The organism is Alistipes sp. AM16-43, from assembly GCF_003435745.1.
GTDB lineage: Bacteria > Bacteroidota > Bacteroidia > Bacteroidales > Rikenellaceae > Alistipes > Alistipes onderdonkii.
The window spans coordinates 224,603-282,273 of sequence record NZ_QTUQ01000003.1; the positions used below are offsets into that span (position 1 = coordinate 224,603).

Here is a 57,671-nt window from a genome sequence, read left to right on the forward strand (position 1 = left end):
GCAACGAATTGATCGAACAGGCGCAGGACGCCTTCAGTGAAAGCCGCAATATGCGTCTGGCGGCTTTGTTCATGGCGCAGGCAGCGGTCTACTTTTATCACACTCTCTATTATGTTTATCACGGGCTGGAGTTCGATATTCACGATCCGGTCGTGATGCACGAACGGATGCGGACGCTCTCGACGCAGCTGATGCTGGTTTTAGACGATAACCATATCGAAAATATCTTCACGCTGCCGCGCCTGAAGAGTTTTCTGGTAAAGGCACGCTACGACATTGGTTTCGATGTTGCGCCGCAGGAATTGGAAATGCACCTGCAACGCGTCGAAAAAATGGGGCATATCATCGAAAACTACTGCGGCTTGCGGCTGGAGCTTTATAAAGAGTTGAGCGAACGGCAATAAGCGGCCAATCATCCGAACGAACGGGGGTTTGCGGGATCACTGACAATCCCGCAAGCCCCTGTTTCGTTTACGAAAACACAACCTTGCCGATAGGCACACGGCAATTCCTGCGTTCTGCTATCGGGCACATGCAGCTACCGTTTGGAAAGTTTGATTGGAACAGTTCGTGCGGCGGATTTCCTTCGGCTATTAGACATCCGTAAAGAGGTTGAGCTGGTGGAGCATCGTGAAGGCGAAGGAGGCGCCGATGATGATGCACAACACTACCAACAGCGCGTTCAGTACCCGGGGCGAAGGCTTTGTCGGCCGGCCCTCGTTACTGCGGATATATTCGCGGAAGAAGATGTAGAGTGCCGGCACGATGCTGCATGCCAGGAGGTAGTCCTCGGGGATGCCGAAGAAGTAGACCTTCGAGAGCCCGATCAACGCCCAGTGGCAGAGGAACATAGCCAGCACGATGTTGACCCGCTCCGAGAAGGCCAGCATCAGCCCGATGGTGAACACGGCGACCGAACACGGCATCACGGGCGTGGTGACCATCGGGAACGTACGCCCCAGCGCGAGCGAAAAGAGCGGGTAGACGAGCGGCATGGCGAACAGCAGCAGCGCGAAGCCTGTATGGTTGTGCGTGCGTTGGAGCGAAGCGTGTTTCACGACCAGGTCGTATACCCAGATACATCCCATGATCGCCCAGAAGAGCGCCAGCATGTCGTTGTGCTCGCGTTGTTCGCCGTATAAGAGGTAATAGACACCAGCGATCCAGAAATTGAGCAGCGCCATAAAGGTCTTCATGGCGATGCGTACCCCGGGCGTCGGACGCAGGTAGAGCAGCAGCGTCAGCGTGGCCGCAACCAGCGTCAGTAGGATCTGTACGGGCCATGTCGCGGCGTTATAGGAGGCGATGGTGTTCCAGAAGATTTCCATGGATCGTTATTTGTCGGTATGCTTGCGGCGCCGCGTGAGCGAGAATGCCTGGTGGTTGAATACGAAGATGGGCAGCGTAGCCCCCGCTGCCAGCAGCGCGATCACGCTCAGCGATACGGTCGCGTTGAGGAAGAACTGCTGCATGTATTGCAATCCCTCCCCCGGGTCGTTGAGCGATTGCAGGAACATGATGAGCGAAAAGACGGTCTTGTAGGCATAGATGCCGGGAACCATCGGCAGCAGGGCGGGGATGTAGAGGGCCGTCATCGGGCAGCGGATGCCGCGCCCCAGCCACAGGCTGCCGAACCCGATGCTGATCGAGGCGAACAGCGAGGCTGTGGCGATGTCGGCCGAAAAGTAGTGCATCAGGCAGAACCGCAGGGCGTGCCCCATGGCCGCCAGCAGGGCGATACGGGGGAAAGCCCGCATCGGCGGGTCGGAAACGGCGCCGAAACCGATGGCCGCGATGGCCGCAAAGAGCCCGTCGAGAAGGATGTCCGCAGTGATCATAGCAAACCGTCCTTAACCATTAACAATGTCGCCGACAGGCCGATGGCGATGCAGATGATAAGCAGCAGGGCGTTGATCAGGCGGCTGCACCCGATCAGAATGTGCCCCTCGACGATGTCGATCACGCCATTGATGAGCGGTACCCCCGGTACGAGGAACAGGACGCTCGTCGCGAGCGCCGTTTCCGCCGAACAGTCGAACCTCAGGGCTGCCGAGGCGCACAGCGACGCCATGAACGCCGAGATGATGAAGATCAGGAAGTGGTTCACGCCGTGTGCCTGCATACGCTGTTTGGCGGCGAAACCCACGAGCGTGGAGGTGAAGACGATGCTCATGGCGATCCAGTCGCCCCCGAACAGCCGGCAGAACGAGGCGTTGGCCAGCCCCACGGTCAGCAGGACGAAGATTGGGTCTATGCGCGGTTTTGCAGTCAGCTCGTCGTAGCGACGCCGGATTTCGGAGAGTGGAAGCCTTTCGTCCAGCGCATCCCAGCTCAGGGCGCTCAGGTCGGAGTTGCGCTCGAAGCTGATCGGCAGCGCCGGGATCTTCACTACGCGGGTGATGGCCTCGCCGCTCTCTTCGTCGTGGGCGGTGATGATCGTGCTTTTCTGGAAACTCGACAACTGGAGGTCGACCCCCTGCGAGGCTCCGATACGCTGCGAGTTGCGGATCACGCGCGAGGTGTGCACGCCCGATCCGAGCAGGTAAGTCGCATATTCCGCAATGAAGTCGAGGATTTCCGTCAGCTCTTGTCTGGTCTTCATAACGAGGGCAAAAATAGTCCATTTCGGGCAAACCGCCATTGTTGGGGCCGAAAAAATTACACCGTGATGCCCGTACGGTCGCCGTGCCGGGTTTCCCGGGTGTCGGGCAGCCTGCCCGGAGCGCCCTTGAAATACCTACGGCCTGCGCCGGAACAGCTCCGTGATGTCTTGCATGGCGCCGTCCGCTCCGACCCTGTAAAGGCGCTGGTTGGTCGTCGGCGACGTCAGCGGCCCCAGCTCCTCGACCCAGCCTCCCAGCTTGATGTAGTCGAACGACTGCGGCCGCACTCCCTCCGGCAGCCGGGCGCGTCCCGAATACCAGCCTGTGTGCAGCATCGGGAATTTCCGCCGCACGACGTCGGCCAGCGCGGCGATCTCGTGCGGTGCGGCGTCCCCGCCCATGAAACAGACGCAGGTCACCGAGCGCCCGTAGCGGGCGAGTATCCCGCACAGCTCCGCCTCGTCGAGCACCCGCCCCATGTCGGCCTGCAAGTGCGGGCTGTGGCACCCGCGGCAGCGGTTGGGGCAGTTGGTGATGTTGATCGCCAGCGTCGTTTCGCAGGGTATTTCCGCGAATACGATGTCGAAATTATGGTATCTGACCATCGTCCGTTTACTCCGCTTTGGCGTAATAGCGGTGTGCGGCCTCCTTCTGGCGCGCGGCCGAGAAGTTCGACACCCGTTTCATGTAGCCGATCACGCGGGTCAGGTAGTCCAGGTTGTCGCCGTGGCACTCGGGGCACTCCTTCAGGTAGCGCTTGTCGATGTGCCCGCACTCGTTGCATACCGTGTTGGGAATGTTGAACGTGAAATAGTTGCATCCCTCGGCAGCCGCTACGCGCAGCAGGTGGCGGTACTGCTCCTTCGAAAGGTGATCTTCGAGGTTCATGTGTAGTGCCGAACCGCCCGTGAGGTGGGCGATGTAACGGCGGCCGTGGAGTCGGAACTTGTCGATCACGTTCAGCGATTCGTCCTCGACGACATAGAAATAGGAGTTGTAACAGTCGCGCGGTACGACGTAGCCGTCCTCGCGATCCCATTTGGCGTGTTTCACGCCCACGTTCTCGGCCGGGATCATCTCGCAGTTGAACATGAGCTCCTTCGAACGGTACTTCTTGTTGTAGCGCTCGATCAGCCCCAGTACACCCTGTACGAAATCGACGTAGTCGTCGTTGTCGTTGATCGGGATGCCCAGGAACTCGGCCGCCTCGACCAGCCCGTTGACACCGATCGTGAGGTACTGGCGCGCGAGGTTGATATAGCCTGCGTCGAACAGGGGCAGCATCCCCTTGGCCTGCAAATCCTTGAGGTTCTCGTTGTAGGCCGTCTGCACTTTGTGCACCAGGTCGACGATCTCTTCGAGGTAGGTCAGGTAGTGCATGCCGTTCTTCACGGCATACTGGATGCAGCGGTTGAGATTGATCGTCAGCACGCTCTTCGAACCGGTCGATACGCCGCCGGCGCCGAGCGTGTAACTGAACCCGTTGTCCTGTATCTCGTTGCGCAGGCGGCAGCACGACGACAGCGAGTCGGCGTTGTCGCTGATATAGGTGAAGAACGAGTGCCCCTCGGAGTACATCTGCGCCGTGATGTCGCCCCATTCCTTGTCCATCACGTCGCCGTCCCTGGTCAGCAGGGCCATCGTCTCGACCGGGAAGGTCAGCACGGTCTTCGTGCGCTCGCGGTTGAACCACGTCATGAAACGCTTTTGCAGCCACGACAGCGATTCCCAGTGCGGCTTCGTCCCGTCGGGGAATACGAATTCGCCGAACAAGCTTTCGAAATAGTAGCGGTCGTAATAGGCCACGTTCCAGAACACGGCCTGGAAGTTACGCGCCCCCGTGGGCTGGTTGATCGAGTAGACGATCTGTTCGAAACAGTCCGTAATCATCTTGTCGATCGTCCTGTGCTTTTTCGAGAGGTCGACCACCTCGTCCGCCCGCTTGTAGTAATCTTCTCCGTACTCCTGTTCGATGAAATAGTTCATATACATCAGGAATTCCGGCGTGGCGCAGGCGCCCGAGAGCATCGACGACACGATGAAGACCATGTTGACGAAGCCGCCGCAGAACGACTTGAGATTGGTCGGGCGTGTCGAGTTGCCGCCCACCGAGAGCGTGCCGTTCAGCAGCCACGGGTACATCGTGATCGAAGCGCAGTAGTTGGCCATCGACGTTTCGTCGTTCTTGTAGATGAAGTGGTCTTTCAGCAGGCGGAGGTATTTGTCCGAGAGTTCCTTGCCGTACATCTCCTTGATGCGGTCGGTCAGCAGCCGGCGGTTGAGCCGGATGAAGTTCTGTTTGGGCAGTTCGCCGATCAGCGTGGCGATGTTCTTGTTCTCGACGTTGGCGTTGGCATCGTATTTCGAACCCGTCGCGGGGTTCGAGGCGTCGCAGTAGTTGATCAGGAATTCGAGTTTTTCGCGGTCTTCGCGATCCTCTGTGTGCTTCTGGCGGTAGAGCATGTAGCTCTTGGCCACAGCGAAATAGCGTTCGGCCATGAGCGCCACCTCGACCTGGTTCTGTATCTCCTCGACATTCATGCCGTCGGAGATATGTACGCGACTGAGTACCGACGTGAGGTCGTCGTCGGTGGCGTATCCGCCTACCGAAAGGAATGCCTTGCTGATCGCGCGTTTGATCTTCTCGAGCGAAAAGGGGGCGCGCTTGCCGTCGCGCTTGACGATGTAAATTTCCGAAATGCCCATAATGTATCTGTATTTGTTTGTAAGTCTTGCCGTACGGAGGCGGCATCTCCGCCTGCGCAGTACGCAGGACAGCCATGTCCTTACCCCTGAATTGTCCGGTGTAAATATCTGTTCCGGGCACCGCCCTAAATCCCGAAGGCGGATGTCGCAGCTCGCAAGGCAGGTCTTCTGGCTCGCCCCATCCGCACGCCTTCCCGTCCCGGGGGACAGTGGCTCAAGAGAGTGCGGAACGCAATCGAGGCTTACAGCTACGGGAATAGCCCCTGATTCTCACAGGAGTTCCCTTTTGATCCCGTGCCGGCAGCCGCCGGCGGGGAACCTTGCTCCGGAACAAATGTAGACATACTTTCCCGGATCGCAAATATGCGTGCGGGCAATTAATGAACAAATTGTAAACAAAAAATGCAGGGACATTCCGGCCCTGCATTTCCTTTTCCGGGACGCCCGTCCGCAACCCGGTGAGCATCAAACCTCCTGCTTGTCCGCGCCCGTTCGCTACCCGCTTTATTTGCGCATCGAGAGCGAAATCCGCCCGCGGACGGTGTCGATCCCGGTGACCCGCACCTCGACCTGCTGTCCCAGGTGTACGACTTCCGCCGGCGAGGCGACATAGCGGTCGGCCATCTGCGAAATATGCACCAGCCCGTCCTGCTTGATCCCGATGTCGACGAAAGCCCCGAAGGCCGTGATGTTGGTGACGATGCCCGGCAGCGTCATTCCTTCGTGCAGGTCACCGATCGTACGCACGTTCGGGTCGAACGAGAAGGCCTGCAACTGTTCGCGCGGGTCGAGGCCGCGCTTGTCCAGCGCTTCGACGATGTCCGTCACGGTCGGAAGCCCCACCTGTCCGTCCACGTATCTTTCGGGTTTTATCGCCTTGCGCAGCTCCTTGTCGGCGAGCAGCCTGTCGACCGTCGTGCCCGCGTCGGCGGCCATCCGCTCGACGACATGGTACGATTCGGGGTGCACGGCGCTGTTGTCCAGTGGGTTATTCCCGCCTACTACCCGCAGGAATCCCGCGGCCTGTTCGTAGGCCTTGGCGCCCAGCCTCGGCACCCTGAGCAATTCTTTACGGCTCTTGAAATCGCCGTTCGCGGCGCGGTACGCCACGATGTTCTCCGCCAGCGCCGGCCCCAGCCCGGAAATATAGGTGAGGATGTGCTTCGAGGCGGTGTTGATGTTCACCCCGACCCTGTTCACGCAGCTTTCGACCACCGTATTGAGTTTCGATTTCAACTTGCCTTGGTCGACGCTGTGCTGGTATTGCCCGACGCCGATCGACTTGGGGTCGATCTTCACCAGCTCCGAGAGCGGGTCGATCAGCCTGCGGCCAATGCTCACCGAGCCGCGCACCGTCACGTCGTAATCGGGGAATTCCTCGCGCGCCGCGGCCGACGCCGAGTAGACCGATGCGCCGTCTTCGCTGACCATGAATATCTCCACGCCTGCGTCCAGTCCCAGTCCGCGCACCAGCTGCTCGGTTTCGCGCCCCGCCGTACCGTCGCCGATTGCGAAGGCCTCGGCCTTGTATTTCCCCGCCAGCGTCCGCAGCGTTTCCGCCGCTTCGGCATAGCGGCCCTGCGGCGGGTGCGGGTAGATGGTCGTATTGTGCACGAGGTTGCCCTGTGAGTCCAGGACGACGACTTTGCAGCCCGTGCGGAATCCGGGGTCGATGGCAATCACGCGCTTCTGCCCCAACGGCGCCGAAAGGAGCAGCTGCCGCAGGTTTTCGGCGAATACCCCGATCGCCTCGTCGTCGGCCTTCTCCTTGGCGGCCGCGAGCAGCTCGGTCTCTATCGACGGTCGGATGAGCCGCTTGAGCGAGTCGGCCACGGCGGCCTCCATATATGTGCGCGTAGCCGATCCGGGACGTATGAACCGGCGGCAGAGCGCTTCGGTGATGCGCTCCGTGTCGGCGTCGACCGAGATGCGCAGGATCCCCTCGTCTTCGCCGCGACGCATGGCCAGGAACCGGTGCGACGAGATGCTGCGCAGCGGCGACGCGGCGTCGAAGTAGTCCGAATACTTCGCCCCCTCCGCCTCCTTGCCCTTCACGAGCTTCGAGTGCACCGCCCCTTCGCGTCCCATCGTGCGCCGCACGGTGTTGCGGGCCTGTTCGTCCTCGGATATCCTCTCGGCGACGATGTCGCAGGCTCCTGCAATGGCCTCTTCGGGGGTCGCTACCTCGGCCGTGACGAAGCGTTGCGCCTGACGCAGAAGGTCGTGTGCCCGTTGTGCCATGACGATGTCGGCCAGCGGTTCCAGCCCCCGTTCGCGGGCCGCCGTGGCGCGTGTGCGGCGCTTGGGTTTGTAGGGCAGGTAGATGTCCTCCAGCTCCACTGCGTCCCAGCACTCTTCGATCCGTTTGCGGAGCTCCCCGGTCAGTTTGCCCTGCCCCTCGATGGTTGCCAGGACGGTCTGCCTGCGGGCTTCCAGCTCGGTGAGCCTGTCCAGTTGTTCCTTGATCGCCCCGACCTGCAATTCGTCGAGCGAGCCGGTCGCTTCCTTGCGGTAGCGGCTGATGAAGGGGATCGTGGCGCCTTCGCGCAGCAGGCGTACCGTGCCTTGCACCTGCGGGAGGCTGATCCCGAGTCTTTGTGCTATGATTCGTTCCGTCATTCTAATATCCGAATTTCGCCGCCGCCAGCCGCATGTGGCCGATGATGTCGACGCCGAACGGGCAGTTCCGTTCGCAGCGGCCGCAGGCGATGCACTCCGAGGCGTGGTGCGGCAGGAGCCTGTAATGTTCGCGTACCGTCTCCGGTATCTCGTGCTGTGCCAGGGTCAGGTTGTAGTATTTGTTCACACCGGCGATGTCGATCCCCACCGAACACGGGGCGCAGTGCCCGCAGTACATGCAGTGCCCTTCCCACGAGAATTTGTCCAGCCCGGCCAGCGCCCCCGTGTAGTCGCGTTCCGCGGCCGTGGCCGAACACCAGGCCAGTGCCGCTTCGATCTCGGCGCGGTTGCGGCAGCCGGCCATTACGGCCGCTACGCCGGGGCGCGTCAGGGCGTATTCGAGGCATTGTACCGGGGTCATCGGGCGTCCGAAGGGCGAGTTGGCGTCGCTCAGCAGGTCGCCTCCGCCGTAGGCCTTCATCACGTCGATGGCGATCCCTTCGCGTTCGCAGAATTCGTAGAGCCGTTGCCGTTCGGGGTCGATGTTGTGCAGCTCCCGCGCGTAACTCTCGTCCGCCCAGAGCGTATCCACGTCGTCGCTCGGCGGCAGCAGGTCGTAGCAGGGGTTCACCGAGAACATCAGCACGTCGATGAGCCCCGTCCGGGCCGCCATGTGCGCGACCACGGGGTTGTGGCTGCTCAGGCCGATGTGGCGGATGCGCCCTTCCGACCTGAGCCGTTGCGCCAGGCGCATGATCGGGCCGTCGAGCACCTCGCGCAGGTCGGCCTCGGCGTCCACGTAGTGGATCATCCCGATCTCCACATAGTCCGTTCCCAGCCGTGCGAGCATGTCTTCGAACGCCGCCAGCGATTTCTCCGGATCGCGCGTGCGCAGGTACTGCCCCTCTTCCCATACCGAGCAGAGGTGCCCCTGTATGACGAACTTCTCGCGCCTGCCCGCCAGCGCTGCGCCGATGTTGCTGCGCAGCGTGGGATTCGAGGCGTAAAGGTCGAGGAAGTTGATGCCGTTGCGGATGGCGAAATCGAAATCGGCGCGCACCTCTTCGGCCGTCTTGTCCGCGAACCCCTCGCAACCCAGTGCGATGGCGCCGACTTTCAGTCCGGTGCGCCCCAGTATGCGGTACTCCATCCTATTCCAGTTCCACGAGTTCGTATTGCTGCGAGCCCAGCCCGATCGCTTCGCCGTGTTCCAGCGTGTGGATGCCGTGGCGCGACTCCATGCGTTCGATCAGGTGCACCTTGCCCGGGTCTGTCGATGCGTAAACCAGGTCGACGCATGCCTTGTCCAGCGCCACCGGGTCGGTCGAGGCCAAGATGCCGATGTCGCCCATCTTCGGGTCTTCGGGATGCGCGTCGCAGTCGCAGTCCACCGACAGGTTGTTCATCACGTTGATGTAGAGTATCTTTTCCCCGCAATGTTCGGCCACCGACTTGGCCGCCTCGGCCATCGACTCCAGAAAATCGTCCTGCGCGGGCAGGTTGCCCCACATCTGGGCGGCATTCTTGGTCTTCCCGGCCGAATGTATCCACGCCTTGCCCGCCGACGAAGCGATGCCGATCGAGATGTTCTTCACCGCACCGCCGAAGCCGCCCATGGCGTGCCCCTTGAAGTGCGAGAGCACCACCGTGAAATCATAGGCGGGGTAGTGCGACCCCACGAAGTTCTCCCTGAGGTGCCTGCCGCCCTTCACGGGCAAGCTTACCTCGCCTTCGGCATCCATGATGTCCACCGGGGCGATGGCCGTGAAGCCGTGGTCGGCGGCGGCCTTCAGGTGGTTTTCCGTGCTGGCGCGTCCGCCGCCGTAGGCGGTATTGCATTCGACGATCGTGCCGCCCACCTTCTGCACCAGATCCTTGATAAGCTCCGGCTTGAGAAAGTTGTGCCCGCCGGGTTCCCCCGTCGAGAGTTTCACTGCCACCTTGCCCGTCGCCGGACGCTCCAGCGCCTCGTACAGGCGCACCATATTCTCCGGCGTGATGTCCCGCACGAAATAGACCCTGGGTGCCTCGGGCGCTTCTCCGCCGCCCTGTGCCGATCCGCAGGCCGGGGCCGTGAAAGGCAGGATCGACAATAACGAAACCATATACATTTTTGTCATGTCTTGGGATTGTTAATTACGTAATAGGTACCGGAGCACTGCGTATCCTGCAAATACCTGCGCCAGCATACCGGGGAGCCCGATGCGGATGTCCTGCAGGGCGGCGGCCGCCGAGCCCGTCCAGGCCCATTCGCCCAGCGAGCCGAACAGCTGGTAAAAGAGGACGACGCCCGCCAGCAGGGGCAGCGTTACGCGCCCCGCCCGCCGTGCTGCGAGGCTTGCGGCGACGGCCAGCAGCACCGATTTGAGCAGGATCACGGGCAGCATCGCCGCTGCGGGCATGCCGAACAGCGCCGAGTTCACCACCGGCGAGAGCAGGGCGGTCAGCAGGCCAACCCGCCAGCCGTATTTGTAGGCGCCGACCAGCGTGAAGAAATAGATCGGCAGCCACCGCAGGCCGCCCTGCGGCACGAGGTGGCAGATTTGGGGCAGGACGATGTTGCCTGCCACGAAGAGTGCCGCCGCGAGGTAGGTCTTCGCTTCGCGGTAGCCCGTCGAATAGAGTTTTACAGCCGTTGTTTCCATATTGTCGTTATTGATTGTGTCAAAAATAGTGTTTTCCGCCCGTATTTAAAAATCCAGGCGTATGCCGCCGATGAAGGTCGCCCGCGGCATGGGGTATCCGGCGTTTATCTCGTAGCGCTGCGCCAGCAGGTTTTCGCCCCGGGCGAACAGCGTGAGGCAGCGGCTCACGCGCAGCGACGCCCGCAGGTTCCACAGCACGAAATCCTCGGTGTTCTCCGTGCCCCGGCCGTTGGCCTTTACCGAAGTGTAGAGCCCCGCGACGTACTGTACGCCCGTAGTCACCGACCAGCGGCCCCGGGCAAACCCGGCCTCGGTGTAGAGCTTGTGCTCCGGTGCGGCGATCACGGGGTTCTCCATGTGCAGGTAACTGTAATTGGCGGCGACCGACCAGGCCTCCGAAATGCGGTAGGCGGCCTGTGCCTCGACGCCGGCGTTGTCGATCTTCCCGGTGTTCATGTTTAGCGGCGTCGTCCCCTCGCGCGGCACGGCGACGATCAGGTTTTCGCCGTCTATGTAGAAGAGGTTGATGCCGTAGGTGAGCCGCCCGCCGAGCAGCCGCTGCGAATAGGCCACCTCGTAGTTCCACATCCGCTCGGGTTTCAGGTCGGGGTTCTGCGGCGGGAACATATACATCTCGCGGATGGTGGGGTAGCGGAAACCCTTCGAGGCCGAAGCCTTCAGTTCGATGGTGTGCGGCAGGTGGAACGAAAGCCCCGCCTGCGGGATCCACTCCGTCCCGATGTGCGAATGGTGGTCGACGCGCAGCCCGGCGTCGAAGGTCAGCCAGCCCCCGATGTCCTGCCGGAAATCGACGTAGCCGGCCACCTCGTCCTGCGACTTATCGGCGATGTCGGAGCGCTCGCCCTTGCGGTCGCCCTCGACGTATCTGTTCCACGCCTCGCCTCCGAAGCGGTAGTAGTCCGCGCCGACGGTCAGCCGGTTGCCCCTGAAAAGCCGGGCGCTCTGGTACCACGATACGCCCATCATGTCGTCCCGTGAGTTGAAACGGTAATCTTTCGGATTGTTCGTGTCGTTGGGATCGACCGTGTAGCCGTCGTTGATCCGGTGGCGGCCCCAGTTGTAGAAGAGGCTCAGGGCCCCGGAAGTCCGGCCGTAGTTGTTCTCCACGGAGAGCGAAGTCATGCCGCGTGTGATGCGTTGGTCGGCATCGGCCATCGGGTTGGTCACCGTCCCGGGCTGCGAGGCGTTGAAGTGCGTCACATTGACGTCGGCCCGCACGTTCCACGCCTGCGAAATCTCATAGCCCAGCTTGGCATAACCGCCGTACTGCTCGAATCCCATGTCGGCGCGGTGTCCGTCGGTGCGGTTGTACGAGCCGCTGACCACCGACGTGAAACGTCCCTTGCGGATGCGGTTCGTCGCCTCCGTCTGCAACGTGTTATAGGAGCCGTAGCCGATGTCGGCATAAGTCTTCACGCCCTGCTCGCGCATCCCGCGGGTGACGATGTTCACCACGCCGCCCATCGCATTCGAACCGTAGAGCACCGATGCCGGGCCGCGCAGCACTTCGACCCGTTCGGCCATCAGCGACTGGTAGGCATCGGCGATCGGGTGCCCCATCAGCCCCATGTACTGCGGGTGCCCGTCGATGAGCACCATCAGCCGCCCCGAGCCTCCGCTCAGCCCGCGCAGGGAGATGCCTCCCGCGGCGCCGTCCGACACGCCGTAGCCCATGATCCCGCGTGCGGTGGTGAACAGCCCCGGAACCTGCTCGGTCAGGGTCGGCAGCAGCGAAGGCTGCAAGCTTTGTTCGATCTTCTCCCGGCCGACCACCGACACGGTCATCGGCAGGTGGCGGATGTCCGACGCATAGCGCGCCCCCGTCACGACGACCGAGTCGATCTTCACGTTTTGCTCCGCCGGGGCTTCCGCCTGCGGCGCCACGGCGTGTACCGCGAATGACAGCCCCGTGCAGAGCGCCAGCAAACCCAATTTTTTCATTAGCCTATCCATGTCGTTCCTTCATTTTCTGCATGAACCCTTCGATCAGCGGCAGGCACTCGGCGGCCGACGCCGCCCCGGCGCAAAGCTGTTCCACGGGGCAGGTGCCCGTCCCGGCGCGGTTCACGATGTTGGGCACTACGACCGTGTATTCCACCGCGATGCCGGCTCCGGCGAGCAGCTCCAATGCCGGGCGGCTCACCACGTCGGCGAAAAGCCCCTCCACGCCGCCCAGCACCATCAGCGCCGCGGCGCCTTTGCCGACGACCTTGTCTGCGATGAAAGCGCCCCGCAGCAGTTGCGGCTCTTCGCGCAGCAGCCGGAAGAGGTCGGCCACGCCCCGTTCGCGGAATATCCGCATCGAATCCCCGTTGCGGATTACGCACGAGCATTTTTCTGCGAATAACAATTCGATAGCCTGTGTCTTTTGTTCTTTTGTCATGTTCGTTCGTGTCGCAAGTCCCTCCGCTCCCCGCCTTTCGGGGAAACGGCCGTTTCCACGATGCAAAGATAATATGTCCTGACCTACTATCTGTTACCCCGATTACGGTTCATGCTACCATTTTTACCGTGCGCCCGCCGCGTCCGGTTCCGGCCTGCTCTTGTGTCCCGGTTATCCCCGCTTCCTTGTTTTATTCTCCTCTTGTCCGGTGGCCGTCGCCGGATTCCCGGCTGCCGGATCGGCGGATGTATCGTTTTGTTTCGATTTATTTCGATGCGAAATCCGAAAAAAAGACGGAAACTGCGGAATCCGTGCTTCGATCCGGCCTGAAACCGGTGCTGAATCGCCTCGTTTATGCCGGTTTCGGCCTTCCCGAATCTATATAACATTCTGTATGGTGTATTTATAAAATAATTATTATCAATAAGATAAGAAATTTTAATTTCTATATTATCGGTCGTTGCTCTTTACCTGCCCCTTTAAAATGGATACTTTTGTTGCTGCGCAGTGTTCCCGACTTGCGATTTGTAATTTTTTTTAAAAATCCTAATCCATAATATCACAAACTAAACCTGCTAATCTATGAAGAAAACATTTTTACACTTGTTGCTTCTGATGGGTTGTGCCTGTTGTTTTCCGTCCTGTGTCGAAGACAAAGCGGAAGATGCGGCAGCCAGACTCACCGTGAGTAAAGTCAGCGTGGAGGTTATCCGAACCGGTACGCTGAGTACGGGGTCGAAAGCGACGCTGGATGTGCTGGCCAACCGGGGGTATGCCATTACCTCCGATGCGGATTGGCTTTCGGTCGACAAACCTACCGGGAAAGGCCGTGTGTCGGTCGTCCTTGATGTCAAGCCCAACGAGACGGAAGCTATCCGTGTGGGGCACCTCGCCGTCGTGAGCGGCGGGCTTTCCGAAACCGTAACCGTGACCCAGACGCTTGCCCCCGATACCGACGACGGGCTGGAAATCGACCATGTTTATCTCGACGACGACCTTTCGTGGTGCGAGCAGTTCGGGGGCCAGGATCAGGTGCAGTTCCCCGACCAGGGCTCCACGCAGGCCGTGCGCAACCATGCTGCGGCCAAGCTCAAATTTACGCAGATGGGGTACAGCGAGTACAATTACGGCGGCAATGCCTTCTACATGGCCAAGCACTACTTCAAGATGGGTAAGAACAACCAGCAGAACGGCCTTGCCATCGACATGGGCAAATATATCCAGAAAGGCAAGTCGTCCACGATTACCCTGACGTTCGACGCGGCTCCGGTCGTTTCGATTGACGGTACGGGCAGCGGCATAACGCTGCGCGGTATCGACGACACGGCGGTGACCGTCGAGGTTTACGAAGGCCCCGGAACGGTCGACAGCCCCTCTGTGAAACAGAGCGCGTCGCTTTCCATGTCGAGCGTTAGCTCGTGGAACCAGTGGGTGAGCATGAAAGTCACGCTCTACGGCGTTACTGACCGCTCGCGGATCGTTATCCGCTCCACCCAGTTCGGTGTGTCGGGCTATCACCGCTGGTACCTCGACAACATTAAGATGGTCAAGGCTCCCCGCGACTAACAGGTGTCCATAATCATAAACAGAACCAACATGAATTTCAAGCATATGTTATTCAGGGCCGGATCCGCCCTGCTGCTCGTCTCGGGCCTCGGTTTTGCGGGGTGCGACGACGCTGATCCCGACGCGTTCCTCTCGGTTACCCGCCAGGAGATCGAAGTCGAATACACGGGCCTCACCACCGAAGGGGAAATGGTCAATTTCGACCTGGGTACGAACCGCTCGTGGCGGGCTACCTATGTCGAGGAGTGGATCCACCTCACCCATACCGAAGGCGACCGCGGCCGCGTGCGTATTTTCCTCTCCATCGACGAGAACAATACGGGCGAGGATCGCACCGGTTTCATCATCTTCGAAGGCGACGGCGGCACGCGCCGTACGATAGCCGTGACGCAGAAACTCAAGGTCGATGCACTTTCCGTTACGCCGGCGAAGATCACCGTCGTGAAATCGGGTCTGCTCGAAACCGGCGAGAAGGCTGCGATCTTCATCTCCACCAACTGCGACTGGGAAATATCCGTCGCCGACGACAGCAAGTGGATCTCCCCTGTCAAGACTTCGGGTGCTCCCGGAGACGAGAGCATCGGCCTGGATATCGCCCAGAATACGACCGATGGAGTACGTACGGGTACGTTCACCGTTACGGCCGATTCGAAAACGGCGACCGTCACCGTCACCCAGAATCTCGAAGGACTGAAGGTTTCCGTCAACAGCTTTTCCGTCAATAAGTTCGGATTTGCCGACGAGGATCGCACGCCGCTTACCTTCACCGTCACGGCGGCCGAGGCATGGACGGCGGAGTCCGACGGCTGGCTTACGCCCAGCCCGGCTTCGGGCGATGCGGGCCAGACCGAGGTGACGCTCACCGTGGGCGAGAACACCACGGGTGCGCCCCGCAACGGAGAGGTGAAGATACTGACCTCGCTCAGCGGCCTGGAGACCGTTGTCCGGGTCGCCCAGAATGCGAAGAACTCGCTCTTCGACGACGACGGCAAGGAGGTCGGCTATGTTTATTATTACGAGCCGTTCGACTGGACTTCGAAGTTCAACGGTACCGACTGCGTGGGCGAACATACGCAGAATGGAGCGGTCAATATCTACTCGAAGGTGAACGGTCAATACGTAGTAGACAAAGCGTTTTCCGATGCCGGGCTGACCGATTTCAATCCCGGTGTACGGACGATTTACGCCTGCTCGGATTATCTCAAAATGGGTGCAGGCGACAAGCAGACCGGAATCATCCTGCCGGCTCTTGCGATTCCCGAGGGGCAGGCCACTGATATTGAACTGACGTTCGTGGCCGCATCGAATATCGGCGGCGACGGTACGGGCAAGCCCGACGCGGTAACCGTCACAGTCGCCATTCTCGAGGGCCCCGGCAGCATAAACGGCGATCAGGGAAAAGAGAGCGAGCCGATGACACCCGGAGAGCATTGGGAATGGATACCTATGAGCGTGAAGCTTTACGGGATTACGGGTGAAACCCGGGTCGTCATCCGCTCCACCCAGCAGGGATTATCGGGTTATTACCGCTGGTACCTCGACAATGTCAAGATGACGAAAATCGCAGCCGAATAGTCCTGCGGTGACAAATCAATGAAAAACAAGAGAGAAAAAGATATGAAAAACAGATTTGCAGATACGGGGAAATCCTATGCAGGGTATTTTCTGCGTTTCGTGTTCTGCCTGGTGCTGACGGCGTCTGCGTTGTCCTCACAGGCGCAAAGCCGCAATCAGGTGAGCGGCAAGGTGACCGACACGGCCGGCGAGCCGCTGATCGGTGCCACCGTGGTGGTGGTCGGCACGACGACGGGTACGACCACGGGCATCGACGGAAGTTACACGATCAATGCCGCGGCAGACAGCCAGCTGAAATTCTCGTTCATCGGCTATGCCGAGCAGACCGTGAATGTCGGGGCGCGTTCGGTCATCGACATTGTCATGGAAGACGACAGCCAGGTACTCAAGGACGTCGTGGTGATCGGTTACGGTACGATGGAAAAGAAGTCGGTGACTTCGTCCATCACCTCGATCAAGGGCGATGACCTGACGGCCGGCATGGGAGGTTCGACCATCGCCACGGCGCTCCAGGGCAAGGTTCCGGGACTTACCATCTCGGGCAGCGCCAGCCCCAACAGCAGCAATGATTTCCAGCTGCGCGGCATCGCGTCGGTCAATGCCAGCCAGAGCCCGCTCGTGGTTATCGACGGCATCCCGGGCGGTGACATGCGGGCGATCAACCAGGAGGACATCGAGTCGATCGACGTGCTGAAGGATGCTTCGGCGGGTGCGATCTACGGTACGCGTGCCGCCGGCGGTGTGATCCTCATTACGACCAAACGCGCCAAGCAGGGCAGCGTGACGGCCAACTATACGGGCGAGTTCTCGTTCGAGACCGTCCGCAAGTACCCCGAGCTGCTCTCGTCGAGCGAGTATATCGAGTACGGCCTGGGCGAGGACTACGGCGCCGATACCGACTGGTATAAGGAACTGACCAACGATGCGCCCTTTTCGCAGCGCCATACGGTGAGCATTGCCGGCGGTACGGAGGTGGCTCAGGTCTATACTTCGTTCATGGCCCAGAACCAGAAGGGTATCGTCATCGGCGATAACCGCAAGGACTATTCGGGGCGTATCAACGCCCGGTTCAACCTCTTCGACGGCGTGGTCGAGGTGCGCGCCAACGCCCAGTTCCGCGAGGCCGAGCGCGACAACCGCAACTCGTCGGGCATCTTCAAGATGGCCTTCGGCCTCAATCCCACCATTCCGCTCTACGACCCGGCCAACCCCTCCAAGTACAATGTGGTCGGCAACGGCATCTCCGGCACGAGCTTCAACCCCGTGGCCGACATCATGCTGCGCACGAAAAACGGCAAAGACCAGTGGCTGCTGGCCGACGCCACCGTGAAGATCAACCTGATGAAGGGCCTCTCGCTGCAGGGAACCGTGGGTATCGACAAACGCCAGTACCAGGAATATACCTACGTTTCGCATGACCACAAGGAGTCGATCGACAACAGCCGCCGCGGCGGTGCGTCGCACAAGTTCAGCAAGGACAACCGCGTTTCGGTCGAGGCCTATGCCAACTACCACCGCGTATTCCGCGAAGACCATACGCTCGACGTCGTGGCCGGTTACAGCTTCTGGCAGGCCGGCGGCGAGGATTTCAGCATGTCGAACTACGATTTCCCGGTCGACGGCGTCGGCCCGTGGGACATGGGCGTGGGTTCGTACCTCACGGACGGCCGTGCCTCGATGGATTCGAACAAGGATCCCCGCGAGCGCCTGCTCTCGATGTTCGGGCGTGCCAACTATTCGTATAAAGACCGTTACATGGCTACGGTGAGCTTCCGCCGCGAGGGTTCCTCGAAGTTCGGCGTGAACAACCGCTGGGGTAATTTCTGGGCCGTTTCGGGCGGCTGGCGTCTCTCGAACGAAGCGTTCATGCGCGACGTCGGCTGGATCAGCGACCTCAAGGTGCGCCTGGGTTACGGCGTCACGGGTAACAACGGCTTCGGGAACGGCTACACGACCCGCATGTACAAAGCCAACGACATGTGGCCCACCAACGGGGTCTGGCAGCCCGGTTACGGTTCGATCCGCAATATCAACCCCGACCTGAAGTGGGAGGAGAAATCCGAGCTCAACTTCGGTCTCGACTTCTCGCTTTTCAACGACCGCCTCTGGGGTAAGTTCGACCTCTACTTCCGCCAGGTCGACGACATGCTCTATTCGGTCAATGCCCCGATGCCCCCGATGGTACACGATACGGTCATGAAGAACATCGGCAGCCTCGAGAACAAGGGTTGGGAGTTCGAACTGGGCGGGGACATCGTCCGCAGCAAGAATTTCCGCTATACGTCGACCCTGCGCCTGTCGCATAACAAGACCAAGATCAAGAGCATGGGTGACGACGGGTTCTTCCTCGACGAAGTGACCTTCCCCTCGCCGGGCAACCCGGGTACGGCCGTCCGCCTGCAGAACGGCCTCGAGCTGGGGCAGTACTTCATCTACAAGTACGCCGGGCTCGACGAGAACGGCAAGTGGATGATCTACGACAAGAACAACGAGATCGTGCCGGCCACCGACGGCAGCACGTCGAACCTCGTGGCCGAGAACAAACATTTCGTGGGCAATGCGATCCCCAAGGTCATCCTCTCGTGGGATCACACGTTCAAATACAAGAACTGGGATCTGTCGATCTTCCTGCGCAGCTGGCTCGGGTACGATGTCTTCAGCCAGGTGAACATGTACTACGGCCTGGCCAACGATTCGCAGCTCAACGTCCTCAAGTCGGCCTACACGCGCAACCGTAACATCAAGGACGAGAAGATCCTCTGCGACTACTGGCTCGACGACGGCTCGTTCCTCAAGATCGACGCCATCAACCTCGGGTATACGTTCAACCTGCGGAAGTGGACGCGTTATATCCAGTCTGCGAAACTTTACCTGACCATCCGCGACGTGGCCGTATTCACCGACTACAACGGCCTCAATCCCGAGGTCAACATCAACGGCCTGTACCCCGGTTTCGAGTATGTCAACAACACCTCGACGATGTACCCGCAGACGACCCGTTTTACGCTGGGCGTGCAGTTAAACTTCTAATTCCAAACCGAGAACCATTATGAAACTGAAACATATAATTGCCGTGACGGTCGGGGCTGCCGCCCTCTGCGCGCCTTCCTGCGACCTCGACGAGAAGTTCTACTCGGAAGTCACACCCGATACGTTCTTCACCTCGCCCGAAAGCACCTATGCCGTGCTTTGCCGTCCTTTCACCCACTGGAAATGGTACATCGGTGCCGACCGGTGGTACCTCCAGGAGCTGACCACCGACGAGATGGTGTGCCCCAAGCGCGGCAGCGACTGGTATAACAGCGGCGAGTACTACCGCCTGCATTACCACACCTGGTCGCCCGACGACCGCTTCGTCGTCAATACCTACGACGGTACGACCGGGGGTATTTCGCGTGCCCTGGAAGCCAAGTCCGACCTCCAGGGGGTCGATTACAACGCCATCGGGCTCAACGACGCCGTCAAGGCCGACCACATCAACCAGCTGAATGCCATCACGGCCTACTTCTACATGCGCGGCCTCGACTATTTCGGCGGCATGCCCATTTACTACTCGGTGGACGACGACCTGTGCGCCCGCAGCACGGCGCGCGAGACCTACGCCCATATCGAAACCCTGCTCAAGGACGCCATCCCCGCCCTGTCGAAGAAAACGACGCTCGGCGCTTCCGAAGACGGTTACATCAAGCAGGCTGCCGCCGCGGCGCTGCTGGCCCAGCTCTATTTCAATGCGGTGGCCTACATCGGCGAGGAGCATTTCGACGAGTGCGCAGAGATTTGCCGCGACATCATCGGCGGTGTCTACGGCACCTACGAGCTGGACAAGACCTGGTACGGCCCCCACTGTTTCGACAACAACACCTCGCCCGAGGTGATCTGGACGGTGCCTTCGGAGAACTCCAAAGTCGAGTGGAACTGGTATTTCAAATATTTCTACCATTATTCATCCTACGAATATTTCGGTATCGAGACCGCAGGCTACAACGGTTTCATGCTCACGCCGTCGCTCGATCCCCAGGGACGCTACTACACGCAGTGGAAACTGGGCAATCCCTACCAGAAATTCAACGACAAGGACTTGCGTAAAAAGCCCTACCGTTACCTGGGTAGCCGCAAATACGAAGGCATGTTCCTCGTCGGCGACCAGACCAACCCCAACAACCCTTCCCAGCAGTGCCTGGGGCAGAAGGAGTATAGCGGCAAGGTGATCAACTTGGTCGACCAGGTCGCCCGTTTCTCGGAAGTGGGCACCAAATACAATTCTGTCGCCGAGCTTACCTCGACGATGGCCGACGGCGAGGAGAATTCGGGCGTACGCCTGGTGAAGGCGCCGCAGCCCAACCTCGACGACAAGCTGCTGCGCTGGAATCCCGATTGCCCGGTCATCCGCCTCTCGGAGATCTACTACATGCTTGCCGAGTGCGAGCTGCGTGCCGGTGACAAGAAGACGGCTGCCGGCCTGATCAACCAGGTTCGCGGGCGCAACTTCGAGGGCGGCGCGGATCCCAACCCCGTGACGGCCGACAACCTCGACGAATACCGTATGCTCGACGAATGGATGATCGAATTCCTGGGCGAAGGACGCCGCCGTACGGATCTGATCCGCTGGGACAAGTTCGTGACGGAATCCTGGTGGGATCATACGCCGCTCAACGACAAGAACAAAAACCTGTTCCCGATCCCCAACTCGGCGATCTCGGCCAACAACCTGATCGAGCAGAACCCCGGTTACTGATCCCCGGCGATCCCGGGGGATCCCGCCTGTCTGGGGCCCCGGGGCAAGATATGAATTTTAAAAAACCGAAAAAATGATAAAATACATCAAATATCTGTTGGTCTTCCTGCTGGCCACCGGCTTCGTGGCTTGCAGCGAGGACGAAGGCGCCCAGATTCTCGGCGGCCTCTACGAAAAGGTGGACATCACCCCCGAGCCCGGCATGAACCTCGTGGGCCGTGTCACCGACGGTGCCGGCCCGATCGAGGGCGTGGTCGTGAGCGACGGCGTCACGGTGACGACCACCGACGCCCAGGGCATCTACCAGATGCGTGTGAAGCGGAACGCCCCGTTCGTATTCGTCTCCGTCCCCGCCGAATACGAAATTCCGGTGGAGAACGGCATGCCGAAGATCTATAAGAAGATCGCCATGGGCGACAACGACGTCGTGCAGCGCAGCTTCAAGCTCGAACGCACGGGCAAAAAAGAGCGTTTCACCCTGCTGGCGCTGGCCGACGTGCAGATCGGCCGCGACGACGAGGTGACGATGCTCGACGAGGAGGTGTTGCCCCTGCTGATCCCTTACGTGCAGCAGGAACTGGAGGCTCCCGTTTACGGCATTTCGCTGGGCGACCTGGTCTGGGACAACATGCCCTTCCACGAGGTTTACAAGCAGCGTATCCGAAAGATCGGCGTGCCCGTTTTCCAGGTCATCGGCAACCACGATCACAATAAAGCCATAACCGTCGATGCCGATGCCGATGCCAGCTTCGAGGCGGCGTTCGGCCCCACGTACTACTCCTACAACATCGGCGACTGTCATTTCATCGTGCTCGACGACGTGCTCTACACCGGCTCGTCCTCTTATACCGCCGACATCACGGACGAACAGATGGCATGGCTGGAGCAGGATCTGAAATATGTCCCCAAGGACAAGCTCATCATCATCGGCCTGCATATCGCCACTTCGCGCCGCAACCGTCCCACGAGCCATGTCGCCGATTACAAGGAGCTTTACGCCCTGCTCGACGGCTATAATGTCCGGATACTTTCGGGACACTCGCACAACAACTATACGACCACGATTTCCGAAACCATCGAGGAGAATACGCTCGGAGCGGTGATGGGTGCCTACTGGAACGGCGAGGAGCTGTGCAACGACGGCAGCCCCCGCGGTTACGCCGTCTATGAGATCGAGGGCAACCGGATCAGGAACTGGTACTATAAGGGCACTGCTTTCCCGCGCGAATACCAGATGTACCTCTATGGCCCCGGCGAGGCGGTTTCCGAAAAATACCGCGACGGCCTCATCCTGAACATCTTCAACTGGCATACCACCTGGACGGTCGAGGTGCAGGAGGATAATGCCGGCTGGGTAACGCTTCCGTCCGATTCGAACCTCAGGTACGAAATGGATCGCCGCGCTTACGACTTCATGTTCGGCGACACCAAACCCGAGCATCGCCCGACGGCCGAACCCGAATCCAACAACGACCACATGTTCTACTACAAACCCGCGTCGGAGTCTTGGGGAACGGTCACGGTGAGGGCTTCCGACCCCTACGGGAACGTATATACCGAGAGCATCCGCAACGAATAGGCCATATATGAAAACACGTTTCTCCGCACTGCCCGTTCCGACGGTGCGGAGAATTTTTCAACCATATCCCGATCATGAAACATCCTTTTCTGATTTTTCTGCTCTTCCTGTGCGGCGGGTTTTCCGCCGTCGCACAGCCTTCGGGCAACCCGCTCGTTTTCGGCGAGAACCGCCTGACGCTCATTACCCCGACGCTGTTCCGACTCGAATTCGCACACGACGGCAAATTCATCGACGACCCTACCTATTTCGCTTACGACCGGGGCAGCCTGCTCCCCGCGTCGGAGTTCAGGGTGCGGGAGCTGGGCGGGAACCGCTACGAGATCTCCACCTCGGCCCTGCGCATCGTCTACGAACACGACGGATTCCCGTTCGGGCTGCATAACTTTGCGGCCTACTACAAGCTCAACGGCAAGGAGAAGAAGTTCACCAACCGCTGTATTTTCCGCAACAACCTTGGCGGCCCGGTCGAGACGCTCGACCGCGTTACCGGGGAGATCCCCATGCAGGACGGCCTGCTGAGCCGCGACGGCTGGTACGTGATCGACGACGAACGCTCCGACCTGCTGGTCGACGGCTGGCTTTGCCCGCGCGATACGAAAAGCCATGTGCAGGATCAGTACTGTTTCGTCTACGGCAACGACTACAAGGCCGCCCTTGCCGACCTGGGCGCCATCAGCGGCCGCGTTCCCATGACCCGCAAATACATCCACGGCGTCTGGTACTGCCGTTACTGGGACTATACGTCGGAGGAGTTCCTTTCGATCATCGACGGCTACGAGGAGAACGATTTCCCGCTCGACAACCTCGTCTTCGACATGGGTTGGCATACCTACGATGCCAAGATCGGTACCGGGCATGCCGGCAGCCGCAGCTGGACGGGCTATACGTGGGAGCGCAAACGCATTCCCGATCCCGGGGCGCTGATCGCCGAGGTGCACCGCCGCGGCGTCACCGTGTCGCTCAACGACCATCCCCACGACGGCATACGTCCCCACGAGGAGATGTACGCCGCCTTTATGGCGGACATGGGGGCCGACCCCGCCCACCCGCTGCTTTTCGACCTCGGCGACCGGAAATACATGGAGACGTTTTTCAAACATGCGCACCATGCCACCGAGGATATGGGCGCCGATTTCTGGTGGCTCGACTGGCAGCAGAACTACCTCTATCCCGAGGTGCGCGGCTACCGCTCCACGTCGTTGCAGTGGATCAACGAGCTCTACTACCGTCAGACCGAGCGCAAAGGGCTGCGCGGCGCCGGTTACAGCCGTTGGGCGGGTTGGGGTGACCATCGCCATCCGATCCAGTTCTCGGGCGACGCCCAGGCCAACTGGGCGCTGCTCGCATTCGAGGTCAAACTCACCTCGGCCAGCGGCAACGCGGGCTGTTACTACTGGGCGCATGACATCGGCGGGTTCCGCGGCGATCCGAACCCCGAGCTGACGGTACGCTGGACGCAGTTCGGCGCCCTTTCGGCCGCCCTGCGCGTACATTCGACCAAGGACGCGCGGCTCGACCGCCGTCCGTGGATCAGCGGCGAGCGCGAAACGGCCGCCATGCGCCGCATGTACCACATGCGCTCGGAGCTGATGCCCTATATTTACAGCAGCGTATGGCAGACCCACTCGACGATGGTGCCGCTCAACCGGCCGATGTATATCGACTACGGCAGCGACGAACGCGCGTATGAAAACGAACAGGAGTTCCTTTTCGGGGATATCCTGCTCGCCGCCCCGATCGCTTCGCCGGGCGAAGGCGCGGACAAGACAGCCTCGCAGAAGGTCTGGTTCCCGGCGGGCGACGTGTGGTACGACTATTTCACCCACGAACGGTTCGACGGCGGGCAGGAATGCCGCATCGCCAAGCCGCTCGAAGAGTTCCCGCTCTACGTCCGGGGCGGTTGGGTGCTGCCGATGCAGCCTTATACGCCGCGCCCCGCTTCGACGCCGCTCACGACGCTCGTCCTGCGCGTTTACCCCTCGGCGGGCGATGCCGACAATACCTATACGCTCTACGAGGACGACGGGCTTAGCCGCGATTACGAACGCGGCATCCATGCCACCACAGAGCTCAACTACCGCCGTGCGGGCGATGTGACGACCGTCACCGTCCGTCCCGCCGCCGGCAGCTACCGGGGGCAGGAGCCGCGCCGCGCCTACCGGCTCCAGCTGCCCGCCGCCGGGGAGTTCCGCCGGGTGAAGGTCAACGGCCGCACGGTGAAGCCCGTGTTCGACGGGCAACTGGGGTGCCCGGTGGTAGAGGTGCCGTCGACGGACATCCGCAAGGAGGTGAAGATCGAAATTTTCGGATAATCCGCCCGGAGCCGGTGCCCGGGAGGCGGTTCGCGTGTCCACCACGGACGCGGGAACCGTTTTTTTTGTAAATTTGTATCCAAACCGTCGAGCCGATGAGAAAGCTGAACATTTCCCCCCCCCGCCTTGTTTTTATGGCCGGTGTAGCCCTGCTCTGTGCGTGCCATAAGAGCGAAAACGAGCAGATATTCGATAAACTGGATCGGGTTATTGCGAAAAAGTATCTCTATGAGGAGCGTTTCGTCCGCCATGCCGATTCGTTGCGCCGGGAGCTCCGCGCTGCGGGCGACGACACGCTGCGGTGGCAGACGGCCAACCGCCTGTTCGATTCCTATATCACCTACAATATCGACACGGCCGCCCGTTACGCGGGGCTGATGCACAATTACGCCGACGCGACCGGCAGCCGGGAGATGAAATTCCTTTCGACGACATGCGATGTTTCGGTGCTGATCGCCCGCAACAACATCGAAGAGGCCTACGAACGGATCCTTTCCCTCGATACGGTCGGCATCACCCGGCGGATGCGGGCCAGCTATTATACCCAACAGATGGTGGTGTTCGGGCGGCTCGCTTCGGGCGACGGGTCGGAGGCGCGGCGGAAGGTCTATGCCGATTCGCTTTTCAGGCTCCGCCACACCCGGATCGGTTTCGACGGTCACTCCCGTGTCACGCGACAGCGGATGTATGCCCTCGAACTGATGGATCTGAACCGTTATGACGAAGCCCTGGAGGTTTTGCTGCCGCTTTACGACCCCGCGAAATACAACAGCCGCACGCTGGCCCGCATCGCCTACAATATTGCCAACGCCTATTATCTGCTCGGCGACGTCGAACAACACAAATACTGGCTCGCCACGGCGGCGATCTGCGACCTGCAAACCCCCGTCAGGGAGTACCTTTCCCTCTATAACCTGGCTCTGCTGATGTTCGAGCAGCAGGATATGGAGCGTGCGGCGCGCTATATCCAGTGTACGATGGCCGACATGCTTGCCTGCAATTACAACACCCGTATCCTCCACTCCAGCCAGGCCGAGATGATCATCAACCAGGCCGTCGTTTACAGCATCAATTCGCGCAGCCGTATCCTGACCGTCATGATCAACATTTTCATGGGGCTGTTCGTCATCATCGTGCTGCTGCTCATCCATACCCTGCGGCAATATGCCAGGCAGCGGCGCACCAACGCCCAGCTTTCCGCGGTCAATGCCCAGCTCAGCGAACGCAACGAACAGTTCCGGCAACTGAACGACTGCCTGCGCGACGCCAACAAGATCAAGGACAACTATGTGTTCCGCTACATGCTCCTGGCCACGCAGTACCTCGGTCGTGTCGGCGAATACCGGGGCGAGCTGCTCAAAACCGCGAAGTCCGAAGGCTCCGAGGCGCTGATGCGCAAGCTGCGCTCGCCGTCGGACGTCGACCGCGACTACCGCGATTTCTACCGGATCTTCGATGAGACCTTCCTGGGTATCTTTCCCGATTTCGTCGAACAGGTCAATGCGCTGCTCGAGGAGCCGGCGCGGTTCCCCGTGCGGGCCGACCGGACGCTCCCTACCGAGCTGCGTATCCTGGCCGTCATGCGCCTCGGCATTACCGACAGCGGCCGCATCGCCGGTTTCCTCAACTGCGCTTCGGCGACGGTCTATACCTACCGCACCAAGCTGCGCAATTCGGCCCTCGGTTCACGCAGCGATTTCGAGACCCGGATCAAGCTTATCGGCCTCTGACGGGTCGGTGGCGGGTTCCCGAAGGGCTTCTGAGGGCTTTTTCCCCGGCCTTTACCGAGCCTTTACCGAGCTTCTGACGGCCTTTTGCCGAGCCTCAGCCGGAATTCCGCCGGGTCTTTGCCGGGCTCCCGACGAAGTGTGCCGCAAGGTGGTGGCACACTCCTGCCGCAAGCCCGGCACAATCCCGGCGTTTACTCTTCCCCGCGCACGATCACATAGTCGCCGGGCGTGAGCGACATCCCGCCGAGCCCGTCGAGGACGCCTGCCTTCTGCCGCCTGCCGTCTGAGATGCGGTAGAGCGTATATTTACCCTCTTTCCACGCCTTGAGCCCGATGCTCATCGTGTTCGGCGTGTCGTAGTCAAGCGCGCTGACCTTCGTCTGCAGTCGGCTGTCCCACGGCTCCCGGAGCCATCGGTGGTTGGGTTCCAGCGTGACGAACAGTTCGCCGTCCCGCTCGTCGATGAAGTAGATGCCCGTCCCGGTGTAGGTCACCAGCGGCGAACTGCCTACGCCGACGATGCTCCTGACCCCGTCGCTGACATTGAGCGGGCACCATTGCGTCACGTCGCCTGAGTGGTAGAATTTTTCCGGCGAGGAGAAGATGCTCACGTCGCGGCTTTTCGAGATGGCGAAGTTGCTACCCAGTTGTTCGTTGACCAAACGGTCATACATTTGTCCCAGCGGGGTGGATTTGTAGATTTCGCCCGCCACGATGAAGCTGGCGGCTTTTTTCGGCGTGCACGTGAGGCTCAGGAAATGCGAACCGCAGTGGTAGGGGGCGTATTCCTGCATGGTATACGTCCACATTGAGGCGCACTGCACGCCCAGCGCCCGGAAATACTGCGCCTGTATGGGGTAGAGATAGGCGCTTTGGTTGAAGAAGGTCTCGAACTCGTAGACGGTCTTCGCCTTGCCGGCGTATTCGGGGAGCGTCATCCACCCGTAGCCATTCACGTCGTCGAAATACTGGTTGAACCAGCCCGAATAATCCTGCGACGTGAGGTCTTTGGGATTGCTCCAGTAGTCCTGCGGCACGAGATCCTGCCCCGGATAGTTGCAGCAGGCCACGGCTTCGGCCTTCGAGGCGAGGGCGCCTTTGAAAATATCCGGGTTGCCGTTGCGGTAACGGTGCCAGTTGTGGCTCCAGACGACGGGCTGCTGCGCCCCGGCCTCCCGGATGACGTCGTACATGCCGTCGATATAATCCCGGATAAGTTCCTGCCGGAAGAGCGCATACGAAGCGTCGTTGTCCTGCTGCCCGTTGCCGGCCGCCCAGGACTGGAAATCGGCGTAGGCGGCGGGGTTGGACTGTATGTCCGTATAGCTGAAGGATTCGGGTTCGTTGATCAGCTCCCACAGGGCGATGTGTTTCTCAGCCGCATAGGTCGTCCCCGAATAGTTGTTTTTGCGCGTGAGCAGCTGGCGGACGTAGTTTTTCGATTTCCGGACGACCTCCTTGTCGTGTACCCACTCCTGGCGGGCGGCGGTCATGAATACCGAATTGGGCACGTAGCCGCTGCCCATGTGGTTGATAAGGGCCAGCGTAATGTAAATGCCCCGTTCGGCAGCTTCGGCGACCATGTAGTCCAGCACGTCCAGGTAGGGCGTTTCGACCAGGTTTCCCTCCGCATCGGTGAAATCGGCGGGTGTCAGGTGGCAGCGGATGACCGAAACTTTGAGTTTGGCCACCTCTTCGAGGTTGTTTTCGGCCACGCGCCTGAGCGCCTCGGCCGTTTGGGGTATCCCGTGCCTCTTGAGGCGGTCGTTGTATTCCCAGCTCAGGCAGGGCTGGAAGTTGACACCCCATAACGAGAGCTCCCCGCCGTCGGGCGCATATATTTTCCCGTTTTGTACCGATACGTAATCCCCCGTCGCGGGTGGCGTCGGCGGCGTGGGCGGGTTGGGGTCGGGGGTCTGGTCGGTTCCGGAGTTGGAGCAGCAGGCCAGTGTCATCAGCAGGCCTATTGCAACGATAAAGCGTGTCTTGATCATGGTTCGGGTTTTTGTTGGTTTCGTTCCGTTTTCAAATATAGGTTAAATCCCGTACACCCCGGCCTGCAAGAAGGCCGGGGTGCCGTGCCGCGTTATTTTTCCCAGGCGAGTTTGGGGTAGCCGCCGCCCGCGCTGCCCAGCGTCCGCCAATAGGCGGCCGGGGTGTCGGCCGTGGTTCGCCATGCCTCATGCGTCGAGGGCTGGGGCCATGCGGCGCCGAATTTCGCATTTCCGGTCTGGCTGCCTCCGCCGCCTGCCGGGATACCTTCCAGGTCGCCGTTCCAGTAGCAGTAGGAGATGTTGCCCGAATTGTGCTCGCCGACGATTGCCCCGATGGCACTGTCGCCCGTCACCTGCCCGATGTGGTAGCAGGCCGTGATGGTTCCCTTGTGGAACCCGCAGATGCCGCCTGCCCCGGCCCATCCCGAGGTCTGGCTCTCTATCAGCCCGTCGTTGTGGCAGGCGATGATCTCGGCGTCGGTGCTTTGACCCGCGATGCCGCCCGAATTCCACTTGGCGCCTACCTTGCCCGCATTGTAGCACGAGCTGATCGTCGCCCCGGCGTTGAGCTGGCCGCAGATACCCCCGGCCTGCGACCCTTCGACCGTGACGGTGCCCGTATTGTAGCAGCGCGTGATGAGCGTGGCATTGTAGGTGAGCCCCGCGATGCCGCCGTTGTTGTCGCCTGCGCCCCACGGCAGGACGAGGTCGCCCGTGTTGTAGCAGTCGGCGATCTGGCAGTCGTCGGCCTGCCCCGCGATGCCGCCCGTCTTGCTGGGTTTGCCGCCGATGCCGCCCGTGTTGCCGCAGCCCGTGATCGTCCCTTTGCCGCAGTAGCCGACGATGCCGCCCGTGCCGTCCGACGGTACGGTGGCGTCGATGGTCAGCGTGCCCGTGTTCAGGCACTCCGATAGGGTGCCGTTGTTGTTGTACCCGCAGATGCCGCCCAGCGTGTTGCTGCCGCCGTCGGTTACCGATGCGCGGTTGGTGCATTGCTCGATCGTTCCCGTGTTCTCACCGCAGACCATGCCTGCATGCCACTGCCCCCTGAGTGCGCTGGCCGAGGCGATCACGACGTTGCGGATCGTCCCGCCGTTGGCTGCGAAGAGCCCGGCATTGCCGTTCCCGAGCGAAACCCTGAGGCGGGCGACGGTGAAGTTGCCGCCGTCGTAGATGCCCTCCAGTTTCGAGATCGGCGTCCACTCGGCGTCGAGCAGGTCGATGTTGCCCTGCTGGAGGTATTTGCGTCCCCGGCTGGCGTCGTCGAGGTCGATCATCTTCAGTTCGGCGATCGTGTTGACGGGGATGAAGCCCTTATCGTCCGCTTTGCGGAAGGCTACTTTCCCGTCGACGATCCGGAGGCTGATCTGGCTGCTCTCCTCCCGCCCGATCTCGTATTGCGTGCCGTCGCAGGAGATCCTGGCGACGATGCCGACCGGAACCCCGGCCTGCTGCATGGCCTCGCCCTTTGCATCGAGGGTGATCTGCGTGGGGCTGTCCGACCCGGCCAGGTAAACTTCGATGGTGCGGTTTTCCAGCCCTTCGATCCGGTAATGCGTCGGGGTCATGCCCTGGGCCGTACCCCCGGCTCCTTCGTCCCAACTGCCCACGCCGATGGTTCCCAGCGTCAGTTCGCTGCCGTTCAATACCAATGGTACCGTGTAGCGGTAATCGGCCAGGAACACCCCGTCGGTGGGGGATGCCGCCGCGCTGACCTCCGTCGTGCTGACGGTGCCGTTGACCGTGACCGAAACCCTGAACCCGGGTGTCGACGGCTCGATGATCGCCTGCCATTTGTTGCCGTTCCCGACGTGGCAGGCTTTGAGGCCGTCGACCGTGAGTGCCGTGGCGGCGATCGTGCCCAGTTCGAATTCCACCATGGTCTTCAGGTGCCGCATCGGGACGTTGGCCATCTCCCGCAGCGGTACCTGGGCGGGGTTGTCCCACCCCAGCTGGTCGGCGTCGATAAGTCCCTGCGCCGTACCGTCCTGGATGGCCGTGCCCTCCTTCCTGAGGATGATCCCGACGGGCTGGCGCTTGTTGTCGGGGAATACGACCGCCTCTCCGGCGGGGATCCATTTGCCGCCGTCGTATTCATACGTGGCCTGCATGCGTTCGCTGCCGCTGCCGAGCGTCACCGTCATCGTGTGCCCCGCACGGGTCGATGCCGGGCCCATCGTCGGGTCGTCGTCTCCGGTTTGGGCGCGTGAAACCTCGGCCATTTGGGTGCGGATGGAGATGCTTTCCACCGTCGTAGGCTCCGTCCGGCCCTCCTTTGCGGTGTCGTCGTCGGAGCATCCTGTCGCTGCCGTGCCCAGTGCGAGCATGGCCAGATAGAGGATATGTCGTTTCATGATAGGCTCTTTTATTTAGAAATTGATCTCGATCGTGTGGTTTTCCCCCGCTTTGAGGGCCGGCATCGTCTTGACGACGAAGTTCCGGGGACGCTCCTGGCCACCGATGGTGACCGTGCCGATGGCTTCGGGGGCTATTTCCGTATTACCCGGCAGCATAATCAACTGGGCATCACCGGTCTGAGGGTCACAGTAGGCATCGTACCCGGCGACCGAGAGCGCCGTGATCCTGCTGCCCGACATCGTGCCGGCGAGCGTGAATGTGAGCTTCGGCCGTTCGTGCCCCAGTGTCAGGGCGACGGCCTGCGCTGGGGCGACCTCCTTCAGCTCGGCCGAAAGCCAGTCCGCGGCGAGGAACGCTTCCTTCTCCCGCTGGTCTTTGGCGATGGCGCCGCCCTGTGCCTGGCGTACGGCCTCCTCCGGCCAGTATACCTTGACGGAGGACAGGGCGCTTCCGTCCACCGGGAAGTAGAGCACGTCGTCCGGGGTGGCGCCCGCCAATGTCCCGTCCGCATAGATATAGGTCGTTGTCCGGGCCTTTACGCTTACCGAGGCCCCCGCCATTCCCCGAAGGCCGAAGTAGTCGTCCGCCGAGTAGTTCGCCGCCGCCCGGCTTCCCGGGCTGATGCCTGCGATGCTGAGCCGGACGGGCATCGCGGCGTTGAAGGGTTCCTGCTCCGAGCAGGAACTTCCGGCCAGGAGCGCCGCCGCGGCACAAATGAGTAAGGATTGTTTCATAGTTTATCAGGTTTAGGTTGTTTCTCCCGTGGTGCGGTATAACAAAAATAGTCCGCCCGCCTGACTTAAATTATCCCGGAATTATCAAATATTAGTACGTTTCCGCCATTTGCCTTCCCGGCCCGGCCGCAAAGACCTTGCGTCTTGGCCCCGTGCGGGGTACGGAAACGAAAAAGCGACCGGAACCGTGTCCGGCCGCCTCTCCGTCCCTGCGGGTTCGGGCTATTTCCTGCGATGTTTTTCGGCGTACTCCTTGGGCGAAAGCCCGAAATGCTCGCGGAAACATTTGGTGAAATAGGAGTGTGAGTTGAACCCTACGCTGTACATGATCTCCGAGATGCGGGTGTCGCTTTGCGCGAGGTATTGCGCCGCCCGTTTGAGCCGCACGGTGCGGATGAATTCGTTGATCGACTCCCCGGTGAGCGCCTTGACCTTGCGGTAAACCTGCTGGTAGGAGTAGCGCGAAATCTCGCACAGCTCCTGTATGCCGAACTCCGAGTTGTCGATATTCTGTTCGATGGCCTTGACCAGCGTGTCGATGAACTTGTCGTTTTCCGATTCGATCTGGATTTCCGAAGGGTCGGTGAGCAGCTTCTGGCGGTATCGTTCGCGCAGTTTGATGCGCTGCTCGATGAGCGAGTTGACCCGCGTGCGCAGCGTCTTGATGCTGAATGGCTTGGCGATATACCCGTCTGCGCCTGCCGAATACCCCTCGGCGCGGTTCTCCTCGTCGCCCTTGGCCGTGAGCAGCAGGAACGGGATGTGGCAGGTGAGCAGTTCCGCCTTGCTGCGGCGGCACAGTTCGAAGCCGTCCATGCCGGGCATCATCACGTCGCTGACCACCAGGTCGGGGTAGATGTTTCGGATCTGCTCCCACCCGTCGTTGCCGTCGTGTGCCGTGTATATTTCGTACTGTTCTTCGAGGTTTATGCGCAGGAAATTCCGCATGTCCTCGTTGTCCTCGACGATGAGCACCTTCGGGTTGCGCTCGGCGGATCCCGCTTCGGGCTGCCTTTCCGCAGTCCCGCTGGCGGGTGCCGCCCCCGCCGGGTCGACCGGGAGCGTGAACGTGAAGGCGCTGCCCCGGCCCGGGGCGCTCTCCAGGGTCAGCGTGCCGCCGTGCAGCTCGACGAAATCCTTAGCGAGCATCAGCCCGATGCCCGTGCCCCGGATCGACTCGAACGACGGGTTGCTGCCCTGGTAGAACCGCTCGAAAATATGTTCCCGGTCGGCCTCCGTGACGCCTATCCCGGTGTCCGACACCTCGACTGCGGCGAACCGTCCTTCGTCGCTGCGGCGCAGCGAAACCGTGATGCCGATATGTCCGTTGTCGGGCGTGAACTTGAAGGCGTTGGAAAGCAGGTTGTACAGCACCTTCTCGACTTTGTCGCTGTCGAACTGGAAGGTGAGCTCGGGTTCGGAGGCTTCGAAATCGTAGTCTATTCCCCGGCGTTGCGCCTGATAGGCGAACGATGCGTAAATCCTGTGCACGAACGAGACGAACTCGCCCGTGCTGGGGTTGAGTTTCATCTTCCCGTTGTCGAACTTGCGCAGATCCATGATCTGGTCGATCAGCCGCAGCAGCCGTTCGCCGTTCTGCCGCATGAGCGAGAGCTGCTCCAGCTGGCGCTTGTCCCGGATCTGTTCCCCGAGGCTCTCTATGGGGCCCAGGATGAGCGAAAGCGGGGTTTTGAATTCGTGCGATACGTTGGTGAAGAAACGCATCTTGACCTGGTTCAGTTCTTCGGTCTTCATGCGTTCGAGTTTTTCGAGCCGGAGTTCCGAGAGGAGTTTCATTTTGGTGAGCGTCAGGTTGTAGGCTACGACGATCACCACGGCGACCAGCACCCCGTAGATCAGGTATGCCCACCAGCTCAGCCACCAGGGCGGCAGGATGCGCACCTCGATCCGCGCCGTGCGGTCGCTCCATATCCCGTCCGAGTTGCAGCCCCTGACCGTGAAGAGGTACCTGCCCGGCGAGAGGTTCGAATAGGCGGCGTAGTTCTGCCTGCCGCCCGTCATCTGCCACTCCTTGTCGTACCCTTCCAGCCGGTAGGCATACTTGTTGTTCGACGATGCGAAGTTGAGCAGCGAAAAGTAGAAACGGAACGAATTTTCGTTGTGCCGCAGCCGCAGCCGGTCGCTGTGCAGGATCGAGCGTGGCAGTACGACGCGTTTGCCGATCCGGTGTCCGGGGCGCACCTCCTTGTTCCACAGGCTGAACGATGTGACGACCGTCGGCGCCTTGTCCTCGTTGAGCAGGATCGCGTCGGGGTGGTAGCGGATGTAGCCCCCGTCGCCGCCCATGTAGATATGGCCCTGCGGGCCGATGAAGAAGCTGTTGTAAATCAGTTCGTCGATCCTCAGATCCCGGTTGAGGTCGCAGACGATCTTGTTTTTCCGCACCGGGTCGTACATGATGAGCTTGTTGGTCGTGGCGGCCCAGATGCGGCCGCGGTTGTCCGACGTGAGCGTGCGGATCGACTGCGAGAGGTCGAGGTCGTTGTCGAAACGCTCGAACAGCCCGCTCGCCGGGTCGAGTTTGCAGAGGCCCCGGTCGGTGCCCGTCCACACATTCCCCTTACGGTCAACGTGGATGGTGTAGATGCGGTTGCTTATCAGGCTGCGGGGGTCGTCCGTGCGCACCTTGTACTGTATGAAGCGGTCGTTGCGCTTTTCGTATTTGAACAGCCCCTCCTGCGTGGCCGCGAACCAGATGTTGCCCTTTGCATCCACGTCGAAATAGCCGATGTCGCAGTTGTCCGAGTTGATGATGCCGCTGATGAGCCGGGTCTTGTAGCTCAGGTGCGAGATCCCGCCGTCGGGGCGGTAATGCGGGGTGATGAAGCAGAGTCCGCTGCTGATGTTAGTCACGATGTCGTGGTCGGCGTCCTCCTTGATGTCGTAGATATATTTGAGCGAGAAGTTCTGGTTCGAGTGCTCGGCGCGTACGAAACGGTCGCGCGCGGCATCGTAGTAGTCGATCCCGTCGTTGGTTCCCAGCCACAGGGTGCCGTGGCTGTCGCGGATAAGCCGCTTGGCGATGCTGTGCGAAACCCCTTTGTCGGCCATGTAACGCGTGTATCCCGCGTCGCGTCGCGTGCTGTCGTACCGCAGGACGCCTTCGTTCGTGGAGAGCCACAGGCTGTGGTCGGGGGTGCCGAGCAGGTCGTTGACGATGACTTTGCGTTCGGCCCCTTTTCTGTCGTTGGTCAGGCGGACGCAGTCGATCTTCTTGCGTTTGAGGTCGAGTTTGGCCAGTCCGCTGTCGGTGCCGATCCAGACGATGTTCTGCCGGTCGCGGAAAAGCGTGCGCAGCGAGTTGTTGGGCAGCGACGTCGGGTCGGACAGTGAACTGTAATAGGCGCTGGCCTGATGGCTGCGGGTGTCGTAGAGCGTGAGCCCGTCGGCCGTTGCGAGTAGCAGATGCGTGTCGTCGTAGCTGAGGATGCTTTTTATGTCGTTGTCCGTAAGTCCGCCATCTTCCGCGCGGAGGGTTCCGAGCGGCCGCTCGGGATGCCGGATGTCGAGGACGACCAGGCCGCTGGAACTTCCGACGTACAGCAGGTCGGGGGTGTTCTCCGGGATATACAGCGCGTTGACCAGGTTGTTGTAGGTGTCGTTGGGCAGTTTCCGGCTCCGGGTTTCATAGCGGACGAAACTGTTGTCCGTGGGGTTGAAGCGGTAGAGCCCGTCGAAGGTGCCGAGCCACAACATCCCGTGCCGGTCGGCGCAGATGCTGCGGATTTCGTTGGCCATCCGGTCGAATGCATCGGGTACCAGTACGAAATAGTTGATATAGCGTTTCCGCAGGTCGAGGCGGATCAGCCCTTCGAGCGTCCCGACCCACATCACCCCTTGCGGATCGTCGTGGATGCAGCGGATGCGCAGGTTGTTGAGCAGCCGCAGCGAGTCGTTGTCCGCATGGTATTTCACGAAACTTTCCGTCACGGGGTCGTAGAGGTCGAGCCCCTTCTCGGTGCCGATCCACAATTCGCCCGTGCGTGTGAGGTGTATGCAGTTGATGAACGAGGCGCTGACCGACGTCGAATCCCCGGGGTTGTAGCGGAACGTTTCGAAATTGTAGCCGTCGTAGCGGTTGAGCCCTTCGGCTGTCCCGAACCACATCAGCCCTGTACTGTCCTGTGCCACGGCGAAAACCATTTTGTCCGACAGCCCCGCGTCGATCGAGAGGTTGGTGAAATGGAGGTTCGTGACCTGTCCCCACAGGGGCAGCCAGCAAAACAGCAACAGTCCGGCAGCAAGGTGTTTCATCGGTCGTAATTTAAGGTGCTACGACAAATATACCTGTTTTTTGCATCATTCTGCCTGTTTGTCCCACAGGAAAACCGCACACTCTTCGGCTCCGAGCCTGACGGAGGCGCCTTCGGGCGACGCTTCGCCGCATAACCGGCGCGCCGAGGCGGGCAGCGGCCGCGAAAGCCCTATTTCGACGGTGTGCGGGCGTTTGTTGACCAGTACGGCCAGCCGTTGCGACGGAGACTCCATCAGACGCATCAGCACCCCGTCCGCCGGGCGGGAGAAGTGCAGCGGGGCACGGTCGATCTGCCCGCGGCAGTAGGTGCCGTAGAAATCCGCGACCCCTTTGTTGTCGCCGTGCCAGCCGCCCAGCTCGACGAGCGAGGGAAGCCACACGGCCTCGCCCTTGCCGTAGCGGTGGCGGGTGCCGACCACGTCGCCGCCGTGCATGGCGATCGCCTGCGCCCTGTCGGGTCGGAGTATTCCTTTCCACAGATGTGCGGGCAGGGTCGTGGCAGGGGTGTCGCATGCGATCGTAAAATAGGGTGCGACGGCCTTGTACTCGCTGATCTGTGCGCCGAAGCACCTGCGCAGCGGAAAGTCGTCCATCAGGATGCAGTGCATGTTCTGGTCGTAGAATCCGGTGAGCCCCGTGGCGATCATCCGGCCGCCTTTACGGACGAAATCGTCGAGCCGTTCCCATGCCCCCGAAGGCAGTGCCACGAGGTTCGTCAATACGATCGTTTTCCCCTGCGGGTCGCTCCAGTCGTAAGCGTCCATTTCGCAGACTTCGGGAACCACGCCCCAGGCGGCGATGGCTTCATAGGCTCCCGCGAGCGATTTCATGGTTGCACTGGCCTTGCGCCCTTCGTAACGGCCGTCGTCCGACACCGCCGCATTCTTTTGCTGCGTGCGGAGCGATTCGGTGTTGTAAAGGAGCGTGATGCCGCTCCGTACGGGCCGGGCCTCGCGGAAAAAGCTTTTGTGGGCTTTCGCCGTGCGGGCGACTTCCGAGGCCGCTGTCAGGCGGTCGCTCGGCCGCCCCTGGAAATCGAGCATACCCCATTCGCCGGCTTCGAGTGCCGACGCCCGCTGGTTCAGCGTCCAGAAGATCACCCCTTCGGCGCCTGCGGCGATACCCGTCCAGAGCCATTGCGTGATCTCCCGCGCCGTGGGGCAGAGTACCTCCCTTCCGCTGGCCGTGACATTGCCGCCCTGCATTTCGGTGATCCAGAACGGGTTTTTCCCGGCTCCGGAGCGGATGATGTCGGCCATGAGCGAGATTCCCAGCGGGTATTGCGCCCGGGTGAAATAACCGAAGTGCCAGCTCAGGTGCATCGACACGCCCAGCGAGGTCAGAAACCCTTCGTAGGCGGGGAAATCGTAGTCGGTGAGGTTGTCCAGAAGCTGGTGGGGATTGATGTGTTTGTGGTGCGCAGGGTCGTGCAGATCGACCTGCGATGCGATCCATCCCAGGTACCACGTCGTGAAATCGGTGTGGAACCGCTCTTGCGTGAAGTCGGCTTTCAGGTAGCCGTTGTCGTAGGCCGGAGTCTTCTGCGCGGCTTTCCAGCGTGCGAAAACCTCATCGGTCAGGTCGTTTCGCCCGGGCCCCGTTCCGCCCGTCCCCGGTTCGTTCTGCAACACCCAGGTGTCGAGGGCGGGATGCCCCCTGAAGTGACTCACGACGGCTTCGATGTAATCGGCGATTTCCAGCAGGTGGGCTTTCGAGCGGGGGAATTTGAATCCGCCCACGTCGCCCAGCTCGTCGGTCGGCGGGAAGAGCGTGGCGAAGAGTTTTACGCCGTGTTTCCCGGCGGCATCGAACGCTTTGTCGTAAAGCGTGAAATCCCACAATCCGTCCGGGCGCAGCATGTGCGCCCCGAACATCCGGATGCGTGCCGTTTCGAATCCGTGCTGCGCGAGTATCCTGAAGAACCCGTCGATCTGCTTGTCGGTCTGCCCCGGTTCGATGAACACCTGCGCCCCGATCTGCGGGTATTCGGTGCGTTGCGGGTAAAGGGGTTGGCACAGGAATCCCAACGCCAGTAACAGGATTATCTTTTTCATGGTCTATCGTTTGTTGCAAAGCCTCCGGCCGTTGCGGATTGCTTCGGATTCGTTGTTGCAGGGAAGTAGCGTGAATTTATAGGCATAGCGTTTTGCCAGCAGGCGGTACTGCTCTGAGGGGCGCGCATTCAGGCTCCAGGTATCGGTTCCCCCGACCCCGGCCTGTACGCAGTCTATGTTGACCGTCAGGGCATCCGGAAGCCGCTCCACTTCGGTGACGTGGCGTGCCCTGTCGAGCGCCTCCTGCGTGCAGTCCCATACCGACATGCTCAGGGGGCTGTCTCCCGCGATCTGGATGCCGTGCCCGTTGCCCTCCGTCAGCGTGAGCCAACGCACTGCGCAGCGGTTGCCGTTCTCCTGCGGGGTGATGTAGTCGTGCATGAAGTCCCCGGGCGTACCCCGGTAGAGGCCGAGCAAAGCACCGCACGAGCGGTCGGAGTAATTTTCCTGGGGCCCTTTGCCGAAGTAGGCCATCCTCCCCAGTGTATTGGGAACCCGGGTTCGGAGCCCCGCGCGCAGCGGTTCGGGCAACTGCCCGGCGATCTGCAGGTCGTATGCCACGGCCAGCGCCCCCGTGCCGTCGAGCGTATAAACCAGCGTCAGCCGCACGCTGTCGGGAACCCCCTTTTCGACACGCACCGTCCCTGCGGCTTCGTCGATGCGGATGCCTTCCGTCCGGATCCTTCCGGGCATCTCTTTCCAGCATCCGGCGATCTGCCCGACGCGCCATCCGCGCCAGTCGTTGTCGGTCGACGCCCGCCAGAAGTTCGGCCGCAGGGTGTCGCATACCAATGCCTTCCCGCGTACCGTATAGGAGACCAGGTAGCCGCTTCTGCGGTCGATTTCCGCCCGGACACCCGCGGCGCTCAGCACGATGCGCTCCCCGTCCTGCGAGACGGCCGCCCTGCCTGCGGCGGGTTTATGCGCGGGAGCCTTGTAGAAAGGCAGTCCGAACTGCTCTTGCGCAGCGATGTGCCCGGCCCCGGCGTAAGGGGTCGCCCGTTTTTCCCGGGCCTGTACGCGGAGCAGGTATTCGGCGCCGGGTTCGGGCTCGAAGGGGCGGAACCCGACGGTGGCCGGGGCGCTCTTGCCCGCGGGCGTCGTCGGCACGTCGAAACTGCCGCGTTGCAATACGCCCTTGTCGGTCGATATTTCCCAGGTGAAGTCGTAGCGGTCGGTCGGGGAGAAGAAATTACGGTTGTGTACGACAACCCTTCCGGCAGCAAGGTCGTCCGCCGTGAACCCGATGGGCTGGAATACGTATTTGCACTCCAGTGCCGCGGGCTTCAGCGTACGGTCGGGGTTGACGATGCCGTTGCAGCAGAACGCCGCGTCGTGATGCTCCCCTGCCGGTTCGAAATCCCCGCCGTAGGCCCAGTAGGTGCGTTGGCAGGTATCTTTTTTGACCAGCCCCTGCTCTGCCCAGTCCCAGATATGGCCGCCCAGCAGTCCCTCATGGCTGCGGATGACCGTCCAGTAGTCGTTCAGCCCGCCGGTCGAATTTCCCATCGAGTGAGCGTATTCGCACATCAGCACGGGGCGGTCGATCCGCGGGTTGAGGGCCATGCGCTCCAGCTCCCCGACCGTGGGATACATGCGGCTCACGATATCCACGTAAGCGGGGTCGGTCGGATTGCCGCCGTCCTGCGGCTGTTGAGGGGTGCCCGGCTTCCCGTCTGCGGGGGCGGCACTGGTGAATACGGCCGCCGAAGTGCGCCTGAGGGGTATGTAAAGCGGGCTCGCAGGTTGTCCCTGCGCCCCTTCGTAGTGGATCAGGCGCGTGGGGTCGTAATCCTTGGCCCAGCCGGCCGCCGCCGCGTGCGCCGGGCCGCATCCTGATTCGTTACCCAGCGACCACATGACGATGGAGGGGTGGTTGCGGTCGCGGACGACCATCCGGCTCACACGCTCCAGGAACGGGACTGCCCACTCCGGGTCGTTCGAGAACTTCCCGCCCGAACCGTGGCTCTCGATGTTGGCTTCGTCGATGACGTAAAGGCCGTAGCGGTCGCACAGTTCGTAGAAATAGGGGTCGTTGGGGTAGTGGGACGTACGCACGGAGTTGAAATTCAGCAGTTTCATTAGCCTTACGTCCTGTTCCATCCCTTCGCGCGTGACGGTCTTTCCCGTATATTGGTCGTGGTCGTGGCGGTTTACGCCGTAGAGTTTCACGGGGACGCCGTTAACCAGCATCTCGCGTCCGCGGAGCCGGACGTCGCGGAACCCGACCTTGCAGCTGCGCGATTCGGCGACCTGCCCGTCATCGTTGCGCAGGGTCAGCACGAGGGTGTAGAGCGCAGGGTTCTCGGCGCTCCATTTTTCGGGCGCCGCGATGCGCTGCTCCATCAGTGCGAAGTAGACGTTGTCGCGTTGCGGGTAAGCCTCCGACAGGATTTCTTCGACCGGTAGTCCCATTTCACGGCCTTCGGGCGTCCCGTCGGGGGCATAGAGTTGCGCCCGCAGATGCCATCCTGCCGCCGGGGTGCCCTCGCGCAGGTCGATCGTGGGGCGTATCTGCAACAGCGCGTCGCGCATGTCGCCGTCGAGCAGCGTCCGCACCCCGAAGTCGCCGATGGCCACATCGGGTTTTGCGGCAAGGTATACTTCGCGGTGTATGCCCGCCATGCGCCAGTGGTCGGCATCTTCGAGGTAACTGCCGTCCGTCCATTTGAAAACCTTCACGGCGAGCGTGTTCTCGCCCGGTCGCAGCAGGCCGGTGACGTCGAATTCCGAGGGCAGGCAGCTGTCCTCGGCATATCCTGCCAGGGTGCCGTTGACCCAGACGTAATAACCCGAGTATACGCCCCCGAAGTGCAGCACTACCCGGTCGCCTTCCCAGCTTCGGGGTACGGTGAACTTTCGGACGTAGCATCCCGTCGGGTTGTCGCGTGTGATCGACGGCGGCCTGAACTCGAACGGATAGGGGATGTTGGTGTATATCGGATACCCGTAGCCCTGCATCTCCCAGCACGAGGGAACCTCTATCTCGTCCCAGTCTCCGAGGTCGGCGCCCGGTTGCCAGAACCCTTCGGGGCTTCGGGCGGCGTCTTCCGCAAAACGGAATTTCCAGACGCCGTCGAGCAGCATCATCCGTGATTGGGCGCGGTCTCCCGCCAGTGCATCCTGCGGGGTTTCATAGGAGTAGGAGGTGGCCCGGGCGGGCAGGCGGTGCAGGGCGTTGACGTGCTGGTCGGCCGGGGCGTCCCACCCGTCGGCGGCTGTTGCGGCGCCGTATGCAAGCGTGCACAGGAGGATTGCCGTAAGTCGTTTCATAGTTCGGATAAGGTGAGTTTTCGATGAAACAAATATAGGAATACTCCACCCGCCGGATTTGCACGGATTTATCAAAAAATAACAGAAAACCGGCCTTTCGCCTCTCCTGCGCCGTTCCGACGAAAATGTGTTAGCATCTGCGGAACCGGTTATATTCCGTGCGCGGGGAATTTCCTACTTTTATCCTGTCGCTCAAACCTAAAGACTACGACCTATGAAACGACTCATCCTTTTGACCTGCCTCCTTGCCTTCGTGTCGGTAGCGGAGGCGTGGGCCAAGCGCCCCGGGCGCTCCTTCAGGCGCTCTTTCGTCCAGGTAAGCGCCCGGGATCCCCGTTATTTCTGCCTTTCGGACGGGCAGCCGTATATCCCCGTGGGATGCAACATCGCCGCGATGGGGTCGGTTGCCGACATGGAACATTACCTCGGGGAGATGCACCGCCACGGCGCCAATTTCGGCCGCGTGTGGCTCAACACGGGCCTCTTCGAGATCGAAACCCGTTACGGCGAGGTGGACACCGCCAAGCTCGTGCGCATCGACCGCCTGCTGGAGCTCGCCGACCGGTACGGCATCAAGATCAAGTTCTGCATCGAGAGTTTCCGCCATATCCGGCCGGGCGTGAACAAGTGGGACACCAAAGCCTCGTACCATACTTCCAACGGCGGCCCGTTTGCCGATGCCGACGATTATATCACTTCGCAGCGTGGTGAGGAGGAGTTCCTGCGCCGCGTGCGCATCTTCCGCGAGCGTTACGGCGACCATCCCGCCGTTTTCGGCTGGGAGCTGTGGAACGAAATGAACGCCGTGGAGACGCCCGAGGAGCACCTGCGCGCGTGGAATGTCCGTATGCTGCCGCGTGTGAAGGAGATCTTCCCGAAAAACCTGGTGATGCAGAGCCTCGGCTCGCTCGACCGGGAGTCGAGCTTCCCGATTTATGAATTCATCAACCGCCTGCCTTCGAACGAGGTGGCGCAGGTGCACCGCTATATCGACGAGGGTGCCGAACTGGCCGTGTGCGGCGCTCCGGTCGACAGCATGGCCTCCGATGCCATCGCCGTGCTGCGCGGATACGGCCTCCGCAAACCGATGCTGCTGGCCGAGTCGGGCGCCGTGAAACCCGTGCATACCGGCCCCCATCCTATATATAAGGTAGATACGATGGGTTCCGTGCTCCACGACGTGCTCTTCGCCCCCTTTTTCAGCGGGGCCGCCGGGCCGGGGCACCTCTGGCATTGGGATCACCATATCGACAAGCAGCATACCTGGTTCCAGATGGGGCGCTTCGCGCGTGCCGTCGAAGGTGTCGACCCCCTTCGCGAAGGGTTCGAACCCGTGCGCCGCGATACGGCGGGGCTGCGGGTCTATGTGCTGCGGGGCGAACACACGCTGCTTGCCTGGTGCCGCGATACGGTGAGCACGTGGCGGCACGAGCTCTCCGAACGCATTCCGGCACAGCGACTGTCCGGCCTGCAGGTCGACTTCACACCGCTGCTCGGCGGGCGCAGGGTGAAGAAAGTGCGGATCTACGACCCCTGGCGGGACGAGTGGGTGCGCGCGTCCCGCCGTGCCGACGTATCGCTTCCGGACTTCACGCGCTCGGTGGTCGTCCGGATCGAATATTGAAGCGCAGGAGGGTGGATGATGAAAACGGACAAATAAATGATAAATCCGTTCTTTATATCCCTGTTCCGTCTTCCTAAATTTGTTGTAACGAAAATCCTGAAGCATAACCAAACCTATCAGCCTATGAAAGAAAAAGACGCTCCGACCTTTTCGATTTTGTGATCCGGCCCTCTCGGTGAACCTCAGTGCGGGCCTGTCCCGCGGCGGCGATTCTCCCCGCGGGACGCAATCAACCAACTACAACCTAAATACCTATGAAAATGAACCATTATTTGAATGTGCCGGGGCTCCTGCGCAGATTCGCGAAGATCGGGCTGGCTCTGCTGCTCGTCCTGTCGGTCGCTTTCGGCGCCGGTGCGCAGGACGTCTCCCCTGCCAGGGTCTCCGGGACAGTCGTCGACCAGCAGGGCATGCCGGTCGTCGGGGCCGGAGTGGTCGTCAGGGGAACCCAGACTGGCTCCGTGACCGACCTCGACGGGCGTTTCACGGTCATGGCGGCCAAGGATGCGACGTTGACAGTTTCATTTATCGGCTATACCACCCGGGAGGTGCCCGTAGGAACCCAGACCGATATCCGCATCGTGCTCGAGGAGAATGTCCAGAGCATCGACGATGTGGTGGTGGTCGGCTTCGGCACCCAGAAGAAGGAGACCGTCACCGGCGCCATCGGGCAGCTGTCGGGCAAGGAGCTGATGCGCTCTCCCGTGACCAATATTTCCAATGCCCTCGTAGGGCGTATCGCCGGTATGGCCGCCGTCCAGAAGACCGGCGAGGCCGGCTTTGAGGAGTCCACGATCCGCGTGCGCGGCGTGGGGACGTATGCCGGCGACCAGAATCCGCTGATCGTCATCGACGGCATCGTGCGTGACATGACGGCCTTCAACATGCTCGACCCGAACGATGTGGAGCACGTCAACGTGCTCAAGGACGCTTCGGCGACCGCCGTGTACGGCGTGCGCGGTGCCAACGGCGTCATCATTGTGACGACCAAGCGCGGCCGCGAAGGCAACCTGAAAATCTCGTTCACGGCCAATGTCGGCTTCACCTCCCCGACGACCCTGCCCAGCCTGGTCAATTCCTACGACTATGCCGTGCTGCGCAACGAGGCGTTCGCCAACGACGGCAAGCCCGACGACATCAAGGTCTTTTCGCAGGACGAACTGTGGAAATTCCGGCATAACCGCGACTATACGCCCTCCGAGGTCGAGGCGATGGGACACCTTTCGCCCGAACAGAAACAGGCGCTGCTCGACAGCCCCGCCATCTACTACGGCAGTACGGACTACATGAAGCGGATTTTCGACGCCGGGGTGTCGCCCCAGCAGCAGTACAGCGTCAATATCTCCGGCGGTACCGAAAAGGTGGCCTTCTTCACCTCGGTGGGGTATTCCAACCAGAAGAGCCTCACCAACGACTTCGGGTTCAGCGATGCGGCCTCCAACTCGGGCAGCCACAAATATAATTTCCGCACCAACTTCGATTTCAACATCATCCCGCTCACCGAGATCAATGTTTCGCTCTCGGGGCAGGTGCGCGAGACGAAGATCATCACCGACCGCAACAGCAGCGTGGACATGTGGGGCCGTTACCGCGACCTGATGCTCAACATCTACGAAGCCCCGCCCTTCTCGGCGCCGGGCGTCTCCGACGGCCGCATCATCACCGATTATGCCGGCGGTACGATCATGGACAGCAACAAGGGCGCATGGGGTAAATCCCCGATCGCCTACATGCTCGAAAAGGCACAGGCGCGCATCAACCAGAGCAGCCTGAATACCTCGATCCGCATCCGCCACCGGATGGATTACCTCGTCGAAGGGCTTTCCGTACGCGGGGCGTTGTCGTATGACCATTATTTTACCAAGACGCTGCGCGTCACCCCCAACCTGCCCGTCTATTCGATCACGCGCAACCCCGCCGATCCGGCCGAGCTGCTCTATTACGGCGGCGAACACAATGCCAAATCCTACGAGGAGACCGGCTGGGGCAAAAACCGCAAGGTCTATGTCGAGGCCGGCATCGACTTCAGCCGCGATTTCGGCAAGCACGCCGTCACGGCCATGGCGCTCGTCACCGGCGAACGCTACACCTCGCCCGGGCTGAAGTATAACGTCCCCCGCGGCTATTACGGTGTGGTGGGGCGTGTCACCTACGGTTACGACCAGCGTTACCTGGCCGAATTCAACATGGGATACAACGGTTCCGAGAACTTCGCGCCCGGCAAGCGGTTCGGGTTTTTCCCGGCCGTTTCGGTAGGCTGGGTCGTATCGAACGAACCGTACTTTCCGAAGAACGACATCCTCACGTGGCTCAAGTTCCGCGCCTCGTACGGGCAGACCGGCAACAGCGAGATCGGCGGCGACCGCTTCCTTTTCCTGCCCGGCACCTGGGGCAGCCACAGCTACGGCCCCTGGAACGGTTCCCCGCTCGACGGGTATTTCTTCGGCTCGTCGAACGGTTCGGTCAATAACCCGGCTTTCCCCGGCAAATACGAACAGTCGACGGGCAACCCCGACGTCACGTGGGAGAAGAAGGAGTCGTACAACATCGCCGCCGAGGTGCGCATGTTCCGCGACCGGCTTTCGGTCACGGTCGACCTGTTCGAGGAGAAGCGCAACAACATCCTCACCAAACTGGGGGTCACGCCGGGCATCATCGGCCTGAGCGGCAGCGCCCTGCCGCCCGTGAACGTGGGGCGCATGAGCAACCGGGGTTACGAGATCCAGGTCTCGTGGCGCGACAACGTCGGCACGGATTTCTGGTATGAAGTGGGCGGACAGGTCTCCTATGCCGTCAACAAGATCGACTACAAGGCCGAGCCCTCCTACATGTACGCCTGGATGAACGAAACGGGCTTCGCCTACGGACAGTACAAGGCCTATTACAACGAAGGCTTTTACAATACGCCCGAGGAGGTCGCCAACCATCCCTACAATGCCATCGACGGCAACCGTGTCCAGGGCGGCGACCTGCGTATCATCGACGTCAACGGCGACGGCATCATCGACGACAAGGATATCACCCCGACGGGCTTCTCGAACGTCCCGCGCTTCGCGTTCAGCAGCAACCTGAGCTTCGGCTACAAGGGGTTCGAAATATCCGCGCTCCTTACCGGTTCGGCGCAGGGGACGTTCAACATGAACGGCTACCTCATCACGCCCTTCGCCCAGGGAAACGGTACGCCGCTGAGCTATATGAACGGCCGCTGGACGCCCGAACGCCATGCCGCCGGCAAGCATATCACCTTCCCGCGCATGTCCGTGAATATGGCCAACAGCCAGAACAACCAGAACAATGCCTTCTGGTTCCGTTCGACCGACCATATCAAGCTCAAGAACGTCGAGGTGGCCTATACGTTCCGGAACGCCCGCTGGATGCGCAAAGCGCATATCGGCTCGATCCGCGTATTCGTCAATGCCAACAACCTCTGTACCTGGGGCGGCAAAGACCTGATCGACGGCATCGACCCCGAGCTGGTGCAGGACGGCAGTACGTCCGAAGGCATCATCTACCCGCTCACGCGCGTGTATAACTTCGGTTTCAACATCCAATTTTAAGTCGCAGCCTTATGAAAAAGACCATTTATACGCTTCTCGGCCTGTTGCTGGCGGCCGGCCTTACGTCCTGCCAGGACTGGTTCATCGAGAAGCCCGAAGTGACGGGCATGGATCAGGACGAGGTCTTCAGCACGGCCAAGAACGCCGAGGGGGCGATCGCCGAGGCCTACGCCACGATCCTCTCCTCGGGATTGCCCGTACTGGTGTGGAACAACTCCCCGATCATGCCCTACGAGACGACCGAAGCCATCATGGGCGGCGAAGACCTTTGCCGCCTGACATGGGGATACATGGACAAGCAGGTCGTGGCGGGCATGCTGGCCAACAACGAGAATAACGGCGCCGGTTATACCGACGACTATTTCCCCAACAACTACGCCTACATCCGCAAGGCGTGGCTCGTGTACGAGAACATCGACAAGGTCGCCGACATGTCCGACCGCGACAAAGCCATCGTCAAGGCCGAAATGCAGGTGCTGGTGGCTTTCCGCTACGTGGAGATGCTCAAGCGCTACGGCGGCGTGCCGCTGGTCGAATCGACGCTCACCACGGTCGACGTGCGCTCCCGCTCCACCGTGCAGCAAACCCTTGACTTCATCGTCGGGCTGTGCGACGCGGCCGCCGCGACACTCGAAGGCGTGCGCTGGCCGGCCGACTGGCTGGGGCGCGTGAACAAGGGCGTGGCGCTGGCCGTCAAGGCCGAAGCGCTGATGTACGCCGCCCGTCCCCTCTTCAATGCCGACGCTCCCTACATGCAGATGGCCGACCCCGCGAACAATGAGATGATCTGGCTCGGGGGCTACGATGCCAAGCGCTGGGAAACGGCGCGCCTGGCCAATCAGGAGGTGATCGACTGGGGCAAGGCCAACGGCTTCGAGCTGATCGACACGGGCGACCCCATCAAGGATTACGGCACGGCCGTTGGTACGCCGTCGAACCGCGAGGTGCTGCTGGCCTACAAGCAGCAGCGCGAGGCCGACGACAACGGTATCTACAAGAACTACACCTTCATGCCGACCCACACCGGCCACGACCTGGGGCAGTACCGCGGCACCGGCTACGGTCAGCTCTGCCAGTACCGCAAGGCCGACGGTACGGATCAGACGTGGGCGGGCGTGGACGACTGGCGCCCGGCCGGCGAATACCGCGACAAGGCCGAAGAGTTGGAACCCCGCGCGCAGGCGTCGCTCTATTTCTACGGCGTCAACCCCAAGAACAATACCGGCAACAGCCGTTGGGATCTGTACCAGAACTGGCAGCTCGAATACAAGTGGCAGGACGGCTGTGCCAAGAACATCAAATTCTGGTATGAAGCCGGTTCGCGCGAATGGTTCGAATTCCCGATCTACCGCATGGCGGAGTTTTACCTCAATATCGCCGAGGCCTACAACGAGGAGGGCAACCCGACCATGGCGCTGCGCTACCTGAACGACATCCGCAGGCGCGGGGGCATTCCCGATGAAACGCAGACCGACCGGGTGCGGCTGCGGCAGAGCATCCACCGCGAATGGGCCGTGGAATTCTACGAGGAGAACCAGTGGTATCCCCACGCCCGCCACTGGAAGCAGGGGGCGTCGATGGTCGGCGGGGCCAAGTACAAGTTCGAGTTCTCGCAGGCCGCCGGCGTGTCGTGGAACCCCCGCAAACCCGAGGAGTTCGCCAATTACACGCGCAAGCCCTCCTATGTCCCCGAATACACGTGGCACGAGCGCATGTCCCTTTCGCCCTTTACGCTCAGCGAGGTGAATAAGGGCTATCTGGTGCAGAACCCCGGATATTGATCCGCCCATACACAATCGTTTACCGAAAAAATCAGAATTACATGAATCCCAACCATATGAAAAGTGTGTTTCTCGGAGGCGCGGCACTCGCGGTTCTGGCCGTCGGTGGTGCCGGCCCGGTTTCCGCCCGGGATACCGCGGCTGCGGAACAGCCCGACAGTGCGGCCCTGGAATATGTGATCCCCGGGACATCGGCCCGCACGAAGGCGATGCTGGTCACTTCGTCCGTCTCTTCCGTGACGGGAGACGAGGTATCCATCCCCTCGGCCAATATCAACAACATGCTTTACGGACGTATCCCGGGGCTCGTCGTGTCGCAGACCAACGGGGAACCCGGCTACGATGCCGCTACGCTCAGTATCCGCGGCGTGGCGACCTACAACAACTCGTCGCTGCCGGTCTATGTCGACGGCTTCCAGACCAATATGGCTTATTTCCAGTTTCTCTCGCCTGCCGAGATCGACCGGATCGAGGTGCTGAAGGATGCCGCGGCGCTGGCTCCCTTCGGCATGAGGGGCGCCAACGGCGTGATTTGGGTCACGACCAAGCGCGGCCGTATCGGCCGCCCGCGCGTCACGGTCAATGTCCGGGGCGGCGTGCAGCAGCCCATGAACCTCCAGAAACCGTTGCGTACGGGCGACTATACCCGGCTTTACAACGAGGCGCTGAGCAACGACAACGGCAACGTTTGGACACCCTATTACACGGCCGACCAGGTCGCCCGACTGCCCGACGTGGACTGGTACCGCGAGGTCACCAAGAAGGCCACGCCCTATACCGATGCCGACGTGTCGGTCTCGGGCGGCGACAAGACCGTACGCTATTTCGTGCTGTTCGGCTACATGGGGCAGCGGGGAATCTACGACACCCCGACCAACGATACGCTGGCCAACGCAGGCATCGACCGCTACAATATCCGCACGAACCTCGATATGAACCTCTTCGGTTTCCTGGAGGCCAAGGTCGATGTCGGGGGCCGGATCGAAGACCGCCGTTACCCCAACCGCGCCGCGGGCGACCTGTGGAACGACCTTGCCAAATACCCCGGCTCGGTTTATCCCGTGCGCAACCCCGACGGGACGTGGACGGGTACCCCGATCTACAATTTCAACCCCCTGGCCTCGATCAAGGCGCTGGGGCGCAACTCCACGCACGACCGTACCCTGCAGGCCAATTTCCAGCTCAAGGAGCGGCTCGACTTCCTCGTGGAGGGGCTCTACCTTTCGGAGGCGATGTCGCTGAGCAGCTGGACACGCGACGGTGCGAGCAACACGCGCAACTATTCGCGCTGGCTCGACGGGGTGCAGCAGACCACCGATAACGACACCCCCTATACCCGTGGCGAGGACAGCGGCCAGAACCAGTGGACGTGGCAGCACTACAATGCCACGGTCGGCTACGACGGCACGTTCGGGCGGCATGTGCTCTCCGCCTCGGCCGGGATACTCTACAATATCTACAAGACAGACTTTTCGCAGAACGGCGCTGCCGGCAAGATGGTCGAATACCGTCACATGACCGTCAACGGGGCGGTCAACTATGCCTATGACGACCGCTATGTGGCGACCTTCTCCTTCGCCGCCGACGGTTCGGACAATTACAGGCCCGGCAACCGCTGGGGGTTCTATCCCTCGCTCGGCCTTGGCTGGATCGTCTCCCGCGAGCGTTTCCTGCGGGACAGCCGCATGGTCGATCTGCTCAAGCTTAGGGCTTCGGTCGGTAAGAACGGCTGGGATCCGATGGGCGAGATGCGTTACCTCTGGGAGGGCTACTATACCGACCGCGGCGGCCTCAATACGGGAAACTCCGAGCACACGTGGCACGGGGGAACGGCGCTGTCCTACCTCCCGAACCCCGGTATTTTTGCCGAAAAGAGCCTCAAGTACGACGCCGGCATCGACCTGCGCCTGTGGAACAGGTTGTCCCTGAACGTCGACCTGTTCCTCGAAAAAAGATCGGGCATCGTGACCCAGGACTGGATGATCCCCGGTGCCTCGGGCGTGGACAATCCGCCTTACCGCAACATCGGCAGGATGACCAACAAGGGCTTCGAAGTCCAGCTTTCCTGGGCCGACCGCATAGGCGATTTCAATTACGCGCTCACGGGCATGGCCTCCTACAACAGCAACAAGGTCGACTATATGGCCGAGGTCGTGACCGTGCCGACCGCGGCACGCACGGGACGGCGGCTCGACGCCCTGTTCGGATATGTGGCCGACGGGTTCTACGACTGGGACGATTTCGACGTCGGCGGCGAACTCAGGGAGGGGCTTCCCAAGCCTACGTTCGGTGCCGTGCAGCCCGGCGACATCAAGTATAAGAACCTGAACGGCGATACGGTCATCGACGAGAACGACCAGACGGCCATCGGCGACTCGTACCTGCCCAAGTTGCAGTACTCGTTCTCGCTGGCGGCGTCCTACAAGGGGTTCGACCTCTTCGCCCTCTTCCAGGGGGCGGCCGGCCGTGACGTGAACCTGCTCGATGCGCCCTTGCAGAACGTGGCGTTCCGCGACAACGGCAACGTATACGGGATTGCCGAAGGCCGCTGGGCCTACTATCCCGAACAGGGCATCGACACGCGGGCTACGGCTACCTATCCGCGCCTTTCGTTGCAGGACAACAGCAACAACTACCGCAATTCGACGCTCTGGAAGCGCAGCGGCGACTTTCTGAAGCTGCGCAACGTGGAACTGGGATACACCTTCGCGCAGCCGTCGCTGAGCAAGGCCGGCATCTCGAAGATCCGCATCTACCTGAGCGGTGTCAACCTGCTGACCGTCAGCAGGCTGATGCGCGACTACGACATCGACCCCGAAATCCTTTCCGGCCACCCGGCGCTGAAATCCTACAATCTGGGACTGACCGTAACCTTCTAAACACGACTGCCATGATACGAAAAAATATGAAAATCCTTTTCGCGGGCGCCCTCCTTTGTTCGCTGTCCCTGGCGGGGTGCGATGCGCTCGACACCAAGGAAGACCTGAACCTGACGGACGAGATGATGGCCACGCGCCGTTACCAGATGTTCGACTGGGGCTACCGCGTTTACGAACACATCCCCTACGGGTTCACGGCGATCGACGGCAACCTCTTCGCAGCCGTTTCCGACGAGGCGCAATACGTGACCACGTTCAGTTCCACGCAGCGGTTCAACGAAGGCAGCTGGAGCGCCTATTACAACCCCGACGATTGCTATACGAGCTATTACAACGGCATCTATGCGGCGCACGACTACCTCGATAAGTCGGTGGATTATAGGTATATCCTCGGTATGCACCGCGACACGCTCACTTCGAACGGCCTGGACAGCTACCGCCGCGACATCGTCGACGTGCAGCGGCTGCGCGCCGAGGCGCATGTGCTGAAAGCCTATTATTATTTCGAGCTTGCCAAGCGTTACGGCGGGGTGCCCCTCATCGACCGCGTGTATGCCGACCAGAAGGAGGCCAATCTTCCGCGCGGCACGTTCGACGAGGTGGTCGGACTCATCCTGCGCGAGATCGAGGGGGTGCGCAACGAACTGGTCGTTGACTGGCGGGCCGAGAACCTCGAGGAGAAGTCGGGCCGGATCACCCGCGGCGCGGCGCTGGCCCTCAAGTCGAGGGTGTTGCTCTATGCCGCCAGCCCGCAGTTCAATCCCTCGGGCGAAAAGTCCAAGTGGGCTGCCGCTGCCGCTGCGGCCTTCGAAGTGATCAACATGGGCATCTATTCCCTGCATCCCGATTACGGCGGGCTGTTCGTCACCGAAACCTCCACGACCAGCCCCGAGACCATCTGGGCGGTGCGTATAGGGGCGACCAACGAGTTCGAACGCAAGAATTACCCTATCGGCACGCAGGGCGGCGGTACGGGTATCTGCCCTTCGCAGAACCTCGTGGAAGCCTATGAATCCACGGGGGAGGATTCGGACGATGCCTATGCCGGCCTCGACCCGCGCTTCTACGCCACCGTCCTGCGCAACGGCGATACGTGGAACGGGCGCACGCTCGAAATCTATGCGGGCGGCGCCGACGACCCCGCCCGGCAGAACGCTTCGCCCACGGGGTATTACCTGCGCAAGTTCCTGAATAAGAACCTGAACCTCACCAACGACGACAAACGGCTTCGCAGCTGGATCGTTTTCCGCTATGCCGAAATATTGCTTAATTTTGCCGAGGCGATGAACGAAGCCTACGGCCCGGACGACGCCCACGGCTACGGGATGAGTGCGCGTGACGCCGTGGATGCCGTGCGTGCCCGTTCCGGGGTGGGGATGCCCCCGGTCGATGTCGACCCGGGCGATGCGGCCGCCATGCGCACGGCCATCAAACACGAACGCCGCATCGAGCTGGCCTTCGAAGACCATCGCTACTGGGATCTCCGGCGCTGGGACGATGCCGGGACGGTGCTCAACCGGCCCCTGCGCGGCGTGAAGGTGACCCGCAGCGGCGACGGCTTTGCCTACACGCCGTTCGAAGTGGCCAAACGCATCTTCGATGCCCCGAAGATGAACCTTTATCCGATCCCGCAGGCCGAAATCGTAAAATCGGGCGGGGTACTCGACCAGAATCCGGGTTGGTAGACCGAAAAATATCGAACTATGAGAACGATCGTTACATTCTTTTCTGTGCTGCTCCTCGCATGCGGCGCAGCCTCATGCCAGAAAGCCGACAGCGAAAGGCCCTGGGGCAGTGCGGTGATCTATATGCCGCAGGCCAGCTACACCCCTTATACTGTGCCCAACGACGGGACGGCGCAGCAGTCCAACAAGAATTACCGCATTGACACGCAGGCGGGGAAGGTGCACATTTTCCTGGGCATCTACCGCGCCGGGCTGGCCGAGTTGCAGGCCTACACGGTCAGCGTCTCCGTGGGCAGCACTCCCCTGGACGGGACTGTGTTGCTGCCGGGCCGGGCATACACGCTGCCTTCCTCGGTGAGCTGCCCCGACAGGAAACGCGATGCGACTTTTTTCCTCACGGTCGACATCGCCTATCTGAAGGCGAATGCCGATAAGGATTTTTCCCTGCCGGTCACTATCTCCGACCCGACGCGTTATGCGCTCAACGACAAGCTCACGACGACGCAGGTGCGTATCGACACGTCGGAGCTGCTCTCGAAGGAGGGGCTGTAACCCGGCTTCGCCGCCACTCCGGCACGGGGTCGCCTTAGGCGGCCCCGACTGCCGTTTTGTTTCCGGTCGTCGCCTGAAATCGTTTTTTATAGGGAAATTATTTGCGTTCCTGTTTTTTGCGCTCTTTCTTGCGCCTGCGCCCCTTGGCGCCCGGCCTTTCTCCCGCGGGCGCATCGTCGTGCATCCCGGCGGGCGTTACCTGCAATATGCCGACGGCAGGCCGTTCTTCTATCTGGGCGACACGGCGTGGGAGCTGTTCCACCGTACGACGCGCGAAGAGGCGCGCCTCTATCTCGAAGACCGCGCCCGGAAAGGGTTCACGGTCATACAGGCCGTCTGCCTCGCGGAACGTGACGGGCTGCGCGTCCCCAATGCCTACGGCGACCTGCCGTTTGCCGATGCGGGGTTCACCCGGCCCAACGAGCGTTATTTCACGTATGTGGACGAAGTGGTCGCCATGGCCGACTCGCTGGGGCTGGTCATCGGCCTGCTGCCCGCATGGGGCGACAAGTTCTGCCTCAAATGGGGCCCCGGGCCCGAGATCTTCACAACGGAGGGGCGTGCCGGGGCTTTCGGACGTTATCTGGGGGAGCGCTACCGCACCCGGCGGAATATCATCTGGATACTGGGCGGCGACCGTCCTCCCGAAGGGCGCGAACCGATATTGCGGGCCTTCGCCCGCGGCATCGCCTGCGGTGTCGCCGGCCGCGAGGATTATTCGGCCTGCCTGATTACCTACCATCCGTGGGGGAAATCCTCTTCGGGCGACTGGCTGCACGACGAGCCGTGGCTCGCGTTCAACATGCAGCAGAACGGCCATGCCTACGATTTCGACCTTTGGGAGCGCATCGCCCGCGATTATGCCCGGCGGCCCGTCAAACCCGTGCTGGACGGGGAGCCGATCTACGAGGAACATCCGATCGACTTCGACCGGGAAAAATACGGCACTTCCGAAGCCCTGCATGTGCGGCGGGCGTTCTACCACGAGGTCTTTTCCGGAGCCTGCGGACATACCTACGGCTGCCATGCCGTATGGCAGATGTGGGAACCCGGCCGGTATGCGCCTGTCACGGGGCCCGTGCGGAGCTGGCGGGAATCCCTCTCGCTGCCCGGGGCCTACCAGGTGTGCTATGGGCGGGAACTTATCGAGAGCCGTCCGTTTTTCCGCCGTATTCCCGACCAGGGCGTTATCGCCGGGGATGCCGGCCGGGGGCACGGGCGTTGTACGGCTACCCGCGACAGCCTCGGCACCTATGCCATGGTCTATTCCGAGAGCGGACGGCCGTTTGCCGTCGACCTGGAACGGGTTTCCGGGAAGCGGATCGTGGCCTGGTGGTACGATGTCCGCAGCGGGCGCCCGCTGCGGATCGGGGAATTCCGCCGCCGGGATGCCGGTGCGACGGTGACCTTCACGCCCCCGACTTGCGGCAAGGGGAACGACTGGGTGTTGGTGCTCGACGATGCGCGCATGAAATATCCGCCGCCCGGGAGATGCCCGGAAGCCCGCTTCGGGGCTGCCGGGTAAGTTCGCCTCCCGGGCGTTTTTATCCGGCGGCGTACAGGGTTTCCTGCTGGTGCGGATCGTGTCCCCGCTCCGGGCGCTCTTTGCCTATTATGACGACACACCCCGCACGAAGCCGTGCGGGGTGTGTCGGTGCGGGGTACCCCCCCCCTACCTGGTCAGGTATTTACCCTGCTTCTTGAGGGCGTTGTATACCGAGCCGGCCCAATAGTTGCGCAGGCCGAACCCGCCGGGCTTGCCGGCCATGTCCATCTGGAGGATGACCTCCTGCGTGGCGGGATCGAACAGCACGGCCGTGTAGTATCCGATGCCGTTGCCCTTGTCGAGCGTCGTGGCTATCAACACCAGCCCCTTGTTCCCCGAGCCGTTGTCGTAGCGGGCGAGGATTCCGGGGAGCTGCGCCGCGATGTCGGCCTTCGTGCTGCGGGGCGTGAACTGCTCCGCAGCCAGGCCGCCCAACGCCTCGTTGGCCTGTTCGACATTAGTCGAAAGGATGTCGATGCCGGTGAATCCGGCCACGTCGTATTTCTTGGGTTCGCTGAGGAAGAGCCGGTTGATGGCCTCGAACGCCTTGATGAACTCGGCCGGCTGCTCGTTGGCCCCGATGACGCTCACGCAGCTGTAATCCACGCCGTAGAAGTCGGCCGCCATCTTCGTCTTTCCCTTCTGTGCGAAACCGCCGACGGCGATCAGGCACAGGGCTATGCTCAGTAATTTTTTCATGGTTGGGTTTTATTTGGTTTGTTCGCGTAAATCTACGAATTTTATTTGTTTCCGGCTCATTTGGGGCATCTGTTTTTTCGCAATGTACTCCACCGGTTCGAAGACCACCTCGGGTGCTACGCGCACTTTCGAGCGGAACGTGTCCTTGATCTCTTTCTCGAACGCCTCGTCGCGGCGCGTGCTGCCGATTCGCAGCACGATCTGGTCGGTGCCGAGGCTTCCGGTGAATACCTCGATGATGTAGTTGTTCACGCCGGGGATGTTCTCCAGCACGTCGTACAGCGCGGGCGGGTAGAGCGTCGTGCCCTTGAATTTGATCATCTGCCCCCGGCGTCCGATCACCGACGAGAGGCGCATCGTCGTGCGGCCGCAGGCGCAGCGTCCCGTGCGGGCGATGCAGATGTCGCCCGTCTTGAAGCGCAGCAGCGGCATGCCCCGCACGCCGAGCGTCGTGATTACTACCTCGCCCTCCTGTCCCTCGGGCACGGGGTTGTTCTGCTCGTCGAGCAGCTCCACCAGGAGCATGTCGGCCGGGACATGCCCGCCGCAGTGGTGCCCGCATTCGGTGACCGAGGTCTGCATCTCGGTCGAGGCGTATGTCGAGAAGAGCTCCAGTTCGGGCCACAGTTCGGTGATTTTCGCCCCCAGCGTGTTGTTGCTGAAGTCGGTGTCGCGCAGCGCCTCGCCGATGCAGATCGCACGGCGCAGCGACGAGCGGCGGTAGTCGATGCCGTGCTCCTGCGCATAGCCGACGAGTTTTATCAGGAACGACGGCACGACGATGCAGCCCGTGGGGCCGATGCGCCGGATGGTGTCCCATTGCAGTTCGGGGATGCCGTTCCCCACGCGGATCACGCCGCATCCCAGCTCTCGGGCTCCCATGAAGTAAGCCAGCCCGGCCATGAAGCGGCGGTCGATGGTCGTCATCAGCTGCAGGATGTCCTCCCCGGTGCATCCCGCCGTGGTGAACGACACGGCCTCGTTGTAGGCCAGCCGGGCCAGGTCTTCTTCCGTCAGGGCGAACGTCACCGGGTCGCCGAGGGTTCCCGACGTGGTCACGTAGTCGATGATGCGGTTGCGGGGCACGCAGACGAACTCCCCGGGGTGGAGTTGCAGATCCGTTTTGGTGGTTACGGGCAGGTGCCGCAGGTCGTCCGCCGTGCGGATGTCGCCGGGCTGCATGCCGCAGCCGTCGAACATGCGCCGGTAGTAAGGCGAATTTTCATAGAGGTAGGCGACCTCATCGCGCAGGCGTTCCTCCTGGAACGCCGCGATCGCATCGGCCGATGCGAATTGTATTTCCGGGTTTCGTATCATGGCTTGCATTCCGATTTGAGTCTTTCTATCGCCAGGAGTTCGTCCCTGCGGGGAACCCCTGCCTCCAGCGCCTTGCCGAAGCTCTGTGCCGCGCGCTCGTCGTCGCCCTGCGAGAGGTAGTATTCCCCCAGCAGTTTCCAGGTGTGGAAATTCTGCGGGTTGGTTCGGGCGAAGGTTTCTGTCAATTCCCCGTCGGCCTTCCTCCCTGCTTTTATCGCCCGGCGGATGCGGGCGCCGAGTTGGCGGTATGCGACCACGCGCGGGTAGTCTCGGGCCAGGTAGGCCGTGTCGGAAGGTATCTCCTGCGCCGAGTCGTAGAGCTCAGCGGCGGGGTCGGGGTTGCGCAGGATCGCCCCGAGGTCGTAGCAGACAAAGGCGCCGCCCTGCCACGGCGAGGTCGAGACCCACATTTGCAGGGTTGCCGGCTTGAATATGACCGAGTGGTGGGCGATCGACTGGTTCACCGAACAGTCGTTCCCCACGCCGATGTCCTTGCCGCCCGTGCCGCGTTGGTCGCGCAGCATGGCGGCCGCTGCCGGGACGCCGAGGGGTGCATTCGCCGCCATGAGCTCTTCGAGCCGGGCGAAGCGATGGGGGCTGTCGGTCATGGCGATATTCTCGCGGTTGTCCCCGTCGTCGGCGAACGCCTCCGACTGGTAGTGGTTCGTGCATATGAGGTACTCCCCGTCGCCCTCGTAGAGCACGGTTCGGCGGGGCGTTTTCTCGATGATCGCCGCCCTCCCGTCGCGTGCCGAGGCCACGAGCAGCGATTCGCTGACGAAGGTGTCGCGGCGGCGGGCGATCTCCAGCGCCTCTGCGATGGTCGCCGCATGTTGCAGGATCTCGCGTGCGAGGATCGAGATGG

Annotated in this window: 35 protein-coding genes and 1 riboswitch (2 of these 36 running past the window's edge); of the genes, 15 read left to right on the forward strand and 20 right to left on the reverse strand. The window is 61.4% G+C overall.

The window, feature by feature from the left end; all coding sequences use genetic code 11:
* Positions 1 to 404, forward strand: the end of a protein-coding gene (locus tag DW189_RS06985) for a nucleotidyltransferase domain-containing protein (RefSeq protein ID WP_117507279.1). 574 nt of this gene lie to the left of the window's left edge; the window shows 404 of its 978 coding nt (coding positions 575–978); its start codon lies beyond the left edge, outside the window; the stop codon is at positions 402 to 404.
* A gap of 189 nt (positions 405 to 593) precedes the next feature.
* On the opposite strand, the gene DW189_RS06990 is transcribed toward DW189_RS06985, so the two are convergent.
* The 11 genes from DW189_RS06990 to DW189_RS07040 form a co-directional block, all read right to left on the reverse strand.
* Positions 594 to 1,328, reverse strand: coding sequence for a DUF6064 family protein (locus tag DW189_RS06990; RefSeq protein WP_117507280.1), 735 nt, complete (start codon positions 1,326 to 1,328; stop codon positions 594 to 596).
* 6 nt (positions 1,329 to 1,334) lie between these two features.
* Positions 1,335 to 1,838, reverse strand: coding sequence for a threonine/serine exporter family protein (locus tag DW189_RS06995; RefSeq protein WP_117507281.1), 504 nt, complete (start codon positions 1,836 to 1,838; stop codon positions 1,335 to 1,337).
* Entirely contained in the window at positions 1,835 to 2,602 is a 768-nt protein-coding gene (locus DW189_RS07000) for a threonine/serine exporter ThrE family protein (protein WP_117507282.1), read from the reverse strand. The genes DW189_RS06995 and DW189_RS07000 overlap by 4 nt, the downstream gene beginning before the upstream one ends.
* 135 nt (positions 2,603 to 2,737) lie before the next feature.
* Entirely contained in the window at positions 2,738 to 3,208 is a 471-nt protein-coding gene (locus DW189_RS07005) for an anaerobic ribonucleoside-triphosphate reductase activating protein (RefSeq protein WP_117507283.1), read from the reverse strand.
* Positions 3,209 to 3,215: 7 nt separating this feature from the next.
* Entirely contained in the window at positions 3,216 to 5,309 is a 2,094-nt protein-coding gene (gene nrdD / locus DW189_RS07010; protein ID WP_117507284.1) for an anaerobic ribonucleoside-triphosphate reductase, read from the reverse strand.
* Between the two features lie 140 nt (positions 5,310 to 5,449).
* A riboswitch (cobalamin riboswitch) is annotated at positions 5,450 to 5,647 on the reverse strand.
* 166 nt (positions 5,648 to 5,813) lie between these two features.
* Positions 5,814 to 7,928 carry a Tex family protein gene (locus tag DW189_RS07015; protein WP_117507285.1) on the reverse strand — a complete coding sequence of 705 codons (2,115 nt, stop codon included), beginning with the start codon at positions 7,926 to 7,928 and terminating at the stop codon, positions 5,814 to 5,816.
* Between the two features lies 1 nt (position 7,929).
* A complete protein-coding gene (locus tag DW189_RS07020; RefSeq protein WP_117507286.1) occupies positions 7,930 to 9,078 on the reverse strand; it encodes an aldo/keto reductase in 1,149 nt (382 codons plus the stop codon).
* Position 9,079: 1 nt separating this feature from the next.
* Positions 9,080 to 10,048 (reverse strand): DUF362 domain-containing protein, encoded by a 969-nt coding sequence (locus tag DW189_RS07025; protein WP_117507287.1) that lies wholly within the window; start codon positions 10,046 to 10,048, stop codon positions 9,080 to 9,082.
* Between the two features lie 12 nt (positions 10,049 to 10,060).
* On the reverse strand, positions 10,061 to 10,573 hold the full coding sequence (locus DW189_RS07030) for a hypothetical protein (RefSeq protein ID WP_032134672.1): 513 nt from the start codon (positions 10,571 to 10,573) through the stop codon (positions 10,061 to 10,063).
* A gap of 45 nt (positions 10,574 to 10,618) precedes the next feature.
* Complete coding sequence (locus DW189_RS07035) at positions 10,619 to 12,535, reverse strand: TonB-dependent receptor (protein WP_117507288.1); 1,917 nt, start codon at positions 12,533 to 12,535, stop codon at positions 10,619 to 10,621.
* A gap of 4 nt (positions 12,536 to 12,539) precedes the next feature.
* On the reverse strand, positions 12,540 to 12,977 hold the full coding sequence (locus tag DW189_RS07040) for a DUF1893 domain-containing protein (protein WP_117507289.1): 438 nt from the start codon (positions 12,975 to 12,977) through the stop codon (positions 12,540 to 12,542).
* Between the two features lie 582 nt (positions 12,978 to 13,559).
* Between DW189_RS07040 and DW189_RS07045 the strand changes: the two genes are divergently transcribed.
* The 7 genes from DW189_RS07045 (at position 13,560) to DW189_RS07075 (ending at position 26,477) form a co-directional block, all read left to right on the forward strand.
* Positions 13,560 to 14,543, forward strand: a complete 984-nt coding sequence (locus DW189_RS07045) for a BACON domain-containing protein (protein WP_232045703.1) — start codon at positions 13,560 to 13,562, stop codon at positions 14,541 to 14,543.
* Positions 14,544 to 14,573: 30 nt separating this feature from the next.
* The gene (locus DW189_RS07050) at positions 14,574 to 16,118 is read left to right on the forward strand and encodes a BACON domain-containing protein (protein ID WP_117507290.1); all 1,545 of its coding nucleotides are present in this window, start codon (positions 14,574 to 14,576) and stop codon (positions 16,116 to 16,118) included.
* Between the two features lie 42 nt (positions 16,119 to 16,160).
* The gene (locus DW189_RS07055) at positions 16,161 to 19,148 is read left to right on the forward strand and encodes a SusC/RagA family TonB-linked outer membrane protein (RefSeq protein WP_117507291.1); all 2,988 of its coding nucleotides are present in this window, start codon (positions 16,161 to 16,163) and stop codon (positions 19,146 to 19,148) included.
* Between the two features lie 19 nt (positions 19,149 to 19,167).
* Entirely contained in the window at positions 19,168 to 20,853 is a 1,686-nt protein-coding gene (locus DW189_RS07060; protein WP_022332254.1) for a RagB/SusD family nutrient uptake outer membrane protein, read from the forward strand.
* Positions 20,854 to 20,926: 73 nt separating this feature from the next.
* Positions 20,927 to 22,432 carry a calcineurin-like phosphoesterase C-terminal domain-containing protein gene (locus DW189_RS07065; protein WP_117507292.1) on the forward strand — a complete coding sequence of 502 codons (1,506 nt, stop codon included), beginning with the start codon at positions 20,927 to 20,929 and terminating at the stop codon, positions 22,430 to 22,432.
* A 74-nt stretch (positions 22,433 to 22,506) separates the two neighbouring features.
* Positions 22,507 to 24,747, forward strand: coding sequence for a TIM-barrel domain-containing protein (locus DW189_RS07070; protein WP_117507293.1), 2,241 nt, complete (start codon positions 22,507 to 22,509; stop codon positions 24,745 to 24,747).
* Positions 24,748 to 24,842: 95 nt separating this feature from the next.
* Positions 24,843 to 26,477 (forward strand): DUF6377 domain-containing protein, encoded by a 1,635-nt coding sequence (locus tag DW189_RS07075; protein ID WP_117507294.1) that lies wholly within the window; start codon positions 24,843 to 24,845, stop codon positions 26,475 to 26,477.
* A 191-nt stretch (positions 26,478 to 26,668) separates the two neighbouring features.
* On the opposite strand, the gene DW189_RS07080 is transcribed toward DW189_RS07075, so the two are convergent.
* From DW189_RS07080 to DW189_RS07105, 6 genes are all read right to left on the reverse strand, one after another.
* On the reverse strand, positions 26,669 to 28,471 hold the full coding sequence (locus DW189_RS07080) for a hypothetical protein (RefSeq protein ID WP_117507295.1): 1,803 nt from the start codon (positions 28,469 to 28,471) through the stop codon (positions 26,669 to 26,671).
* Positions 28,472 to 28,563: 92 nt separating this feature from the next.
* The gene (locus tag DW189_RS07085; protein WP_117507296.1) at positions 28,564 to 30,825 is read right to left on the reverse strand and encodes a hypothetical protein; all 2,262 of its coding nucleotides are present in this window, start codon (positions 30,823 to 30,825) and stop codon (positions 28,564 to 28,566) included.
* A 15-nt stretch (positions 30,826 to 30,840) separates the two neighbouring features.
* The gene (locus DW189_RS07090) at positions 30,841 to 31,563 is read right to left on the reverse strand and encodes a hypothetical protein (RefSeq protein ID WP_117507297.1); all 723 of its coding nucleotides are present in this window, start codon (positions 31,561 to 31,563) and stop codon (positions 30,841 to 30,843) included.
* Positions 31,564 to 31,785: 222 nt separating this feature from the next.
* A complete protein-coding gene (locus DW189_RS07095) occupies positions 31,786 to 35,838 on the reverse strand; it encodes a two-component regulator propeller domain-containing protein (protein ID WP_117507298.1) in 4,053 nt (1,350 codons plus the stop codon).
* Between the two features lie 45 nt (positions 35,839 to 35,883).
* The gene (locus tag DW189_RS07100; RefSeq protein WP_232045697.1) at positions 35,884 to 37,893 is read right to left on the reverse strand and encodes a beta-galactosidase trimerization domain-containing protein; all 2,010 of its coding nucleotides are present in this window, start codon (positions 37,891 to 37,893) and stop codon (positions 35,884 to 35,886) included.
* A 3-nt stretch (positions 37,894 to 37,896) separates the two neighbouring features.
* Positions 37,897 to 41,166, reverse strand: coding sequence for a glycoside hydrolase family 2 TIM barrel-domain containing protein (locus DW189_RS07105; protein WP_117507300.1), 3,270 nt, complete (start codon positions 41,164 to 41,166; stop codon positions 37,897 to 37,899).
* A 214-nt stretch (positions 41,167 to 41,380) separates the two neighbouring features.
* On the opposite strand from DW189_RS07105, the gene DW189_RS07110 reads away from it, so the two are divergent.
* The 7 genes from DW189_RS07110 (at position 41,381) to DW189_RS07140 (ending at position 54,769) form a co-directional block, all read left to right on the forward strand.
* Positions 41,381 to 42,790, forward strand: coding sequence for a cellulase family glycosylhydrolase (locus DW189_RS07110; protein WP_117507301.1), 1,410 nt, complete (start codon positions 41,381 to 41,383; stop codon positions 42,788 to 42,790).
* A 254-nt stretch (positions 42,791 to 43,044) separates the two neighbouring features.
* Positions 43,045 to 46,347, forward strand: coding sequence for a SusC/RagA family TonB-linked outer membrane protein (locus tag DW189_RS07115; protein ID WP_117507302.1), 3,303 nt, complete (start codon positions 43,045 to 43,047; stop codon positions 46,345 to 46,347).
* Between the two features lie 11 nt (positions 46,348 to 46,358).
* Complete coding sequence (locus DW189_RS07120) at positions 46,359 to 48,128, forward strand: RagB/SusD family nutrient uptake outer membrane protein (RefSeq protein ID WP_117507303.1); 1,770 nt, start codon at positions 46,359 to 46,361, stop codon at positions 48,126 to 48,128.
* Between the two features lie 56 nt (positions 48,129 to 48,184).
* A complete protein-coding gene (locus tag DW189_RS07125; RefSeq protein ID WP_162508130.1) occupies positions 48,185 to 51,007 on the forward strand; it encodes a SusC/RagA family TonB-linked outer membrane protein in 2,823 nt (940 codons plus the stop codon).
* A gap of 26 nt (positions 51,008 to 51,033) precedes the next feature.
* On the forward strand, positions 51,034 to 52,692 hold the full coding sequence (locus tag DW189_RS07130; RefSeq protein WP_117507305.1) for a RagB/SusD family nutrient uptake outer membrane protein: 1,659 nt from the start codon (positions 51,034 to 51,036) through the stop codon (positions 52,690 to 52,692).
* 18 nt (positions 52,693 to 52,710) lie between these two features.
* Positions 52,711 to 53,244 carry a DUF1735 domain-containing protein gene (locus tag DW189_RS07135; RefSeq protein ID WP_117507306.1) on the forward strand — a complete coding sequence of 178 codons (534 nt, stop codon included), beginning with the start codon at positions 52,711 to 52,713 and terminating at the stop codon, positions 53,242 to 53,244.
* A gap of 178 nt (positions 53,245 to 53,422) precedes the next feature.
* Positions 53,423 to 54,769 carry a glycoside hydrolase family 140 protein gene (locus DW189_RS07140; RefSeq protein ID WP_197736378.1) on the forward strand — a complete coding sequence of 449 codons (1,347 nt, stop codon included), beginning with the start codon at positions 53,423 to 53,425 and terminating at the stop codon, positions 54,767 to 54,769.
* 147 nt (positions 54,770 to 54,916) lie between these two features.
* Here the strand turns inward: DW189_RS07140 and DW189_RS07145 are convergent, their stop codons facing one another.
* The 3 genes in view from DW189_RS07145 to DW189_RS07155 are tightly spaced (at most 9 nt apart) and all read right to left on the reverse strand, a layout consistent with a single transcriptional unit that may run on beyond the window.
* On the reverse strand, positions 54,917 to 55,489 hold the full coding sequence (locus tag DW189_RS07145; RefSeq protein ID WP_087402786.1) for a hypothetical protein: 573 nt from the start codon (positions 55,487 to 55,489) through the stop codon (positions 54,917 to 54,919).
* Positions 55,490 to 55,498: 9 nt separating this feature from the next.
* Complete coding sequence (locus DW189_RS07150) at positions 55,499 to 56,806, reverse strand: phenylacetate--CoA ligase family protein (protein ID WP_117507308.1); 1,308 nt, start codon at positions 56,804 to 56,806, stop codon at positions 55,499 to 55,501.
* A protein-coding gene (locus DW189_RS07155) for a C45 family peptidase (RefSeq protein ID WP_117507309.1) crosses the window boundary here: on the reverse strand, positions 56,803 to 57,671 show its 3' portion. Its footprint extends 790 nt past the window's final position; only the last 869 of its 1,659 coding nucleotides appear in the window; the start codon falls outside the window, past its right edge; it ends in the stop codon at positions 56,803 to 56,805. The genes DW189_RS07150 and DW189_RS07155 overlap by 4 nt, the downstream gene beginning before the upstream one ends.

Bases quoted from the DNA above. Each gene is read 5' to 3' on its own strand.
- DW189_RS06990 (WP_117507280.1), bottom strand. From the start codon at position 1,328: ATGGAAATCTTCTGGAACACCATCGCCTCCTATAACGCCGCGACATGG.
- DW189_RS06995 (WP_117507281.1), bottom strand. From the start codon at position 1,838: ATGATCACTGCGGACATCCTTCTCGACGGGCTCTTTGCGGCCATCGCG.
- DW189_RS07000 (WP_117507282.1), bottom strand. From the start codon at position 2,602: ATGAAGACCAGACAAGAGCTGACGGAAATCCTCGACTTCATTGCGGAA.
- DW189_RS07005 (WP_117507283.1), bottom strand. From the start codon at position 3,208: ATGGTCAGATACCATAATTTCGACATCGTATTCGCGGAAATACCCTGC.
- nrdD (WP_117507284.1), bottom strand. From the start codon at position 5,309: ATGGGCATTTCGGAAATTTACATCGTCAAGCGCGACGGCAAGCGCGCC.
- DW189_RS07015 (WP_117507285.1), bottom strand. From the start codon at position 7,928: ATGACGGAACGAATCATAGCACAAAGACTCGGGATCAGCCTCCCGCAG.
- DW189_RS07020 (WP_117507286.1), bottom strand. From the start codon at position 9,078: ATGGAGTACCGCATACTGGGGCGCACCGGACTGAAAGTCGGCGCCATC.
- DW189_RS07025 (WP_117507287.1), bottom strand. From the start codon at position 10,048: ATGACAAAAATGTATATGGTTTCGTTATTGTCGATCCTGCCTTTCACG.
- DW189_RS07030 (WP_032134672.1), bottom strand. From the start codon at position 10,573: ATGGAAACAACGGCTGTAAAACTCTATTCGACGGGCTACCGCGAAGCG.
- DW189_RS07035 (WP_117507288.1), bottom strand. From the start codon at position 12,535: ATGAAAAAATTGGGTTTGCTGGCGCTCTGCACGGGGCTGTCATTCGCG.
- DW189_RS07040 (WP_117507289.1), bottom strand. From the start codon at position 12,977: ATGACAAAAGAACAAAAGACACAGGCTATCGAATTGTTATTCGCAGAA.
- DW189_RS07045 (WP_232045703.1), top strand. From the start codon at position 13,560: ATGAAGAAAACATTTTTACACTTGTTGCTTCTGATGGGTTGTGCCTGT.
- DW189_RS07050 (WP_117507290.1), top strand. From the start codon at position 14,574: ATGAATTTCAAGCATATGTTATTCAGGGCCGGATCCGCCCTGCTGCTC.
- DW189_RS07055 (WP_117507291.1), top strand. From the start codon at position 16,161: ATGAAAAACAGATTTGCAGATACGGGGAAATCCTATGCAGGGTATTTT.
- DW189_RS07060 (WP_022332254.1), top strand. From the start codon at position 19,168: ATGAAACTGAAACATATAATTGCCGTGACGGTCGGGGCTGCCGCCCTC.
- DW189_RS07065 (WP_117507292.1), top strand. From the start codon at position 20,927: ATGATAAAATACATCAAATATCTGTTGGTCTTCCTGCTGGCCACCGGC.
- DW189_RS07070 (WP_117507293.1), top strand. From the start codon at position 22,507: ATGAAACATCCTTTTCTGATTTTTCTGCTCTTCCTGTGCGGCGGGTTT.
- DW189_RS07075 (WP_117507294.1), top strand. From the start codon at position 24,843: ATGAGAAAGCTGAACATTTCCCCCCCCCGCCTTGTTTTTATGGCCGGT.
- DW189_RS07080 (WP_117507295.1), bottom strand. From the start codon at position 28,471: ATGATCAAGACACGCTTTATCGTTGCAATAGGCCTGCTGATGACACTG.
- DW189_RS07085 (WP_117507296.1), bottom strand. From the start codon at position 30,825: ATGAAACGACATATCCTCTATCTGGCCATGCTCGCACTGGGCACGGCA.
- DW189_RS07090 (WP_117507297.1), bottom strand. From the start codon at position 31,563: ATGAAACAATCCTTACTCATTTGTGCCGCGGCGGCGCTCCTGGCCGGA.
- DW189_RS07095 (WP_117507298.1), bottom strand. From the start codon at position 35,838: ATGAAACACCTTGCTGCCGGACTGTTGCTGTTTTGCTGGCTGCCCCTG.
- DW189_RS07100 (WP_232045697.1), bottom strand. From the start codon at position 37,893: ATGAAAAAGATAATCCTGTTACTGGCGTTGGGATTCCTGTGCCAACCC.
- DW189_RS07105 (WP_117507300.1), bottom strand. From the start codon at position 41,166: ATGAAACGACTTACGGCAATCCTCCTGTGCACGCTTGCATACGGCGCC.
- DW189_RS07110 (WP_117507301.1), top strand. From the start codon at position 41,381: ATGAAACGACTCATCCTTTTGACCTGCCTCCTTGCCTTCGTGTCGGTA.
- DW189_RS07115 (WP_117507302.1), top strand. From the start codon at position 43,045: ATGAAAATGAACCATTATTTGAATGTGCCGGGGCTCCTGCGCAGATTC.
- DW189_RS07120 (WP_117507303.1), top strand. From the start codon at position 46,359: ATGAAAAAGACCATTTATACGCTTCTCGGCCTGTTGCTGGCGGCCGGC.
- DW189_RS07125 (WP_162508130.1), top strand. From the start codon at position 48,185: ATGAAAAGTGTGTTTCTCGGAGGCGCGGCACTCGCGGTTCTGGCCGTC.
- DW189_RS07130 (WP_117507305.1), top strand. From the start codon at position 51,034: ATGAAAATCCTTTTCGCGGGCGCCCTCCTTTGTTCGCTGTCCCTGGCG.
- DW189_RS07135 (WP_117507306.1), top strand. From the start codon at position 52,711: ATGAGAACGATCGTTACATTCTTTTCTGTGCTGCTCCTCGCATGCGGC.
- DW189_RS07145 (WP_087402786.1), bottom strand. From the start codon at position 55,489: ATGAAAAAATTACTGAGCATAGCCCTGTGCCTGATCGCCGTCGGCGGT.
- DW189_RS07150 (WP_117507308.1), bottom strand. From the start codon at position 56,806: ATGATACGAAACCCGGAAATACAATTCGCATCGGCCGATGCGATCGCG.